This window comes from Pseudomonas sp. TSO6 (assembly GCF_056098905.1).
Map to the genome: position 1 here is coordinate 56,150 of NZ_JBLZWV010000019.1, position 55,944 is coordinate 112,093.

Annotated in this window: 53 protein-coding genes and 1 tRNA gene (2 of these 54 only partly in view); 29 read left to right on the forward strand and 25 right to left on the reverse strand. The window is 62.3% G+C overall.

The window, feature by feature from the left end:
• Window positions 1–1,285, reverse strand: partial view of an APC family permease gene (locus tag ACN6NG_RS05550; protein ID WP_016498333.1) — the 5' portion only. 68 nt of this gene lie to the left of the window's left edge; the window shows 1,285 of its 1,353 coding nt (coding positions 1–1,285); it begins with the start codon at window positions 1,283–1,285; its stop codon lies beyond the left edge, outside the window.
• A 434-nt stretch (window positions 1,286–1,719) separates the two neighbouring features.
• On the opposite strand from ACN6NG_RS05550, the gene ACN6NG_RS05555 reads away from it, so the two are divergent.
• Both ACN6NG_RS05555 and nadA read left to right on the forward strand, forming a co-directional pair.
• Window positions 1,720–3,228, forward strand: a complete 1,509-nt coding sequence (locus ACN6NG_RS05555; protein ID WP_474313161.1) for a YdgA family protein — start codon at window positions 1,720–1,722, stop codon at window positions 3,226–3,228.
• A gap of 235 nt (window positions 3,229–3,463) precedes the next feature.
• Complete coding sequence (nadA, locus tag ACN6NG_RS05560; RefSeq protein WP_019472564.1) at window positions 3,464–4,522, forward strand: quinolinate synthase NadA; 1,059 nt, start codon at window positions 3,464–3,466, stop codon at window positions 4,520–4,522.
• A gap of 116 nt (window positions 4,523–4,638) precedes the next feature.
• On the opposite strand, the gene ACN6NG_RS05565 is transcribed toward nadA, so the two are convergent.
• A complete protein-coding gene (locus ACN6NG_RS05565) occupies window positions 4,639–6,075 on the reverse strand; it encodes a M48 family metalloprotease (RefSeq protein ID WP_197898983.1) in 1,437 nt (478 codons plus the stop codon).
• Between the two features lie 122 nt (window positions 6,076–6,197).
• On the opposite strand from ACN6NG_RS05565, the gene ACN6NG_RS05570 reads away from it, so the two are divergent.
• Both ACN6NG_RS05570 and ACN6NG_RS05575 read left to right on the forward strand, forming a co-directional pair.
• Window positions 6,198–6,437 carry a sulfurtransferase TusA family protein gene (locus tag ACN6NG_RS05570; protein WP_016498337.1) on the forward strand — a complete coding sequence of 80 codons (240 nt, stop codon included), beginning with the start codon at window positions 6,198–6,200 and terminating at the stop codon, window positions 6,435–6,437.
• A 20-nt stretch (window positions 6,438–6,457) separates the two neighbouring features.
• On the forward strand, window positions 6,458–7,528 hold the full coding sequence (locus ACN6NG_RS05575) for an AI-2E family transporter (RefSeq protein ID WP_474313163.1): 1,071 nt from the start codon (window positions 6,458–6,460) through the stop codon (window positions 7,526–7,528).
• Window positions 7,529–7,648: 120 nt separating this feature from the next.
• Here the strand turns inward: ACN6NG_RS05575 and ACN6NG_RS05580 are convergent, their stop codons facing one another.
• A complete protein-coding gene (locus ACN6NG_RS05580) occupies window positions 7,649–8,122 on the reverse strand; it encodes a peroxiredoxin (RefSeq protein WP_197898984.1) in 474 nt (157 codons plus the stop codon).
• An 11-nt stretch (window positions 8,123–8,133) separates the two neighbouring features.
• Complete coding sequence (locus ACN6NG_RS05585; RefSeq protein ID WP_016488638.1) at window positions 8,134–8,697, reverse strand: glycine cleavage system transcriptional repressor; 564 nt, start codon at window positions 8,695–8,697, stop codon at window positions 8,134–8,136.
• Between the two features lie 259 nt (window positions 8,698–8,956).
• Here ACN6NG_RS05585 and dapA point away from each other — a divergent pair, with 259 nt between their 5' ends.
• The 5 genes from dapA (at window position 8,957) to ACN6NG_RS05610 (ending at window position 12,662) form a co-directional block, all read left to right on the forward strand.
• Window positions 8,957–9,844: a 4-hydroxy-tetrahydrodipicolinate synthase gene (dapA, locus tag ACN6NG_RS05590; protein ID WP_016498340.1), complete on the forward strand. Its 888-nt coding sequence runs from the start codon at window positions 8,957–8,959 to the stop codon at window positions 9,842–9,844.
• 15 nt (window positions 9,845–9,859) lie between these two features.
• Complete coding sequence (gene bamC, locus ACN6NG_RS05595; protein WP_016498341.1) at window positions 9,860–10,981, forward strand: outer membrane protein assembly factor BamC; 1,122 nt, start codon at window positions 9,860–9,862, stop codon at window positions 10,979–10,981.
• Entirely contained in the window at window positions 10,982–11,740 is a 759-nt protein-coding gene (locus ACN6NG_RS05600; protein ID WP_474313166.1) for an MBL fold metallo-hydrolase, read from the forward strand.
• Between the two features lie 30 nt (window positions 11,741–11,770).
• Window positions 11,771–12,481: a phosphoribosylaminoimidazolesuccinocarboxamide synthase gene (gene purC / locus ACN6NG_RS05605; protein WP_016498342.1), complete on the forward strand. Its 711-nt coding sequence runs from the start codon at window positions 11,771–11,773 to the stop codon at window positions 12,479–12,481.
• Between the two features lie 91 nt (window positions 12,482–12,572).
• Window positions 12,573–12,662: transfer RNA gene (locus ACN6NG_RS05610), tRNA-Ser, on the forward strand.
• A gap of 99 nt (window positions 12,663–12,761) precedes the next feature.
• Here ACN6NG_RS05610 and ACN6NG_RS05615 read toward each other — a convergent pair.
• The 3 genes from ACN6NG_RS05615 to ACN6NG_RS05625 form a co-directional block, all read right to left on the reverse strand.
• The gene (locus tag ACN6NG_RS05615) at window positions 12,762–13,112 is read right to left on the reverse strand and encodes an addiction module antidote protein (protein ID WP_019472417.1); all 351 of its coding nucleotides are present in this window, start codon (window positions 13,110–13,112) and stop codon (window positions 12,762–12,764) included.
• A 185-nt stretch (window positions 13,113–13,297) separates the two neighbouring features.
• Window positions 13,298–13,570 (reverse strand): DUF3077 domain-containing protein, encoded by a 273-nt coding sequence (locus ACN6NG_RS05620; protein WP_060519570.1) that lies wholly within the window; start codon window positions 13,568–13,570, stop codon window positions 13,298–13,300.
• 136 nt (window positions 13,571–13,706) lie between these two features.
• Window positions 13,707–13,970, reverse strand: coding sequence for a hypothetical protein (locus ACN6NG_RS05625; protein ID WP_060519572.1), 264 nt, complete (start codon window positions 13,968–13,970; stop codon window positions 13,707–13,709).
• A 421-nt stretch (window positions 13,971–14,391) separates the two neighbouring features.
• Here ACN6NG_RS05625 and ACN6NG_RS05630 point away from each other — a divergent pair, with 421 nt between their 5' ends.
• Window positions 14,392–15,555: an ATP-binding protein gene (locus tag ACN6NG_RS05630; protein WP_353455867.1), complete on the forward strand. Its 1,164-nt coding sequence runs from the start codon at window positions 14,392–14,394 to the stop codon at window positions 15,553–15,555.
• A 25-nt stretch (window positions 15,556–15,580) separates the two neighbouring features.
• Here ACN6NG_RS05630 and ACN6NG_RS05635 read toward each other — a convergent pair whose 3' ends face one another.
• Window positions 15,581–16,198 (reverse strand): LysE family transporter, encoded by a 618-nt coding sequence (locus tag ACN6NG_RS05635; RefSeq protein ID WP_063427408.1) that lies wholly within the window; start codon window positions 16,196–16,198, stop codon window positions 15,581–15,583.
• A 189-nt stretch (window positions 16,199–16,387) separates the two neighbouring features.
• Here ACN6NG_RS05635 and ACN6NG_RS05640 point away from each other — a divergent pair, with 189 nt between their 5' ends.
• Window positions 16,388–16,579: a YhfL family protein gene (locus tag ACN6NG_RS05640; protein WP_003254720.1), complete on the forward strand. Its 192-nt coding sequence runs from the start codon at window positions 16,388–16,390 to the stop codon at window positions 16,577–16,579.
• A gap of 87 nt (window positions 16,580–16,666) precedes the next feature.
• Here the strand turns inward: ACN6NG_RS05640 and ACN6NG_RS05645 are convergent, their stop codons facing one another.
• The 3 genes from ACN6NG_RS05645 to ACN6NG_RS05655 all read right to left on the reverse strand — a co-directional run bounded on the left by ACN6NG_RS05645 (window position 16,667) and on the right by ACN6NG_RS05655 (window position 20,879).
• Window positions 16,667–19,108: a TonB-dependent siderophore receptor gene (locus tag ACN6NG_RS05645; protein WP_474313170.1), complete on the reverse strand. Its 2,442-nt coding sequence runs from the start codon at window positions 19,106–19,108 to the stop codon at window positions 16,667–16,669.
• A gap of 270 nt (window positions 19,109–19,378) precedes the next feature.
• Window positions 19,379–20,344, reverse strand: coding sequence for a FecR domain-containing protein (locus ACN6NG_RS05650; protein WP_474313172.1), 966 nt, complete (start codon window positions 20,342–20,344; stop codon window positions 19,379–19,381).
• A 4-nt stretch (window positions 20,345–20,348) separates the two neighbouring features.
• On the reverse strand, window positions 20,349–20,879 hold the full coding sequence (locus ACN6NG_RS05655; RefSeq protein WP_341796544.1) for a sigma-70 family RNA polymerase sigma factor: 531 nt from the start codon (window positions 20,877–20,879) through the stop codon (window positions 20,349–20,351).
• A gap of 332 nt (window positions 20,880–21,211) precedes the next feature.
• Between ACN6NG_RS05655 and mqo the strand changes: the two genes are divergently transcribed.
• Entirely contained in the window at window positions 21,212–22,849 is a 1,638-nt protein-coding gene (gene mqo, locus ACN6NG_RS05660; RefSeq protein ID WP_474313174.1) for a malate dehydrogenase (quinone), read from the forward strand.
• Between the two features lie 221 nt (window positions 22,850–23,070).
• Here the strand turns inward: mqo and ACN6NG_RS05665 are convergent, their stop codons facing one another.
• Entirely contained in the window at window positions 23,071–23,406 is a 336-nt protein-coding gene (locus ACN6NG_RS05665; protein ID WP_016488623.1) for an ArsR/SmtB family transcription factor, read from the reverse strand.
• 49 nt (window positions 23,407–23,455) lie between these two features.
• Between ACN6NG_RS05665 and xenA the strand changes: the two genes are divergently transcribed.
• Complete coding sequence (gene xenA, locus ACN6NG_RS05670; RefSeq protein ID WP_197898987.1) at window positions 23,456–24,547, forward strand: NADH:flavin oxidoreductase/NADH oxidase; 1,092 nt, start codon at window positions 23,456–23,458, stop codon at window positions 24,545–24,547.
• Between the two features lie 114 nt (window positions 24,548–24,661).
• Here xenA and ACN6NG_RS05675 read toward each other — a convergent pair whose 3' ends face one another.
• From ACN6NG_RS05675 to ACN6NG_RS05695, 5 genes are all read right to left on the reverse strand, one after another.
• The gene (locus ACN6NG_RS05675) at window positions 24,662–25,909 is read right to left on the reverse strand and encodes an NAD(P)/FAD-dependent oxidoreductase (RefSeq protein WP_474313175.1); all 1,248 of its coding nucleotides are present in this window, start codon (window positions 25,907–25,909) and stop codon (window positions 24,662–24,664) included.
• 2 nt (window positions 25,910–25,911) lie between these two features.
• Entirely contained in the window at window positions 25,912–27,489 is a 1,578-nt protein-coding gene (locus ACN6NG_RS05680) for an aldehyde dehydrogenase (NADP(+)) (protein WP_474313177.1), read from the reverse strand.
• A 185-nt stretch (window positions 27,490–27,674) separates the two neighbouring features.
• On the reverse strand, window positions 27,675–28,622 hold the full coding sequence (locus tag ACN6NG_RS05685; protein ID WP_474313178.1) for a dihydrodipicolinate synthase family protein: 948 nt from the start codon (window positions 28,620–28,622) through the stop codon (window positions 27,675–27,677).
• Between the two features lie 41 nt (window positions 28,623–28,663).
• The gene (locus ACN6NG_RS05690) at window positions 28,664–29,590 is read right to left on the reverse strand and encodes a 4-hydroxyproline epimerase (RefSeq protein WP_474313179.1); all 927 of its coding nucleotides are present in this window, start codon (window positions 29,588–29,590) and stop codon (window positions 28,664–28,666) included.
• 23 nt (window positions 29,591–29,613) lie between these two features.
• Entirely contained in the window at window positions 29,614–31,227 is a 1,614-nt protein-coding gene (locus tag ACN6NG_RS05695; RefSeq protein ID WP_474313181.1) for an APC family permease, read from the reverse strand.
• Between the two features lie 368 nt (window positions 31,228–31,595).
• Between ACN6NG_RS05695 and ACN6NG_RS05700 the strand changes: the two genes are divergently transcribed.
• Both ACN6NG_RS05700 and ACN6NG_RS05705 read left to right on the forward strand, forming a co-directional pair.
• A complete protein-coding gene (locus ACN6NG_RS05700) occupies window positions 31,596–32,390 on the forward strand; it encodes an AraC family transcriptional regulator (protein ID WP_063427390.1) in 795 nt (264 codons plus the stop codon).
• Window positions 32,391–32,468: 78 nt separating this feature from the next.
• A complete protein-coding gene (locus ACN6NG_RS05705; protein WP_474313182.1) occupies window positions 32,469–33,014 on the forward strand; it encodes an RHS repeat-associated core domain-containing protein in 546 nt (181 codons plus the stop codon).
• A gap of 349 nt (window positions 33,015–33,363) precedes the next feature.
• Here the strand turns inward: ACN6NG_RS05705 and ACN6NG_RS05710 are convergent, their stop codons facing one another.
• A complete protein-coding gene (locus ACN6NG_RS05710) occupies window positions 33,364–34,251 on the reverse strand; it encodes a LysR family transcriptional regulator (RefSeq protein ID WP_474313183.1) in 888 nt (295 codons plus the stop codon).
• Window positions 34,252–34,391: 140 nt separating this feature from the next.
• On the opposite strand from ACN6NG_RS05710, the gene moaB reads away from it, so the two are divergent.
• Window positions 34,392–34,931, forward strand: coding sequence for a molybdenum cofactor biosynthesis protein B (gene moaB / locus ACN6NG_RS05715; RefSeq protein ID WP_043204243.1), 540 nt, complete (start codon window positions 34,392–34,394; stop codon window positions 34,929–34,931).
• A 130-nt stretch (window positions 34,932–35,061) separates the two neighbouring features.
• Here the strand turns inward: moaB and ACN6NG_RS05720 are convergent, their stop codons facing one another.
• Complete coding sequence (locus ACN6NG_RS05720) at window positions 35,062–35,961, reverse strand: bestrophin family protein (protein ID WP_063427386.1); 900 nt, start codon at window positions 35,959–35,961, stop codon at window positions 35,062–35,064.
• Window positions 35,962–35,981: 20 nt separating this feature from the next.
• The gene (gene moaA, locus ACN6NG_RS05725) at window positions 35,982–36,986 is read right to left on the reverse strand and encodes a GTP 3',8-cyclase MoaA (RefSeq protein WP_081238205.1); all 1,005 of its coding nucleotides are present in this window, start codon (window positions 36,984–36,986) and stop codon (window positions 35,982–35,984) included.
• A gap of 314 nt (window positions 36,987–37,300) precedes the next feature.
• On the opposite strand from moaA, the gene ACN6NG_RS05730 reads away from it, so the two are divergent.
• Window positions 37,301–39,631 carry an FdhF/YdeP family oxidoreductase gene (locus ACN6NG_RS05730; RefSeq protein ID WP_063427385.1) on the forward strand — a complete coding sequence of 777 codons (2,331 nt, stop codon included), beginning with the start codon at window positions 37,301–37,303 and terminating at the stop codon, window positions 39,629–39,631.
• Window positions 39,632–39,757: 126 nt separating this feature from the next.
• On the opposite strand, the gene ACN6NG_RS05735 is transcribed toward ACN6NG_RS05730, so the two are convergent.
• Window positions 39,758–40,219, reverse strand: a complete 462-nt coding sequence (locus ACN6NG_RS05735) for an Lrp/AsnC family transcriptional regulator (protein ID WP_019472068.1) — start codon at window positions 40,217–40,219, stop codon at window positions 39,758–39,760.
• 92 nt (window positions 40,220–40,311) lie between these two features.
• Between ACN6NG_RS05735 and ACN6NG_RS05740 the strand changes: the two genes are divergently transcribed.
• Entirely contained in the window at window positions 40,312–41,493 is a 1,182-nt protein-coding gene (locus tag ACN6NG_RS05740; protein ID WP_063427383.1) for a trans-sulfuration enzyme family protein, read from the forward strand.
• A gap of 61 nt (window positions 41,494–41,554) precedes the next feature.
• On the opposite strand, the gene ACN6NG_RS05745 is transcribed toward ACN6NG_RS05740, so the two are convergent.
• Window positions 41,555–41,791: an HP1242/YdcH family protein gene (locus ACN6NG_RS05745; RefSeq protein ID WP_019470635.1), complete on the reverse strand. Its 237-nt coding sequence runs from the start codon at window positions 41,789–41,791 to the stop codon at window positions 41,555–41,557.
• A 251-nt stretch (window positions 41,792–42,042) separates the two neighbouring features.
• Here ACN6NG_RS05745 and ACN6NG_RS05750 point away from each other — a divergent pair, with 251 nt between their 5' ends.
• The 4 genes from ACN6NG_RS05750 (at window position 42,043) to ACN6NG_RS05765 (ending at window position 46,264) form a co-directional block, all read left to right on the forward strand.
• Entirely contained in the window at window positions 42,043–43,680 is a 1,638-nt protein-coding gene (locus tag ACN6NG_RS05750) for a phosphoethanolamine transferase (protein ID WP_474313186.1), read from the forward strand.
• Between the two features lie 225 nt (window positions 43,681–43,905).
• Entirely contained in the window at window positions 43,906–45,039 is a 1,134-nt protein-coding gene (rnd, locus tag ACN6NG_RS05755) for a ribonuclease D (RefSeq protein ID WP_063427379.1), read from the forward strand.
• Window positions 45,036–45,329 carry a YcgL domain-containing protein gene (locus ACN6NG_RS05760; protein WP_016498370.1) on the forward strand — a complete coding sequence of 98 codons (294 nt, stop codon included), beginning with the start codon at window positions 45,036–45,038 and terminating at the stop codon, window positions 45,327–45,329. The genes rnd and ACN6NG_RS05760 overlap by 4 nt, the downstream gene beginning before the upstream one ends.
• 2 nt (window positions 45,330–45,331) lie before the next feature.
• The gene (locus ACN6NG_RS05765; protein WP_474313188.1) at window positions 45,332–46,264 is read left to right on the forward strand and encodes a D-2-hydroxyacid dehydrogenase; all 933 of its coding nucleotides are present in this window, start codon (window positions 45,332–45,334) and stop codon (window positions 46,262–46,264) included.
• A gap of 113 nt (window positions 46,265–46,377) precedes the next feature.
• On the opposite strand, the gene ACN6NG_RS05770 is transcribed toward ACN6NG_RS05765, so the two are convergent.
• Window positions 46,378–46,971, reverse strand: coding sequence for a nitroreductase family protein (locus ACN6NG_RS05770; protein WP_016498372.1), 594 nt, complete (start codon window positions 46,969–46,971; stop codon window positions 46,378–46,380).
• A gap of 143 nt (window positions 46,972–47,114) precedes the next feature.
• Here ACN6NG_RS05770 and ACN6NG_RS05775 point away from each other — a divergent pair, with 143 nt between their 5' ends.
• Together ACN6NG_RS05775 and ACN6NG_RS05780 are read left to right on the forward strand one after the other, a co-directional pair.
• Window positions 47,115–47,564 carry a YcgN family cysteine cluster protein gene (locus ACN6NG_RS05775; protein WP_353455856.1) on the forward strand — a complete coding sequence of 150 codons (450 nt, stop codon included), beginning with the start codon at window positions 47,115–47,117 and terminating at the stop codon, window positions 47,562–47,564.
• 41 nt (window positions 47,565–47,605) lie between these two features.
• Complete coding sequence (locus ACN6NG_RS05780) at window positions 47,606–48,814, forward strand: hypothetical protein (protein ID WP_232893551.1); 1,209 nt, start codon at window positions 47,606–47,608, stop codon at window positions 48,812–48,814.
• An 88-nt stretch (window positions 48,815–48,902) separates the two neighbouring features.
• Here the strand turns inward: ACN6NG_RS05780 and ACN6NG_RS05785 are convergent, their stop codons facing one another.
• Window positions 48,903–49,241, reverse strand: a complete 339-nt coding sequence (locus tag ACN6NG_RS05785; RefSeq protein WP_016498375.1) for a YgaP family membrane protein — start codon at window positions 49,239–49,241, stop codon at window positions 48,903–48,905.
• Between the two features lie 300 nt (window positions 49,242–49,541).
• Here ACN6NG_RS05785 and ACN6NG_RS05790 point away from each other — a divergent pair, with 300 nt between their 5' ends.
• The 5 genes from ACN6NG_RS05790 (at window position 49,542) to ACN6NG_RS05810 (ending at window position 55,618) form a co-directional block, all read left to right on the forward strand.
• Window positions 49,542–50,258, forward strand: a complete 717-nt coding sequence (locus tag ACN6NG_RS05790; RefSeq protein ID WP_151326035.1) for a GntR family transcriptional regulator — start codon at window positions 49,542–49,544, stop codon at window positions 50,256–50,258.
• A gap of 61 nt (window positions 50,259–50,319) precedes the next feature.
• On the forward strand, window positions 50,320–51,639 hold the full coding sequence (locus ACN6NG_RS05795; protein WP_474313190.1) for an NAD(P)/FAD-dependent oxidoreductase: 1,320 nt from the start codon (window positions 50,320–50,322) through the stop codon (window positions 51,637–51,639).
• A gap of 183 nt (window positions 51,640–51,822) precedes the next feature.
• On the forward strand, window positions 51,823–53,151 hold the full coding sequence (locus tag ACN6NG_RS05800; RefSeq protein WP_474313191.1) for an MFS transporter: 1,329 nt from the start codon (window positions 51,823–51,825) through the stop codon (window positions 53,149–53,151).
• A 69-nt stretch (window positions 53,152–53,220) separates the two neighbouring features.
• Window positions 53,221–54,114 carry a dihydrodipicolinate synthase family protein gene (locus ACN6NG_RS05805; RefSeq protein WP_063427367.1) on the forward strand — a complete coding sequence of 298 codons (894 nt, stop codon included), beginning with the start codon at window positions 53,221–53,223 and terminating at the stop codon, window positions 54,112–54,114.
• A gap of 13 nt (window positions 54,115–54,127) precedes the next feature.
• Window positions 54,128–55,618 carry an aldehyde dehydrogenase gene (locus ACN6NG_RS05810; protein WP_474313192.1) on the forward strand — a complete coding sequence of 497 codons (1,491 nt, stop codon included), beginning with the start codon at window positions 54,128–54,130 and terminating at the stop codon, window positions 55,616–55,618.
• Between the two features lie 105 nt (window positions 55,619–55,723).
• On the opposite strand, the gene ACN6NG_RS05815 is transcribed toward ACN6NG_RS05810, so the two are convergent.
• Window positions 55,724–55,944: the 3' end of an RNA methyltransferase gene (locus ACN6NG_RS05815; protein ID WP_028613410.1), read on the reverse strand. 250 nt of this gene lie beyond the right edge of the window; the window shows 221 of its 471 coding nt (coding positions 251–471); its start codon lies off the right edge, out of view; it ends in the stop codon at window positions 55,724–55,726.

A 55,944-nucleotide genomic window follows, 5' to 3' on the forward strand; every position in this document is an offset into this window, starting at 1 on the left:
CGACCGCCGCCCAGATGCCGCCGAACATCAGCGAATGCGCGTTCAGGTCCAGCCACAGCGAGACGATGATGCAGAAGCCTATGGTCGGCAGCACCAGGTACTTCAGCTGGTTGGCCAGGCCCCGGCGGTTGCCTTCGCGCAGGTAGCAGTGATTGATCACGGACAGGTTGACGAAGCTGAACGCAACCAGCGCACCGAAGTTGATGATGGAGGTGGCGGTGACCAGGTCGAAGAAGATCGCCGACAGCGCAACCAGCCCCACCACGGCAATGTTCAGCACCGGCGTCTTGTAGCGCGAGTGCAGGCGGGCAAAGAGGCTGGCCGGGATCACGTTGTCGCGGCCCATCACGTACAGCAGGCGCGACACGCTGGTCTGGGAGGCCAGGCCCGACGCAATGGTGTTGATCACCGTGCAGGCGATGAAAATCGACTGGAACAGCTTGCCGCCAACGTACAGGGCGATTTCCGGCAGGGCCGCTTCCTGGTCGTGGAAGCGCGCCATGGTCGGAAAGTAGGCCTGGATGAAATACGATACGGTGATGAACACCACGCCACCGATCAGCGCGGTGAGGAAGATCGCCCGCGGGATGGTCTTGGCCGGGTCGCGGGTTTCTTCGGACAGGCAGGTGACCGCGTCGAAGCCCAGGAACGAGAAGCACAGGATGGTCGCACCGGCAGCCAATGCACTCAGGTGCGTCTGGTTGTCGGCGAACGGCAGCAGGCTCCAGGTGGTGCCCAGCCCTTCACCCTGGCCCAGGCCGCGCACGCACAGGTAGATGAACACGGCGATGATCGCCACCTGCACGCCCACGAACAGCAGGTTGAAGTGCGCCACCAGGTTTACGCTGCGCATGTTGATCAGGCTGATCAGGCTGACGAAGCCGACCACCCATATCCACTCCGGTACTTCGGGGAACATGGCCGAGAGGTACAACTTGGCCAGCAGCGCGTTGACCATTGGCAGCAGCAGGTAATCCAGCAGCGACGACCAGCCGACCAGGAAGCCCACATGCGGGTTGATCGCGCGTTGGGTGTAGGTGTACGCCGAGCCCGACTGCGGAAAGCGCTTTACCAGGGTGCCGTAGCTCACGGCGGTGAACAGGATGCCCGCCAGCGCCAGGATGTAGGCGCTGGGCACATGGCCGGCGGTGATCCCGCTGACGATGCCGAAGGTGTCGAACACGGTCATCGGGGTCAGGTAGGCCAGGCCGATGATGATCACGTGCCAGAGGCGCAGGGTTTTGCGGAGTTGGCCGTTGCCGGAAGCGCTGTGATCAGGCTGCATGCTGGCATGGCTCCTGGGCGTAAACGGCGGGCACGGTGTATTGCGCATGCGGCAAGGGCGAGCGGGTGGGCTCCATGTTGTTCACCTTTTTTGTAGGAGCGGCGGAAGGCGCGGGGGGAGACGCGCTAAGTGGTGAAAATAAAAAACGATGGGTAGGTTAGTGTCAAGTTAAACATGACAAGATGTTACCAAATTGAAATATTTATCGATTTATAGGGGCTTTTGTTCGGTTTTTGCGCGGTTTTTTGCGGTTTTGATCAATTCGAATGTTCGTAAAAATTAACGAATGATGCTCGCTTTGAGGGGGTCAGACTCCTCTGAAAAATGTGTTTTCTCTTTTCGGACCGGTCATCGTGTTCTGTCGCAGTGGTACTCTTCGCCCCCTGCGTGGCCTTTGTCGCCCAAGAAGCCCTTACGGACAATCGGTTCTATTCATGAAGAAATCAGTTGGCATCCTTTCCGGCCTGGCGATTGCCATTGCCGTCGCATCCACCGCTGGTGCCTGGTACACCGGCAAGCAGTTGCCTGCCGAGCTGGACAATGCCCTTGTCCGCAGCAATGCCGAGCTCAAGAAGGCCCTGGTGACCACCGGCGGTAGCATGAGCATCGAGCGGGTGTCGCTGGAGCAGCATTTCTTCAGCAGTACCGCCCAGTACCGGCTCAAGGCCCGCGATATCAACGTGGGTGAAGGCGAGGTAGTGAGTTTCGACGTGGGCGTAACCGACCAGATCGAGCACGGGCCGTTTCCCTGGTCGCGGGTAAAGGCGTTGAAGCTGATGCCGGTGATGGCGGTCAGCAACAGCACCTTGCAGAAGGACGATGCCACCGCAGCGTGGTTCGCCGCTGCAGGCGAGCAGGCCCCGGTCAGCGCACAGACCAGCCTGGGTTACGGCGGCAGTGTGGTCAGCCAGGTCCGGCTGGCGCCGGTCAAGCTCGACGAGGCTGACGGCAACAGCCTCGACTTCTCTGGCATGCAGCTGGAAGTCAGTGGCGACAAGGAAGGCAAGGCGTCGAAGTTCCACGGCCAGGCCGACCGTTTCGTGATGAAACTTGTGCGCGATGACCAGCCGCCGGCCACGTTCGAACTTAAAGGCCTGAAGGTTGATGGCAACCTTCAGGCCACCGCGCACGACGCCATCTATGTGGGCAATGTCGACCTGGCGCTGGCCGAAACCAAGGTCACCCTGGGGCCGAAGCAGCAAGTGCTGCTGATCAACGGCCTGGAGCAGAATGTCCGGCAAACCCTGGACGGCCCGGATGTCGTGGGTGGTCGCGTGGAGTACAAGGTCGGCGACATCACCTGGGATGGCCGCGCGGTGGGCAAGGCGCACATGCTGGTGAGTGTCAATTCGGTCAACGCACCGGCATTGCAGGCATTGTCGAAGTGGTACCAGGCGCACCTGCCGGAGTTCGAGGCGGCCGCTGCAGCCGGTCAGCCTGTGCCGCAGATCCAGATGGACGACGCAGAGAAGGCCCGGTTCCAGGGTGATCTGCGGCAACTGCTGGCCGCCAAGCCCAAGGTGGCGATAGAAAACCTGTCGTTCAAGACCGCCAATGGCGAGAGCCGTTTCAACCTGTCGATGAACTTCGCCGCCCCGGCCAGTTTCGACTTGCCGCCGGACCAGTTGAGCAAGCAACTGATCACCGAGGTGAAGAGCAAGCTGTCGCTGTCCAAACCGATGATGGGTGACCTGGCGACCTTGCAGGCGCTGCTGGACGGCCAGACCGACGCCCAGGCGATTGCCATGCAGTCGAGCCAGGCGGGGGAGATGGTCGGCATGATGGCGCTGCAGAGTGGCCTGGCCACCGTCGAAGGCAACGATGTGGTGAGCAGCCTGCACTATGCCGATGGCATGGTTGATTTCAACGGCAAGAAGATGACCGTGGAAGAGTTCGCCATGCTCATGGCAGCGCACCTGGCAGCACTGTCGCCGCAGGGTTGATTGATTGAACCTGTACCGGCCTTTTCGCGGGCACGCCCGCGAAGAGGCCAGCACAGGCAACACAAAAACCACTTTAGTAATCGCTGGATTATCTGTAGCCTTCGGCCTCCGATAATAATCCGCGCCCGCAGAGGGCCGTGGCGGCCTGCGTACCGTCCGGCACCCTTAGCCGATCTGCCAGGGCCGGGTGATACACTCGATTTGACGCGCACGCGCGCCTGCAGGTCCAGCGATCATGACCCAGATTTCCGAACGCCTGTTGGTTCAGGCCCACCTCGACGCCAAGCAGCCCAACCCGCTGACAGCCGAGCAGGAGGCCGAATACCGTGCGGCCATCGCTGCCGAGCTCAAGGCTCAGAATGCCGTGCTGGTTGCCCACTATTACTGCGACCCGGTCATCCAGGCCCTGGCTGAGGAAACCGGCGGCTGCGTGTCCGACTCGCTGGAAATGGCCCGTTTCGGCAAGAATCACCCGGCCGAAACGGTGATCGTGGCCGGTGTGCGATTCATGGGCGAGACCGCGAAAATCCTCACCCCGGAAAAGCGCGTGCTGATGCCAACCCTGGAGGCCACCTGCTCGCTTGACCTGGGCTGCCCGGTAGAAGAGTTCTCAGCCTTCTGCGACCAGCACCCTGAGCGCACTGTGGTGGTGTACGCCAACACTTCCGCTGCCGTGAAGGCCCGTGCCGACTGGGTGGTGACTTCAAGCTGCGCGCTGGAAATCGTCGAAAGCCTGATGGACAACGGCGAAACCATCATCTGGGGCCCGGACCAGCACCTGGGCCGCTACATCCAGAAGCAAACCGGTGCCGACATGCTGCTGTGGGACGGTGCCTGCATCGTTCACGAAGAGTTCAAGTCGCGCCAGCTGGCCGATATGAAGGCGCTGTACCCGGACGCAGCGATCCTGGTGCACCCTGAATCGCCAGAAGCGGTGATCGAGTTGGCCGATGCGGTGGGCTCCACCAGCCAGTTGATCAAGGCGGCGCAGACCCTGCCGAACAAGACCTTCATCGTCGCCACCGACCGCGGCATCTTCTACAAGATGCAGCAGCTGTGCCCGGACAAGGAATTCGTCGAAGCCCCCACCGCCGGCAACGGCGCTGCATGCCGCAGCTGTGCACATTGCCCGTGGATGGCGATGAACACCCTGGAGCGGGTGCTGGATTGCCTGCGCAATGGCAGCAACGAGATTTTTGTCGACCCGGCGCTGGTGCCCAAGGCGATCAAGCCGCTGAACCGCATGCTGGACTTCACCCAGGCGGCGCGCCTGAAGCTTTCCGGTAACGCCTGAAAATGCTGGGGCCGCTCTGCGGCCCATTCGCAGCACAAGGCTGCTCCTACAGGGGAATGCGATCTCTGTAGGAGCAGCCTTGTGCTGCGAATGGGGCGCAAAGCGCCCCCAGATTCTCAGCGCCCCATCATCTCCCGAACCATACGCTGCTGCTCCAGGATCTCGCGCTGGCGCTGGTCGATCTGCGACGCCAGCGGGAAGTTGCCGCCCGCCCGGCGCTTGGCGTAATCCAGCTGCTGGATCGCCTGGTCAAAATCCCCTACCAACGTGAAGAACTCGGCTCTAGCCCGGTGCAAGCCAATGGTATTGCCCGACAAACCCCGCACTTCAGCCATGTCGTACCAGACGTCCGGGTCATCCGGCCGGCTCTTGATCAACTCGTTCAATATCTTCTCCGCCTCGGCCGGCTTGCTCTGCTTCACCAGCAGATCGGCACGCACCTGTTTAAGCGGGTAGTTGCCCGGGTACAGCGCCTGCATCCGCTCAGCCCGCTGCTGCGCGTCGGCAAGGCGGTTGTTGGTGATGTCCAGGTCGATCTGCGCCAGGTTGTAGGTGATGTCGTTGGGGGCCTTGGCCAGCAACGGCTTCAGGTTTTCGCGTGCTTCGTTCAGCTGGCCGCCCTTGATTTGCGCCAGGGCCAGGCCATAGCGTGCAGCGTCAAGTTTCGGGTCTTCGTCGAGCTGGGAGCGGAAGCGCTTGGCTGCCAGGCCGGGTGTTTCTTCATAGGTCAGGGCCACGCGCGCGCGAATCAGCTGATAGCGCTGGCTGTCCTCGACACCGCCCTTGGGCGCCTGCTCGGCACGGTTGCGGGTGTCAGCGATACGCGATTCGGTCACCGGGTGAGTTAGCAGAAATTCCGGCGGCTTGGCGCCGTAGCGGTACTGCTGCGCAAGGCGTTCGAACATGGTGGGCATGTTGCGCGGGTCGTAACCGGCCTTTTCAAGGTTCTGGATGCCGATGCGGTCGGCTTCCTGTTCGTTCTGCCGCGAGAAACGCCGCTGTTCCTGGATTGCCGCCGCCTGGGTGCCGGCAATCATGCCTATACCCGCATCCCCAGCGCCACCGGCAGCCAGCACGATACCCGCGAGCAAAGCCGCCATCATCGGCAGTTGCATGCGTTGCTGGGCTTCGACGCCGCGGGCGAAGTGGCGTTGCGACAAGTGCGCCAGTTCGTGCGCCAGCACCGAGGCGTACTCGCCTTCGGTGCGGGCATTGAGGAACAGGCCGCCGTTGACCCCGACGATGCCGCCGGGGGCCGCGAAGGCGTTGAGTTCACGGCTGTCGATCAGGATGAATTCCAGGCGCCGGTCCTGCAGCTGGCTGGTTTCGGCCAGGCGGTACACGGTAGTCTCTACGTAGTCCTTGAGCTGCGGGTCGTTCAACTGGTTGACCTGGCCACGCAGCAGGCTCAGCCAGGCACGGCCCAGTTGGTGCTCCTGTTGTGGCGAGACGATCGCAGAGCTGGCGTCACCCAGTGATGGCAGGTCGTCAGCATGGCCGGGAAGGGCCATCAGGCAGGCCAGCGTCAGCAGGGTAGGGCGCAGTAGATTCATGCACGAAGCTCGCGTCGGTCAAAGATACCTACTGTAGCGGGCTCACACGTTGGCGACCAGTGGCGCTATCCTAGCCGACCCTGTGAAGCAGCAACCCGGCAATGCCTTTGGAGAGCCCCGCGATGAGTGACACCCTGACCTGCGACGCCGAACTGGACGCCAGCGGGCTGAATTGCCCTTTGCCGCTGCTCAAGGCCAAGATGGAGCTCAATCGCCTGGCCAGCGGCGCCGTGCTGAAGGTGATCGCCACCGACGCAGGTTCCCAGCGCGACTTCCGCACTTTCGCCAAGCTGGCCGGTCATACCCTGCTGCAGGAAACGGCTGAGGCCGGCACCTATACCTACTGGCTGCGCAAGGCCTGAGTCTTTTCCAAGGATCGTCAATGTTCAAAGTGCTTCGCGACTGGATGCACCGCTACTTCTCCGATGAAGAAGCGGTGGTGCTGGCGGTGCTGCTGTTCCTGGCTTTTACCACTGTGCTCACCCTGGGCGGCATGCTCGCGCCGGTGCTGGCGGGCATGGTGCTGGCGTTCCTGATGCAGGGGCTGGTCAATGCCCTGGAGCGGCTGCGGGTACCGACCCGGCTGGCAGTGATGCTGGTCTTTGCCCTGTTCATGGGGGCGCTGGCGGTGTTCATGCTGGTGCTGGTGCCGTTGCTGTGGCACCAGCTGATTACCCTGTTCAATGAGCTGCCGGGCATGCTCGGCAAGTGGCAGTCGTTGCTGTTGCTGTTGCCCGAGCGCTACCCGCACCTGGTGTCGGACGAGCAGGTGCTGCACGCCATCGAGTCGGTGCGCGGGGAAATCGGCAAGTTCGGGCAGTGGGCGTTGACCTTTTCGCTCTCGAGCCTGCCGTTGCTGGTCAACGCCATGATCTACCTGGTGCTGGTGCCGATTCTGGTGTTCTTCTTCCTCAAGGACCGCGAACTGATCGGCCGTTGGGTCAGTGGCTACCTGCCCACCCAGCGCGCCTTGCTGAACCGGGTGGGCAGCGAGATGAACCGGCAGATTGCCAACTACATTCGCGGCAAGGGCATTGAAATCCTGATCTGCGGCATTGCCACCTACATCGCCTTCATCAGCCTGGGGCTCAACTACGCCGCGCTGCTGGCGCTACTGGTGGGGCTGTCGGTGGTGGTGCCGTATGTGGGCGCGGTGGTGGTGACGGTGCCGGTGACACTGATTGCGCTGTTCCAGTGGGGCTGGGGCGACCAGTTCATCTACCTGATGACGGTGTACGCGATCATCCAGGCGCTGGATGGCAACGTGCTGGTACCGCTGCTGTTCTCCGAGGCGGTGAGCCTGCACCCGGTGGCGATCATTTGCGCGGTATTGTTGTTTGGCGGGTTGTGGGGGTTCTGGGGGATCTTCTTCGCTATCCCGCTGGCGACGCTGATCAAGGCCGTGCTGGATGCCTGGCCGCGGCAGGAGCCTAGCGTTTCGCCGCTGCTTTGATGCAACTGAGGCCGCTTTGCGGCCCATTCGCAGCACAAGGCTGCTCCTACAAGGTCATGCGCAGTCCCTGTAGGAGCAGCCTTGTGCTGCGAATGGGCTGCAAAGCGGCCCCCGTCAATCTCAAGCCTTGTTCAAGGCCTGGGCAGCAGCCAGTACGGCATCCACATGCCCCGGCACCTTCACCCCACGCCATTCCTGGCGCAGCACACCGTTCTTGTCGATCAGGAAGGTGCTGCGGTCAACGCCCATGTATTCCTTGCCGTACAGCTTCTTCAGCTTGATCACGTCAAACAGCTGGCACAGGGCCTCGTCCTTGTCGCTGATCAGCTCGAACGGGAAGCCTTGCTTGGCCTTGAAGTTCTCGTGCGACTTGATGCCATCGCGCGATACCCCGAACACCACGGTGTTGGCTGCGGCAAAGGCGTCGTGCTGGTCACGGAACCCCTGGCCTTCGGTGGTGCAGCCCGGCGTGCTGTCCTTCGGGTAGAAGTACATCACCACTTGCTGGCCTTTGAGCTCGGCCAGGCTGACGGTTTGCCCGCTGGTGGCCTGGGCCTGGAAGTCGGCAACGGGTTGGTCGAGTGCTACAGCCATGGTCGGTTTCCTTACATTGGGTTCTGTGGACGCCAAGGCTCGATCAGCGCATCGAGGTTCAGGGCGTCGGCAAAGTCCAGGAACTGGTCACGTAGCCAGCTGATCTGGGTGCCGGCCGGCAAGATCACCGTGAATTGGGCGTTGAGCATGCTGCTGCCGGTCTGCGGCGCCAGGTAGGTGTCGCAGGTCATGGCTTCAAGCTCGACGCGGTGATCGAGGAAGAACTGGCACAGCTCGTTGATGATGTCCGGGCGGTAGGCGGCGCTGACATAAGCCACGTACGGCAGGGCCTGCGGGCGCACTTCCTGGTCGGCGCTGCGCACCACGTCCAGGGTCAGGCCGTGCTTCTTGCCCAGGCCCGGCAGGGTGGATTCGAGGCGCGCCAGGGCGTCCCAGCTGCCGCCCACCTGCAGCACCAGGGCGCTGGTCTCGCCATGGCGGCTCAGGCGCGAGGTGACCACCGCGCAGCGGTTTTCGAAGGCGGCGCGGCTGAGGACGTTGGCCAGCTCCATGGGATTAGGTCCCAGGGCACTGATGACAAGGAATTGTTCGCGGACAGTGGTGGGGGTGGACATGCAGCATTCCTAAAGCGATGAGCGGTCGGTGCAGGACGGTCAAAAGCCTCCTGTCGGCAGGGCCCGGGGCTCGCATGCGAGGTCTTGGACGCTGGCGGGGAGCAAGGTCGACGGCCCGGCGGGCCGCGCTGCACCGATCAAAGGGTCAAGGGTAGCGAAATAAGGCGCCGAGGGGAATGCTCCGCCCGCCTGCTTCGCTTGTGCAAGGTCGATGCCCCCAGTACCATTACCGCTCTCTTTTTCCGGCAGGAGCAGTTACATGATTGCGGGCAGTATGGTGGCATTGGTCACACCCATGGATGCACAAGGGCGTGTTGACTGGGGCAGCCTCGACAAACTTGTAGACTTCCACCTGGAAAACGGCACCCATGCGATCGTCGCCGTCGGCACCACCGGTGAGTCCGCCACGCTGGATGTCGAAGAGCACATCCTGGTCATCAAGCACGTGGTCGAGCGCGTCAAGCGCAGCAGCCGCAGCGTACCGGTCATCGCTGGCACCGGCGCCAACTCCACTGCCGAAGCCGTGCACCTGACCCAGAACGCCAAGAGCGCCGGTGCCGACGCCTGCCTGCTGGTGGTGCCGTACTACAACAAGCCGACGCAAGAAGGCCTGTACCAGCACTTCAAGCACATTGCCGAAGCCGTCGACATTCCGCAGATCCTCTACAACGTACCCGGCCGCACCTCCTGCGACATGCAGGCCGAGACCGTGATCCGCCTGTCGACCGTGCCGAACATCATCGGCATCAAGGAAGCCACCGGCGACCTGGTCCGCGCCAAGGCCATCCTCGATGGCGTCAGCAAGGACTTCATCGTTCTGTCCGGCGATGACCCGACTGCCGTCGAGCTGATCCTGATGGGCGGCAAGGGCAACATCTCTGTTACTGCCAACGTCGCCCCGCGCGAAATGGCCGATCTGTGCGAGGCCGCCCTTGCGGGCGATGCCGAGAAGGCCCGCGCGATCAACGAAAAACTCATGCCGCTGCACAAAGACCTGTTCTGCGAAGCCAACCCGATCCCGGTGAAATGGGCGCTCGTCGAAATGGGCTTGATGCAAAAAGGTATTCGCTTGCCACTGACCTGGCTGAGCGAAGGCTGCCACGAAAAAGTCCGTACTGCCTTGCGCCAGTCCGGCGTACTGGTTTAAGAGGAAGTACACCGCATGAAGCGATTGGCTGGTCTTTCCGCCCTTGCCCTGATTATCTCCAGCACCAGTGGGTGTGGCTGGCTGTGGGGCGAGGATGGCTATTTCCGCGACCGCGGCAGCGATTACCTGCAGGCGCACCCGACCGCGCCGATGCAACTGCCGCCGGACGCTAGCAACGTCAAACGCCTTGACCCGCTGCTGCCGATCCCGCGTAACGTCGCTGACGACAACGTCGCTGGCGAGTTCGAAGTGCCGCGTCCGCAGCCGTTGACCGGTGGCGCCGCCCAGGTAACCGACTACAGCCTGCAGCGCAGCGGCAGCAGCCGTTGGGTACTGGCCCAGCATTCGCCTGCCGAGGTATGGCCAGTAGCCCGCCAGTTCTTCGAGGACAACGGCTTCCGCATTGCTGAAGAGCGCCCGCAGACCGGTGAGTTCAACACCACCTGGCAGCGTTTCGACGAACTGTCGGCATCGCTTGGTCAGCGCCTGGCCAGCACCGCCAGCAGCGGTGACAGCGAAGTGCGCGTCCGTGTGCGCATGGAGCCTGGCGTGCAGCGCAACACCTCCGAGGTGTACGTGGTCAGCGTCGAGCGCCCGGCCGGCAGCACTGCCGAGCCAGGGTTCCCGTCCACGTCCAGCAACACCGGCGCCGATGCCCTGCTGGTCGACGAAATGCTTGCCAGCATGAACCGCAGCGCCGAGAAGGGCGGTTCGGTGTCGCTGTTGGCCGCGCGCGATTTCGACGCGCCAAGCCGCGTCAGCCTGAGCGAAGACGGCAGCGGTAACCCGGTGCTGTACCTGGGCTCCGACCTGGACCGCGCCTGGTCTGGCGTGGGCCGTGCCCTGGAGCAGGGTGGCGAATGGCGTGTCGAAGACATCAACCGCAGCCTGGGCCTGTACTACATCAACCTGTCGGAAAAGCCTGACGACAAGCAGAACCAGCCTGGCTTCTTCGGCCGCATGTTCGGCAGCGAGCCGACCAAGGAAGAGCGTGAAGCCCGTGCCGAGCGCTATCAGGTTCGCCTGAGCAAGGTGGGTGAGAGCGTGCAGGTCACGGTCGAGAAAAACATCAACACCGTGGCTCCGGCCGATGTCGCCCGCCGCGTGCTGAGCGCCATTCAGGACCACCTGGGCTAAGTGCGCTTCGCGGTACTCGGAAGCGGCAGCCAAGGGAACGGCACGCTGATCGCCAGTGGTGACACGTTCATCCTGGTTGATTGCGGCTTTTCCCTGCGCGAAACCGAGCGGCGCCTGACGCTGCTCGGCGTTTCAGCGGCCCAGCTCAGCGCGGTACTGGTCACCCACGAACATGCCGACCACGTGCATGGGGTCGGCTTGCTGTCACGGCGCTACAATGTACCGGTCTACCTCAGCCAAGGGACCTTGCGCGGCATGCGCAAGCCGGTGGAGGTGGCCGGTTTTCTCGCGTGTGGCCAAAGCCTGCGTATCGGCAGCCTGGAAGTGACCGCAGCGCGGGTAGAGCACGACGCCTACGAGCCGCTGCAATACGTGATCAGCGACGGCCAGCGGCGCTTCGGCATGCTGACCGACCTGGGCTCGTACGACGCGTTGTTGCTGGAGCGTTACCAGGGCCTGGATGCACTGCTGATCGAGGCCAACCACTGCCGCGACCTGCTCGCACGTGGTCACTACCCGGTCTTCCTGAAGCAGCGGGTAGGTGGCATGCAAGGGCATTTGAACAATCACCAGGCCGCGCGCCTGGTGCACGAGTTGGGCTGGAGCAACCTGCAACACCTGGTGCTGGCCCACCTCAGCAGCAAGAACAACCTGCCACACTTGGCCCGCCAGTGCTTCGTCGACACCCTAGGGTGCGACCCGGACTGGCTCCAGGTGGCGAATCAGGAACACGGGCTCGACTGGCGCGAAATCGCCTAGCCCAACACCTCAAGCAAGCGGAGCCCAATCATGGAAAAACGCGACGAACTCTACCGCGGCAAGGCCAAATCGGTTTACAAGACCGACGACGCCGACCGCTTGATCCTGCTGTTCCGTAACGACACTTCGGCGTTCGACGGCAAGCGCATCGAACAACTCGACCGCAAAGGCACGGTGAACAACAAGTTCAACGCCTTCATCATGCAAAAACTGGAAGAAGCCGGCGTGCCGACCCAGTTCGACAAGCTGCTGGGCGACAACGAGTGCCTGGTGAAGAAGCTGGACATGATCCCGGTCGAATGCGTAGTGCGTAACTACGCTGCCGGCAGCCTGGTCAAGCGCCTGGGCGTGGAGGAGGGCATCAAGCTGGAGCCGTCCACCTTCGAACTGTTCCTGAAGAACGACGAGAAGGGCGACCCCTTCATCAACGAATCCCACGTTGTCGCGTTCGGCTGGGGCACCGCTGAGCAGCTGGTCGAAATGAAAAAGCTGTCGCTGAAGGTCAACGAGGTGCTGACCAAATTGTTCGATGACGCTGGCCTGCTGCTGGTCGACTTCAAGCTGGAGTTCGGCGTATTCCACGGCCAGATCGTGCTGGGCGACGAGTTCAGCCCGGACGGCTGCCGCCTGTGGGACAAAGAAACCCGCAAGAAGATGGACAAGGACCGCTTCCGCCAGGGCCTGGGCGACGTGATCGAAGCCTACGAAGAAGTTGCCAAGCGCCTGGGCGTGCCGCTGTAAGCGGCGCGTTCACGCAAGCGCCTGATACCACGCGACTTTTTTTAAAAAAAGGTTTGCGTTTTAAAAGAACGCTGGTATGATGCGCGGCATTGGAGAGATGCCGGAGTGGTCGAACGGGACGGATTCGAAATCCGTTGTACTGGCAACAGTACCTAGGGTTCAAATCCCTATCTCTCCGCCATACAAGAGAAAGCCCCTGGAAGCGAAAGCTTTCAGGGGCTTTTTCGTTGTGCGTCGCTAAATGGTTTGAAGTCAGCAGCCCCAATTGCGCGAGGCGAGCCTATGAGGAAGCGGGGAGCTTCTTGAGCGGTCTGACAGTGAGCTCTACACCCAAGGCAAGCATGAGCTTTTGAATAGTAGTGAAACGAGTTTTATCGCCGCCCTTCAACGTTTTGTAAAGGGACTCACGATTCACGCCTGCGTCTTGCGCAAACTGATTCACGCCCTTGGCTTTTGCCACTTCCCCCAAGGCATGCATCAGAGTTTGCGCGTCGTTAGCCTTCATTGCCTCCGCCAGAAAAGCCGCGATGGTTTCGGGGCTGTTCAGAAACCGGGAGGCCTCGAAGCGCTTGGTATTGCTCAAATCGAGCTCAAGGATGGGCATGTCTTCGGCGGTGAATGTGTCGCTCATCGTTGTTTACCTCGTATAACATCAAGGATTTGCTTGGCGCGCTTAATGGCTCTGTGCTGATCCGTTTTTTTGCAGTCCTACTCGGATGTTGTCGCCAGTCGAGCGCTTTGGAGTCTGTTTGCGGCGAGTCGCGATAGATGAAACCCCTGGATACTCTGCGCTTCCAGATGCATCGTCGTTGTGCCTTATTTTTTCATCATCCCCAATTCAGCATCATCCAGCAGCGCCTTGGCCATCGCACTCAGGTAGTGCGAGGCCCAGATCAGTTTCTGGTCGCCGTCCATCAGGCCGGTGATGATCAGGTCGCGCACGTAGCCCATCAGTTCGGAGGCCTGTTCGCGGGCGTCCTGGCAGGGGATGCCGGGTTCGATGCGGAACAGCGGGTGGGTGTTGTTTTCGCCTTGGTAGAAGCAGGTCTTGCCGACGGTGGTGGGTTCTTGTGTGTTGTCGGTGGGCATTGATTTGTTTCCCTGGGTTCTGGGTTGCCTGGGCTGGCCTCTTCGCGGGTGAACCCGCTCCCACAGGTGCTGTGCAGTGCCTGAGGGCGGAGATAACCCTGTGGGAGCGGCTTTAGCCGCGAAGAGGCCTGGCCTGCTAGTGCAAGGTGTACGGCTCAGTGGGTAAATGCGGCCGCATCTGCAATTGCATCAATGCCGACTCGACCAGGCTCTGGACCGCCTCCATTTCATGGATCACGGCCTGCATCACAATCGAGCTGTGGGCGGTAGGCTTGAGTTGCACGGACTGGCGGGCGACGGACAGGGCACAGAGTACGTACTCTGAGGACTGGACCAGGGTGTCTTGCAGGGCTTGGGTGGAATCGAGGGAGTAGGGTGGATCAGGGACCATCTTGCGCATACACATCTCCAGGATCATTGGAGCTGCCGCAAGCTTGCTGTCAAACAAGAGGGTGGCAGCTGTACATGGGTTGACAGACCGAGGATCCCGGAGTAACTCGGCGCACACGACGGTGCCCCACGTACAGCCGCCATAAACAGTGCACGTGTGCGGGAAATCGTCGGCCTGTCAAAGCCGGCCGTTGATTTTGCAACGACAAGCCGAGACTAGAGCGCGACCGGATCCGTCGCAACAGTTTGAGCGGGTTGCCAGTATGTTTGGGAAACGCCCTACAAGGAAGGGAATAATTCTGAGTTCAAGTTGTAGGACGGGGGCTTATTTTGCAGCGCCGAAGGGCAAACGCTACCGAAATCTACTCATAGATAGCGAAAATCGCTAGACTTCGCTATCTATTGCTATAACCGTTCTCTGGAGGTAGCCCATGGACCCGTACCGCAACCCTTTCGCACCCGGCGCCGGCAGCAGACCGCCTGAGCTTGCAGGCCGCGATGGGGTGCTTGAGCACGCGCGCGTTTCGTGTGGGCGGGCTATCAACGGGCGCAGCGCGCGCTCCATGATGCTGCTTGGCTTGAGAGGGACTGGCAAAACGGTGCTCTTGAACGAAGTCGGGAAAATTGCAGAGCAAGCGGGCTTGCTGGTCTCCAAGGTCGAGTCGCCGGAAGAGGAAAGCCTTGCGCGCCTTCTTTACCCGGAAATGCGCAAGGTCATGCGCTCTCTGTCCACCGTGGAAGCCGCCAAGCAAATTGCAAATCGGGGGCTGAAGGGCCTGCGTGGGTTTGCCTCCATCTTCAAGATCGATATCGCCGGTGTGGAAGTGGGTGTAGAGCCAGAGCCCGGCCTTGCGGACAGTGGCAATCTTCAATACGACCTGCCAGACCTGTTCAACGTTATCGGGCGTGCGGCCCAGGCCGCAGGCAAAGGCTGGATTCTGTTGATCGACGAAGTCCAGTACCTGGGTGAAGCCGATCTCAGGGCCCTGATTGTCTCCATGCACAAAATGTCTCAGGAAGGCCTGCCGGTGCTGCTTGTGGGTGCCGGGCTGCCTCAGGTCGCGCGGTTGGCAGGTCAGGCGAAATCCTATGCAGAGCGGCTGTTCCTGTATCCGGAAATCAATGCACTTGATGCCGATGCTGCTGCCAAGGCCGTGCTCAAGCCGATCCTGGACGAGGAGGCATCCATTGCAGAGGCCGCCTTGCAAGAGATTGTCGTGCGTACCAAGGGCTATCCGTTCTTTTTGCAAGAGTGGGCGTCCACGGCGTGGAACTGTGCCGAGGGGCCAGAGATATCGCTGGATGATGTCGTTCAATCCTACTCGGAAACCCTGGCGTTGCTGGATGCAGGTTTCTTCAGGGTGCGTATCGACCAGTTGACACCCAGCGAAGTGCTTTTCGTCAGAGCCATGTCGGAGCTTGGCGATGGGCCTTATGCGGTAGGTGATATCGCCAAGGCCATGGGCCGAACCCAATCGTCACTTGGCCCCATAAGAGCCAAGGTCATCGCCAAAGGCATGGCCTACAGCACCGATCATGGTGTGCTGGATTTCACCGTACCGCTTTTTGCAGAGTTCATGCGTCGCCAGAGTTGACCCACAAACTGTGCCGTGGCCTTGCTCAGCGCATCGCCGCCAACTTGATACCAAACCCTACCAGACAAGCCCCCGCCAGCCGCTCGAACAGGTTGCTGATTCGTGGGTTGGCGCGCATGCGTTCTGCCAACTGGTGCGTCAGCACCACGGCAATCAGCCCATACGCGAAGGTCACCACCGCCACCGTCGCAGCCATGAAGCCGAACGTCACCAGCCCCTGGTGCTTCACCGGGTCGACGAACAGTGGGAAAAACGCCATGTAGAACATGATCGCCTTGGGGTTGAGCAGGGTGATCATCATGGTCTGGCGCAGGTACTGGCCGTTGTCCATGCGGCAGGTGTGGGCAGCACCACCGGGTTTGCTCAGGAGCATGCGCAGGCCCAGGTACGCCAGGTACGCAGCACCGGCCCATTGCACCATGTGGAAGGCGGTGGGGTAGGTGGCCAGCAGGGTGGCGACGCCGGCTACCGCCAGCCACAGCAGCACCTGGTCACCCACGATCACCCCAAGTGTCGCGGCCAGGCCAGCCTTGATACCGCCCTTGCCGGTGGCGGTGATCAAGGCAAAATTGCCCGGGCCGGGGATGGCCAGAAGAATGATGAAGGCGATGACGAATGCGCCGTAGTCGGTGACGCCGAGCATGGTGAGTTCCTGTTGGGCATGACGAAGGCAGTGCCCTGAACTATCGTCGCCAAAGGCGCGCTTTTCAACCTGTTGTTGCACAATTGCAACGAACTTGTGCCAGGTACGACTTGGATCCAATGGGTGGAGTCTGTATCATCCCGCGGCCATCAGACGATGGTCGAAGATGATTCATTTAAAGGACTTAGTATGAAAAAGCTGTTCAAGGCCACCGTAGCCGTTGCCGTTGTTTCGGGTGTTGCCCTGCTGTCGGGTTGCACTGGCCAAGTTTACAACCAACCGAAAAACTGCACTTACGACTACCTGTTCCACCCTTCGGTTTCCATCTCCAAGATCATCGGTGGCTGCGGCCCGATCGATAAACTGCCTCAGCAGCAGTAATCTTGGCGGTACCCTGATCGCGACGCTTGCGACGTGATCCAAGGCCCCCGGTCATGTAAATGGCCGGGGGCTTTTGTTTGTGGCAACTTACCAGCGCAGCGACACGGTTCCCAGCAGCGTGCGCTCTTCACCCCAGTAGCAACGGCCGGCGTTGTTGCAGCCTGCCACATACTCTTTGTCGAACAGGTTGCGGGCGTTGACTTCAACCGACCAGTTTTCGTCGATTTCATAGCCCACCTTGGCATCCACCAGCGTCACGTCACCGGTATCCAGCTTGCCGTACAGGCTTGCCGGGGTATAGGCGAAGGTACTGTCGAAGTGGCGCACGCCGCCACCGATCTGCAAGCCTTTGAGCAGGCCTTCACGGAAGCGATACGTGCTCCACACCGACGCCTGGTTGCGTGGCACGCCGGTCATCTGGTGGTCTTCATACAGCGACCCGGCCACGTCCTTGGTAATGCGCGAATCGGTGTAGGTGTAGGCAGCGGTGAGGTTGAGGTTTTCGCTCAGGTCGCTGTTAAGTTCCAGCTCCACGCCCTTGGCCCGGCTGGCACCGATCTGGCGGTAGTCACCCACGGCGGAATCGAACAGCACATCGTCCTTCTTGCGCAGGTCGTACACCGATGCGGTGAAGGCGGTGTTCCAGCCTTTGGGCTCGTACTTGATACCCAATTCGTACTGCTCGCTGGTGGTCGGGTCCAGCGGGCCGCTCTTGCTTTCGGTCTGTTGGGTCGGGGCAAAGGCGGTGGAGTAGCTGAAGTACGGCGACAGGCCGTTTTCGAACTGGTACATCACCCCGGTCTGCCAGGTGAACTTGCTGTCCCAACTGTTCATGTCGGCTTGTGCGTTAAGGGTGCCGGCTTTGTTGCGGAACTGGCTGTTGACCCGGTCCAGGCGCCCGCCCAACAGCAGCACCCAGTTGTCCACCTTGGTTTGCAGCTGGCTGTAGAGGCCGTACATGGTCTGGTCGAGCAAGGCGTTCTGCACATGCAGGGGCGTGCTTGGCTTGCCGTTCCAGGCCGGGTCGAACACATTGATGGTGCCGCCATTGCCCGCGTCCCAATCCTGGTTGAACGACGTGCGGTCCAGGCTTGCTCCGATCAGGAAGGTGTGGTCGAACGCGCCGCTGGTGAAATGGCCTTCGAACTGGTTGTCCAGCGAGTAGGCGATGGACTTGTTGTAGCGGTCGTAGGCCGTGTTGCTCAGGGTGGTGCCGAAGCCGCCGTTGTTCAGGTTGCCTGGCCACATTTCCTGGCGATCGATGCGCGACTGCATGTAGCGCGAGTTCTGGCGGAACTGCCAGGTGTCGTTGAAGCGGTGGCTGAACTCGTAGCCCAGGCTCCAGGTTTCCCGCTCGAAGTTGTCCCAGTCCGGGTTGCCGGACAGTTGGTCCTTGTCGATCTTGCCGTTGGGGTTGTGCAACAGGGTGCCGGCGGCCGGGTAACCGAGTTCCATCAAGGTGCGGTCGCGCTGGTAGGTGGCCAGCACGGTCAGGCTGTTGAAGTCGTCGAAGTTAAACGTCAGCGACGGCGCGATGTACATGCGGTCGTCGGGCTGATGGTCGACTTGGGTGTCGGCCTTGCGGCCCATCATCACCAGGCGGCCAAGGACATTGCCCTCATCGGTCAGCGGGCCGGAAACGTCGACGCCCAACTGGCGGCGGTTGTGCGAGCCGTAGCTCAGTTGCACTTCGCCCCGCGCGTCGGCAGTAGGCCGTTTGCTGACCAGGTTGACCACACCACCCGGGGCGTTTTCGCCATACAGGATCGAAGTCGGGCCGCGGAACACTTCCACCCGCTCCAGGCCGTAGGGCTCGCTGCTGGTGTCATACCGGTTGCCCTGCACCCGCAAGCCATCGCGCAGCAGGCCATAGCCATAGTCGGTGGCGTTGAAGCCACGGATGAAGAACAGGTCACCCGCTTGGCCATCACCGCCGGCAAACGGCGGTGAGAAAATACCTGGTACATAGCCCAGCACCTCGGTGAGGGTTTGCGATTGCTGGTCATCCATGCGCTGGCGGGTTACCACCGAGACCGAGCGCGGGGTGTCGGCCAAGGCGCTGCTGGTTTTGCTGGCGGTGGCACTGGCGACGGCACGGTAGCCGCTATCGCCCTGGCCATTGCTGGCGACCAGGGTAGCGGCGTTGATCGACGTGGCATCCAGTTGCAGGGCGGTGCCATCGGCAAGCGGTTGCAGCACATAACCCGCGCTGCCTTGGGGCACGGCTTGCAGGCCGCTGCCCTGTAGTAGCCGGGCCAGGCCTTGGGTGACGCTGAAGCGGCCTTGCAGCCCCAGGCTGGTCTTGCCGGCGGCCAGTTCGTTGCTGCCGGCCAGGTAGATACCGGCCTGGCTGCTGAACTGGTTGAGGGCGCTGGTGAGCGAGCCGGGTGCGATGTTGAAGCGGGTTTCGGCGCTGGCCGCCTGTTCGGCGTGGGCCTGGCTGGCGGGCAACAGCAGTGGGGCGGCGGCACACAGCGAGAGGGGCGCGGCAAGTGCCAGGCGAAGCGCGGGGTGGAAGGGCGTCGGCATGCTGGTCTCTGGGATCGAAAGGGTGAGTTGGGAGGGCTATGCCGGGTTAACCGAACGAGATTGGAAAAAGGGAACTGGTTTGGCAGATTTTTTATGGGTTGGCGCTGATATACGTGGGTAGCACCATCACTCAGGCTACCGCGTCCCTGTGTAGGAGCAGCCTTGTGCGAAGAGGCCACTGCAGCCGAAGATAATCTTTAGCCTTACCGGCCTCTTCGCAGCACAAGGCTGCTCCTACAGGGCTTGTGTTTGCCTTGAAATAGGTGCCAATCAGGCTGGCTCGACTGTGACCCACCAGGGCGTCAGCCGCTGCACCCGCACCGGCAACGCCGCTTGCAACAAGGCCAGTGCGCGGTCGGTATCGTTGAGCGGGAAGGCACCCATCACCGACAGTTTGCCGACATCCGGGTGCCAACCCAGGTGCCCGTGGCGATAGCGCCCCAGCGTTTGCAGCAAATGCGCCAATGGCATGTCTTCGGCATTGAGACGGTGATAAATCCACGACTCGCCGGCGCTTTGGGCCGGGCGGGTGTTGCTGATGCCCCGGGCGCTGAAGTCCACTTGCTGGCCCGCCGCCACGATGCAGCGCTCACCGCTTTGAGCCGTGCACACCTCCACGGCGCCCGCGTACACATCCAGCCTGGTGCGCTCCCCCTGCTGGCACACCGCAAAGCGCGTGCCCAGCGCCTGCATGCGCCCTTGCGCAGTGTCGACGAAGAACGGGCGGCGCGGGTCGTGGGCAGTTTCCACCAGCAGCTCGCCAAAGCGCAGCCGCAGTACCCGGCTGAGGGTGGAAAACTCCATGTCCACGGCGCTCTGCGCCCCCAGCCACAACTGGCTGCCATCGGCCAGCCGGGTTTGGCGAGTTTCACCGATGCCGGTGGCCATGTCGGCATCCCAGCCCGACAACGGGGCACCGTGCCACGCCCGCCAGCCAAGCAGCGAGCTGGCGCCAAGCACCAGCAGCGACTTGAGCCCGGTGCGCCGGCTGAAGCGACGCGCGTCGTGCTCACGCAGTGCCCGGCCCGCAGCGGCGCCTTCGGCCTGCAACGGGGCAAAACGCTGGCCGACCCGTTGCACATAGTGCCAGGCCGCCTGATGGTCGCCGTGCTGGTCAAACCAGTGTCGCCACTGCGTGTGCAACTGCGGTGCGGCGTTTTCGTCCTGTAACTGCACGTACCAGTGCGCGGCCTGCTGCAGGCTGGCGTGGCTGAGTTTTTGCGCGGGCGCGGTCATGGCGTCACTCCACCAGCAAGCCGTCGAGTTCGGCTTCAAGAATGGCGCAGTGCAGAAACGCCTGGGCCAGGTACTTCTTGATCATGCGTTCGCTCACGCCAATGTGCGCGGCGATATCGCGGTAGGCCAGGCCATCGATCTGCGCCAGCAGGAATGCCTGGCGCACCTTGCTCGGCAAGCGCAGCAACATGGCGTCCACCTCGTGCAGGGTCTCGACAATGATCGCGCGCTGTTCGGGGGAGGGTTGCAACGCCTCGGGCTGCAAGGCCAATTGCTGCAACCAGGCCTGTTCCAGCTTTTGCCGGCGCCAATGGTCGACGCACAGGCCGCGGGCGATGGTCGCCAGGTACGAGCGTTCGCCGCGGTCGCCGTCGAACTGCCGTGGGCGCTTGAGGATGCGCACGAAGGTGTCCTGCACCAGGTCGGCGGCATCGCAGCGGCTGCCCAGCCGACGGTACAGAAAGCCGAGCAACCAGCGCGAGTGGCTGTGGTACAGGGTATGGAGCGAGGTGTTCAACTCTGGGATCGAAACCACGGCGGCATCCGGCGCGAGCGCATACTGGTGCGAATGAGAAATGATCGCAATGTTAGGGGCGCCGGAAAAATACTGCAATCACTGCACAGCGTGCGGGTATCCCCTGGGACAACCCGTCACCTTGACGCGAAGACCGGCAATTTGTTTGCGCTGGCATTTCGGATACAATCAGAAAAACGATTCAGCCCTGTCGGTCAATTCGACAAAAGGCCGAGTCGTTTTCTGGTTCTCTGGCTGCCGAACAATGATCAACAACAAGCCTGCGCTGAAGAACACGGAACACCTGGGCCAGCCACAGGCCCTCCCTCCGTTCTCCTGACTGGAATAGATCAATGTTCAAGAAAGCTGGCAAGACCTTGCTGGGTCTGGCTGTCGCTGCGAGCTTCATGCAAGCGCACGCCGCAGAAACCAAAAAAGTAGATGTGCTGCTGGTCGGCGGCGGCATCATGAGCTCCACCCTGGCTGTGTGGCTGCACGAGCTGGAGCCAAGCTGGTCGATGGAGATGGTCGAGCGCCTGGACGGCGTGGCTGAAGAAAGCTCCAACGGCTGGAACAACGCCGGTACCGGCCACTCCGCGCTGGCCGAGCTGAACTACACCCCGGAAGACAAAGACGGCAACGTCAATATCTCCAAGGCCATCGAAATCAACGAAGCTTTCCAGATCTCCCGTCAGTTCTGGGCCTGGCAGGTTCGCCAGGGCGTGCTGAAGAACCCGCACTCGTTCATCAACACCACCCCGCACATGAGCTTCGTGTGGGGCGATGACAACATCAAGTTCCTGAAAAAGCGTTACGACGCGCTGCAGGCCAGCCCGCTGTTCCGCCCGATGCAGTACTCCGAGGACCACGCGCAGATCGCCAAGTGGGTCCCGCTGATGATGGAAGGGCGCGACCCGAACCAGAAGCTGGCCGTGACCTGGACGCCAATCGGCACCGACGTCAACTTCGGCGAGATCACCCGCCAGATGGTCGGCCACCTGAAGACCCAGGACAAGTTCGACCTGAAGCTGTCCAGCGAAGTGCAGGACATCACCCGCAACAAGGACGGCTCCTGGCACGTCGAGTACAAGAACCTGAAGGACGGTACCGAATCGGCTACCGACGCCAAGTTCCTGTTCATCGGTGCCGGCGGCGGCGCACTGAAGCTGCTGCAGAAATCGGGCATTCCTGAAGCCAAGGAATACGCAGGCTTCCCGGTGGGTGGCTCGTTCCTGGTGACCGAGAACCCGACCATTGCCATGCAGCACATGGCCAAGGCCTACGGCATTGCCTCGACTGGCGCGCCACCCATGTCGGTACCGCACCTGGACACCCGCGTGCTGGACGGCAAGCGCGTGATCCTGTTTGGCCCATTCGCCACCTTCTCGACCAAGTTCCTGAAGAACGGCTCGTACCTGGACCTGCTGAGCAGCACCACCACCCACAACGTGTGGCCGATGACCAAGGTCGGTATCGAGCAGTACCCGCTGGTGGAGTACCTCGCTGGCCAGCTGATGCTGTCTGACGATGACCGCTTCGAAGCCCTGCGCACCTACTTCCCGAATGCCAAGAAGGAAGACTGGCGCCTGTGGCAGGCCGGCCAGCGTGTGCAGATCATCAAGCGTGATGCCGAGAAGGGCGGCGTGCTGAAGCTGGGTACCGAAGTGGTCGCATCCGAAGACCGCACCATTGCCGGCCTGCTGGGCGCCTCGCCAGGTGCTTCGACTGCTGCGCCGATCATGCTGACCGTGCTGGAAACCGTGTTCAAGGAAAAGGTCGCTACCCCAGAGTGGCAGGCCAAGATCAAACAGATCGTGCCGAGCTACGGTACCAAGCTGAACGATTCGGCAGCGGCCACTCAGAAAGAGTGGAACTACACCGCTGAAGTGCTGCAGCTGGAGAAACCGCCGGTGATCGACGCCAGCGTCGACTTCGGTGGCGCGGCCAGCCAGCCGGTTGAAAGCAAGCCTGAGAACGACATGGCGCTGTAATCGGCCATTGGCATGAAAGAAGCCACGGGGGAAACCTCGTGGTTTTTTTTGGGGGGGTCTTCACGCGTGTAGGGGAAGAATGGGTGCGATTTGTTCGTCGGGAGGACGGGTGAGGGCGGCTACGGGCCTGTCATGGGATGGGTGGAGGGGCGTACATCGAGCGCCGCCCGCGCGGCGCTCGATTTCACAGGCGCTGAAACTGCTATGGCGAGCACCCGGCATCATCTCTGGCGCAGGATGCACTCCAGCAGCCCGGGAAAACGCTCGCCCAGCATTTCGCTGCGCAGTGAATTCATATGGGTCGTCCCCACATTGCGGGTGTGCACCAACCCCGCATCACGTAGTACGCGGAAGTGGTGCGACATGCTCGACTTGGGCCGCCCACCGTCAAGCTCGCCACAGCTGGCCTCGGCAACGCCGGCCAGATGGCGGACGATTTCCAGGCGCACGGGGTCGCTGAGCGCATAGAGCAGGCGTTCAAGGATCAGGTCTTCAGCGTTGGGATGTTTATAGGCTCGCATGGCCGACATGATAACGGGGGTTTCACTAATTGCCATAGTTCGATTATGATCGAACAACAGTATTGAAATGAACCCGGAGTTTCCCATGTCCGCACTGTTCGAACCCTACAGCCTCAAAGACGTCGCCCTGCGTAACCGCATTGCCATTCCGCCGATGTGCCAATACATGGCCGAAGACGGCATGATCAACGACTGGCACCACGTGCACCTGGCCGGCCTGGCCCGTGGCGGTGCTGGGCTGCTGGTGGTCGAGGCCACTGCGGTGGCACCGGAAGGCCGTATCACCCCCGGTTGTGCCGGTATCTGGAGCGATGCTCACGCCCAGGCATTCGTACCGGTGGTGCAGGCCATCAAGGCCGCAGGTTCCGTGCCGGGCATTCAGATCGCCCACGCCGGGCGCAAGGCCAGCGCCAACCGCCCGTGGGAGGGTGACGACCACATCGCCGCCGACGACGCGCGTGGCTGGGAAACCATCGCCCCGTCTGCCATTGCCTTTGGCGCGCACCTGCCGAAAGTGCCACGCGAAATGACCCTGGACGACATTGCCCGGGTCAAGCAGGACTTCGTCGATGCCGCCCGCCGTGCGCGTGATGCCGGCTTCGAATGGATCGAACTGCACTTTGCCCACGGCTACCTGGGCCAGAGCTTCTTCTCCGAGCATTCCAACAAGCGGACCGATGCCTACGGTGGCAGCTTCGACAACCGCAGCCGCTTCCTGCTGGAAACCCTGGCTGCGGTGCGTGAAGTATGGCCAGAGAACCTGCCGTTGACCGCGCGCTTTGGTGTGCTGGAATACGATGGCCGCGACGAGCAGACCCTGGAAGAGTCGATCGAACTGGCGCGCCGCTTCAAGGCTGGCGGCCTTGACCTGCTGAGCGTAAGTGTCGGTTTCACCATTCCCGAGACCAACATCCCGTGGGGCCCGGCGTTCATGGGGCCGATTGCCGAGCGTGTGCGCCGCGAGGCGAAGCTGCCGGTGACTTCGGCGTGGGGCTTTGGCACACCGCAGCTGGCTGAGGCCGCGTTGCAGGCAAACCAGCTGGACCTGGTTTCGGTAGGGCGTGCGCACCTGGCCGACCCGCACTGGGCGTACTTTGCCGCCAAGGAGCTGGGGGTGGAGAAAGCCTCCTGGACCTTGCCGGCGCCGTATGCGCACTGGCTTGAGCGTTATCGCTGAGAAGCCTGGGGCTGCTGCGCAGCCCAATCGCCGGCAAGCCAGCTCCTACAGGATAGCGTGCTCTTTGTAGGAGCGGCCTTGTGCCGCGAATGGGCTGCACAGCGGCCCCCGAATCTAGAACCGATCCAACCGGTAGGCTGCCTTCTCAGGCCCCGCAGCCCGCTCAGCCAACCGTCCCACCCATTCCGCCGTCACCGCCGCCTGGGTCAACCCCAGGTGCTGATGCCCAAACGCCAACAGGACCCGCCCATCACACACCCTGTCGATCACCGGCAACGAGTCCGGTAACGAAGGCCGGAAGCCCATCCACGGCGTCGCCCCTTCGACGCTCAAGTCTTGCCGGAACAACCCCTTGCTCAACCGGTGCAACTGCCAAGCCCGTTGCATGCTTGGCGGTGCCTCCAGCCCGGCGAACTCCACCGTGCCGGCCAGGCGCAAGCCTTCGGCCATGGGCGTCATGATGAACTTGCGCTCCAGCGAGGTGACTGCAAACGGCAGACGCTGGTGCTCACCCGGCAACATCAGGTGGTAACCGCGTTCTGTGTCCAGCGGTACCCGCTTGCCCGTCAGCGCGGCGGTCAGTTTCGCAGAATGGGCACCACAGCTGATCAGCACCTGGCGGGCATTGAGCGTGCCCTGGTCGCTGGCCAGGCTCACGCCCGCACTGTGCAATTGCCCGCCATCGACCTGCGCCTGAACAAAGCGCACGCCGCTGGCCTTGGCCGCTTCGAACAGTTCGCACACAACCCGGTAAGGGTCGATGAAGTGCCCGGTGCGCGGAAAGAACAACCCGCCCAGCAGTGACGGGCTCAGTTGCGGCGCTGCCTCGCGCACGGTTTCGGCCGACCAGACGTCCACCGGCACCGCCTGCTGTTGCATGCGGGTGCGCAACGCCTCCAGTGCCTGGCGTGACTCAGGCTTCTCGAACACCAGCAACGAACCATCCTCCTGGAACAGGTCGCTGCGCCCGATCGAGCCCAGCAGGCGCTGCCATGCACCCAGGCTGCCTTCGTTCAGCGTGCGGATGCCGGCCACACTGCGCTGGAACGGGGCCGGGCGCAGGTTGAGCAGCAGGCGGGTGAACCAGGGCATGGCCGTGGGCAGGTACTTCCAGTCCAGGCGCAGTGGGCCCATCGGGTCCAGCAGCATGCGCGGCAAGCGCTTGAGGATCGACAGGTCGGCAATCGGGAACACCTGCTCGGTGGCCAGGTGCCCGGCGTTGCCATAGGACGCCCCATGGCCGGGTGCCTGACGGTCCACCAGCAGTACCCGGCGGCCCTGGCGGGCCAGTTGCAGGGCACAGGCGACGCCGACAATGCCGGCGCCAACCACGGCGATATCGGCTTCAGGGGTTTGGACCATGCTTAGCCTTCCCGTTTGCCGTCGAGCAGGCGCCGCAGTTGCAGCGGGTTGCCGTGTTTCAGCGCCTGCGGCAGCAGCGCATCAGGGAAGTCCTGATAGCACACCGGGCGCAGGAAACGCAAAATCGCTGCCGTGCCCACCGAGGTAGTGCGGGCATCGGAGGTGGCCGGGAACGGCCCGCCATGGACCATGGCATCGCACACCTCGACGCCGGTCGGCCAGCCATTGACCAGAATGCGCCCAGCCTTGCGTTCAAGGGTCGGCAGCAGCGCACGGGCGCGGTCGATGTCGGCATCGTCCAGTTGCAGGGTAGCGGTCAACTGGCCTTCCAGGTGCTCGGCCACTTGGTGGACCTGTTCATCGCTGGCGCACGCCACCACCAGCGACGCCGCGCCAAACACTTCAGCTTGCAACGCCGGGTCGGCGAGGAAGGCTTCGGCTTGGGTGACGAACAATTGCGCCTGGCATTGGTTGGGGCCTTGCCCGGCCTGCCCGCTGGCCGCAGCCTGGGCATTGGCGTTTCCTGCCAAGCCACCGACACCGGCCTGGTAAGCACTGAAGATGCCCGGGGTGAGCATGGTTTGCGCAGCGGCCTGGCGCACGTGCTCGCTGGCAGCGTCGATAAACCGCTGTAAAGCCGGCCCTTGGGGGGCAATCACCAGCCCGGGGTTGGTGCAGAACTGGCCGGCACCTTGGGTCAACGAGGCGACGAAGCCGTGCGCCAGCGCTTCGGCACGGGCCTGCAGGGCCGCCTCGAACAGGAACACCGGGTTGATCGAACTCATTTCGGCGTACACCGGGATCGGCTCCGGGCGTGCCTGGGCCGCCTGGCACAGCGCGATACCACCGCTGCGTGAGCCGGTAAAGCCAACGGCCTTGATGCGCGGGTCGCTGACCAGCGCGATGCCCACTTCACGGCCGGAGCCGTACAACAGCGAGAATACGCCGGCCGGCAAGCCGCACAGCTTCACCGCCTGCGCCACCGCCTGGCCGACCAGCTCGCTGGTGCCAGGGTGGGCGCTGTGGGCCTTGACCACCACTGGGCAGCCAGCAGCCAGTGCCGACGCGGTATCGCCACCGGCCACCGAGAAGGCCAGCGGGAAATTGCTGGCGCCGAATACGGCTACCGGCCCCAGGGCCACCTGGCGCTGGCGCAGGTCGCCGCGCGGCAAGGGCTGGCGTTCTGGCTGGGCGTTGTCGACCCGCACATCCAGCCATTCACCGGCCCGCACTACCCGGGCGAAGGTGCGCAGCTGGGTACAGGTGCGGCCACGCTCGCCCTGGATACGCGCCTTGGGCAGACCGCTTTCGGCCACGGCGCGGTCGATCAGGGCATCGCCCAGTGCTTCGATCTGGGTGGCGATGGTTTCGAGGAATTGTGCCCGTTGTTCGAGCGTGGTTTCGCGGTAGCCATCGAACGCCGCCCAGGCCAGGGCGCAGGCTTGGGCCACGTGTTCGTTGGTGCCGCCCAGGTAGGCCGGTTCCAGTGGCTGGCCGGTGGCCGGGTCGATGCCGCGGATGGCTTCGCGGCTGCCGGTTACCGGCGTCTGGCCGATCAGCATGTTGCCGGTGAGGGTCATGTAGCCTCCTTGTGAATCAAATTCGGGTATCAAGGTAAACCGCAACCCTTGTAGGAGCGGCCTTGTGCCGCGAAGGGCTGCAAAGCAGCCCCAGCAATTTGTGCATCTGCGTGGAAACCCCGGGGCTGCTTTGCAGCCCTTTCGCGGCACAAGGCCGCTCCTACAAGGGCCAAGCAGGGCATGGGTCAGGCGATGTTCTGTTCGGCCGACCAGCTGGCGTACCAGTTGCGGAACAACGCGTACTGCTGCTCGGCATAGTTGTGCTGGGCGTCGGTCAGCACGTCGGTTTCGTTGAAGTGCAGGCTGTACTCGCTGTCGCCGTTCAGCACCATCAGGTGCTTGTAGTACAGCACCAGGTCGCAGCCCTCATCGAACGACGACAGCACCGCCAGCGCCGCTTCCAGCTCGCGGGCCAGGCGGCGGGCCTTGGCATCGCCCTTGGCCGCCTGCTTGCTCAGGCTTACCAGGTGCAGCACCTCACGGGGCAGGGCGTTGCCGATGCCGGTGATGGCGCCGGTGGCGTTGCAGTTGACGAAGCCATGCACCACCTGGGTGTCCACGCCCACCATCAGGGTCACGTCGTCATCCTTGGAGGTGATGTGCTCGGCGGCGTAACGCAGGTCGGCACCGCCACCGAATTCCTTGAAGCCGATCAGGTTGGGGAATTCGCGGCGCAGCTCGAAGAACAGATCGGCGCGGGTGGCGAAGCCGTAATAGGGGCTGTTGTAGATCACCGCTGGCAGCTTGGGCGCGGCGGCGAGGATGGCCGAGAAGTGGTGCTTCTGGGCGATCAGCGAAGCGCCGCGGCTGAGCACGCGGGGGATGACCATCAGGCCGGCGGCGCCGACCTTGGCCGCGTGGGCGGCATGCGCTACCGCTTCACGGGTGTTCACCGCGCCAGTGCCGACAATGGTCGGGATGCCGGCGGCCACCAGGCGCGCCACGCCTTCCTGGCGTTCGGCCTCGGTCAGTAGTGGCCAGTCGCCCATCGAACCGCAGTACACCACGGCGCTCATGCCGGCCTCGATCAGTTCACGGCCCTTGCGCACCAGGGCGTCGAAGTCCGGCTTGCGTTCGGCGGTGCATGGGGTCATCAGGGCGGGCATGGTGCCGGTGAAGATGTTGTTGGTCATTGTTGTCACTCCTCGCAGTATTCAGTCGGAAAAAGGCGGGGTCAGATGCCCCAGGCGAACGGGTCCTGTTCGTCGATCAGCAGGGTGCTGTCGGCGGTCATGTAGGCGCGGCCGGTGATGAACGGGCGAATGTGCTCGCCGTCGCGCTCGTAGCGGCCATGGAACTGGCTGCCGGTGATACTGGCCTGTACCCAGGTCTGGCCTTCGGCAAGCTTGCCGTCGGCGGCCAGGCAGGCCAGCTTGGCGCTGGTGCCGGTGCCGCAGGGCGAGCGGTCGTAGGCCTTGCCGGGGCACATCACGAAGTTGCGGCTGTCGGCGTTGGCGTCGTCGGCAAACAGCTCGACGTGGTCGATAGGCGCGCCGTTTTCACCGGTGATGCCCTGGGCTTCCAGGGCTTTGAGCATGGCCCAGGTGTACTCGGTCAGCGCCTCACGGTTGGCCAGCTCGATACGCTGGCCGTGTTCGGAAACCAGGAAGAACCAGTTGCCGCCCCAGGCGATGTCGCCATGCACCACGCCATGGCCGGGTACATCCACCGCCACCTGCTGGCGGTAGCGGTAAGAGGGCACGTTGCCGACGGTGATGGCGCCGTCTTCATGCAGGGTGGCGCTGACCTGGCCGACCGGGGTGTCGATCTTGTGCACACCCGGTGCGATCAGGCCCAGGTGCTGCAACGAGGCGACCAGGCCGATGGTGCCGTGGCCGCACATGTTCAGGTAGCCGGCGTTGTTGAAGAAGATTACCCCGCAGGTAGCGTCGGCCGACACCGGTGGGCAATACAGCGCGCCGACCAGCACATCGTTGCCGCGTGGCTCCAGCAGGCAGGCACGGCGCCATGGGTCGTGCAGCTCGCGCAGTTCGTCGCGCTGTTCGGCCATGCTGCGGCCGTGCAGTTGCGGGAAGCCCTTCATCACCAGGCGGGTCGGTTCGCCGCCAGTGTGGGAGTCGATGACGTGTATCTGTTTCATGGGCTTGTCCCTTGCGTAAAAGATCAGGAAGCGACGGGGGCAGGGCGGCTGGCATAGGTTTCAGCGGCGGCTTCGCTTTCGTCTTCACCTTCCAGGCGCACCAAGTGGGCAGGCACGCCAGTCGCGGCGCCCCAGTAGTAGATGCCCAGCGCGCAGGCGGCCACGGCCACGGTGTCGAGCGGGTGGCCGATTACCCCCAGGCCACCGAAGCTGCCCAGCCAGGACAGCAGGATGGTCACCGCGTAGAAGCCGATCAGCCACGCCGACGAGCGCACTTGTTGGGCCAGCGACAGGTGCTGGGTGGGTACGAAACGGCTGCACAGCAGGTACAGCACGAACATCACGATTTGCAGGGCCAGCAGCCACGACACGGTGTTCCAGCCCGACCAGTACACGATGAGCGCGGCGATGATGAACGACAGCGGGCCGAGCACGGCCATGCCCTTGACCCGGAACGGGCGCGGCATGTGGGGTGCATTGCGGCGCAGGGCGGCGACGGTGACCGGGGCGACGGCGTAGCTCAGTACCAGGGCAGCCGATACCACGTTGATCAGCGCTTCCCACGAGGGGAACGGCAGGGTCCAGAACACCGACAGGCCAAACGTCAGCCACAGGGCCGGGCGCGGGATGCCGGACTCTTCATCGATGCGGGTGAAGTACTTGAAGAAGGTGCCAGTCTGCGCCCAACCATAGATCACCCGGGGGGTGGCGTTCATGTAGATGTTGCCGCAGCCGCTGGGCGAGATCACGGCGTCGGCCACCACCAGGTAGGCCAGCCAGCCCACACCCAGGGCCAGGGCGATGTCGCGGTAGGGCAGGGCCAGTTCCTTGGTCACGCTGGCCCAGCCGTTGGCCAGCATTTCGGTCGGCACGCTGCCGAGGAAGGCCAGTTGCAACAGGGCGTAAATCGCTGTGGACAGCAATACCGAAAGAATCAGCGCAATCGGGATGGTGCGCTGTGGGTTCTTCACCTCGCTGGCCACTGAAATGATCGGCGTCAGGCCCAGGTAGGCGAAGATGATGCCGCCCGCCGACACGGCCATTTCCACCCCGGAAAGGCCGAACGGTGCAAAGCCGTGGACCTCGAAGTTTTCTGGTTTGAAGAAGGTGAACAGCACGCCGATTACCAGCAGCGGCACGATGAACTTGAACACGCTGACCAGGTTGTTGGCCTTGGCGAAGGTTTTCACGCTGCGGTAATTGAGGAAGAAGAACAGCCCCAGCAGGGCGAACTGCACCAGCCAGCCGAGTACGGTCGGGTCGCTGGAGCCGGCCTTGGTCAGCCCGGGGAACCAGGCGGCGGCGTATTGGCGTGAGGCGACCACTTCGATGGCGATCAGGCTGGAAAAGGCGATCAGGGTGATGAAACCCATCAGGTAGCCGAGCAGTGGGCCGTGCGAGTAAACCGGGTAGCGCACTACGCCACCGGCACGTGGCAGGGCGGCGCCCAGTTCGCAGTAGACGATGCCCAGCAACAGTACGGCGAACCCGCCGAGGAACCAGGAGAGGATGCCGGCCGGGCCGGCGATGGCCGACACGTGGCTGGCGGCGAACAGCCAGCCGGAGCCGAAAATGGCCCCTAGGCCGATGAAGGTGAGGTCCAGCAGTGATAACTGTTTCTTGAATTTGCCTGACATGGGTTCGCCTTTTTGTTGGTTATTGGATAGGCAGGTCTGATGTCACGAGATGCGGCTTTTTGGGCCGCGCTCTTGTAGGACTTGGGCGGCTTGCGTGGGGCATAGAGTGAACCGGTCGGGGCGACGGTTCTTGATGGTTTTCTGCAGGGGGGATGACGAAATCGGCACAGTTGCAAAAAAAGCTGGTGGCCAGGGTGGGCTGGTAGATAGGCTGTAGGCCATACCGGATAAGGGTTTGAGAGATGCAGTGCCAGTGCTGGCCTCTTCGCAGCACAAGGCTGCTCCTACAAGGACCGCATGGCTATCAAGACCTGTAGGAGCAGCCTTGTGCTGCGAAGAGGCCCGCCCAGAGAACCGAGATAGAGAAGATGACCAACACCCCCCTGGCAACCCTCTACCAGTCCCTCGACCAGCACCGCCCCGCCACCCTCGAGGCCCTGCTCGCCGGTGTGTCGCTGCTGCTGCCGATCCTCGACGCCATCCCCAACGCCGCCATCTTCATCAAAGACCCGGCCGCCCGCTATGTGCTGGCCAACAACACCCTGGTCCAGCGCTGCGGCCTCAAGCGCCTGCAACCGCTGCTGGGCAAGACCAGCGCCGAGGTATTCCCGGCACAGCTGGGCCCCGGCTACACCGAACAGGACCGCCGGGTGCTTAAGGAAGGGATGGTGCTGGAGGACCAACTGGAGCTGCACCTGTACGGCAGCCGTGAACCCGGCTGGTGCCTGACCCACAAGCGCCCGCTGTACAACCAGGCGGGCGAGATCATCGGCCTGGTCGGCATTTCGGTTGACCTGCAATCAGCCGCCGACAGCCACCCCGCCTATCAGCGCCTGGCCGCGGTGGACGAGCATATTCGCCAGCACTTTCACCAGCCGATCAGCATGGGCGAGCTGACCCGCATCGCCGGTATTTCCGTGGCCCAGCTGGAGCGCTACTGCAAGCGGGTGTTCCACCTCACGCCCCGGCAGATGATCCATAAGGCACGTCTGGAGCACGCCCACCGCCTGTTGCATTCGGACCTGCCGATCACTGAAGTGGCGATGTGCTGCGGCTATACCGATCACAGCGCCTTCAGCCGCCAGTTCAAGCAACTGACCGGCTTTACTCCTCGCCAATACCGGTTGGCCCGGTGTGATGAAACACAGACAAGAGATGCCTGAGCTAAAATGTGTGGGGTAGGAAAGTAAGTATTATTCTCAAGTATTTACTATTGGACGCAAAGGTGCGGAGGATAACTAATGGTCAATAATAAGGCGTCCAGCGCTCAGGCGCACAGTACCAAGCGAGACGCGCTGTTTGTGAGGTTCGGGCGATCTTATTGTCCATACGGTTATCTGAGTGTCGCACAGCCTAGCGCTGGTTTCGTGGGGTTTAATGGTGAATGGTCTGGTTTTATTGCAGGGGGATACTTGCTCGGTAATGGTTATCGATGGCTAAATACTTTGGTGATGAGGTTTGGTAGCCCAGATTTGCTAAGCCCTTTCGGACGAGGAGGTATCAATGCTTATAGTTATTGTTTCGGCGATCCTATAAATAATATAGATCCAAGTGGGCGATTTGGCGTGCACAAGATAAAACCCCTGAAGCGTCTCCAGCATGGAGTAAAGACCATTCCGCGAGCATCAGTGAGTGAGCGTCTTAGTTTAAAGAGTCGGCAAAAAACGAAGGTCAGTGCTTTTAGTCAGTATCCCGCGTTGAGCAATAGGAAATTATCCAAGTTTGAAGCAGAGCTCGAGTGTTTCCAAAAAGCTTCCGAAATGAGGGTTTTAAGCCGATTTTTATAAAAAGCGAAAGCGATCTTAAATATGTGTCGGGCTCTCACTCAAGGCGATTTGTATTAGCAGGCCGAGGGGACCTTCTGGTCGATCCATCGGCCGACCTGAATCGACATGGTATGAATCATGCCATACTAGCAACGTACGGTTCCAAAGAGGGGGGAGTCATTGCAGTTGGTATGATTGCAGCCCCAAAGACTGGTCACGTTATGTTGTGGAATGATTCTGGGCATTACCACCCCCACTTCTCTACACTCTTCCCTGTGGCGTTCAAACTGACTGGCATGGGGGTTGAGGTAGAAATGATCAGAGTATTAGCGAGTCTTGGCTAACCTGATGAGAAACAAATCGGTTGTAGCTATGGATTACGAATAACTACCCGGGCCTCGGCAAAGCACTGCTCGGCAATCGCCCAGCGTGGTTCGCTGCGGCGCAGCAACAGGCCAACCGGGCTGTGGATGGCGGCGTCGGCCACCGGCAGGATGCGCAGGTGCTCGCTGAGGTCTTCCAGGCCACAGTGCAGCGGCATGATCGCGCAGCACATGCCGGTAGTGATGGCCTGGATCAGCTGGAAGCTCGAGTCGCTTTCCAGGACTGCATTCGGTTCCAGGCTGCGGCTGCGGAAACTCAGGTCCAGCGACTGGCGGTAGTGCATGCCTTTGCTCAGCAGGCCCAGCGGGATGTCGCCGAGCTCGTCCCAGCGCAGGGTTTCGCTGGCGAACTGGAAGTGCCGGGTGTCGTACAGCAGGCCCATGGTGGTGGTGCCCAGTTCGATCACTTCGAAGAAGCGGGTGTTGACCTGGTCCAGGTAGCAGATACCCAGGTCGAGCTGGTTGCGGCTGAGGCCGTCGATGATCTGCTCCGAGCTCAGCGAGCTGAGCTGAAAGTGCAGTTCGGGGTACTTTTCGCGCAGTGGCAGCAGCAGGTGCATGGGGTTGAAGCTGGCCAGCGGCACCGTGCCCAGGCGCAGGCTGCCGACCACCTGGCCGCGGCAACTGGCGGCCTCGGCCTGCAGGCCGTCGTGGGCGGCGAGCAGGGTACGGGCCCAGGCCAGGATGCGCTCGCCGGCTTCGGTGAAGCCTTCGAAGCGCTGGCCACGCTTGACCAGCACCAGGTCCAGTTCGTCTTCCAGGTTGCGCAGGCGCATGGACAGCGTCGGCTGGGTGATATGGCACAGCGCCGCTGCCTGGCCGAAGTGGCGGGTCTGGTCGAGGGCGATGAGGAACTTGAGCTGCTTGATGTCCATGAAAGTGCCTGGCGTCTGGTTATGCAGACCTTAACCCACATCTGCGATAGATGTCATTGATCGCCCGGTACGCCATATTGATTGGACGCCCTCGGGCCGTGCCTCTAGCGTGGCGACAATGCCATTCAAGGAGCTTTACCGTGCGCGTCCAACCCGATGCAGTCTTCGTACCGCTGAACATCGCCGTGCTGACCGTCAGCGACACCCGTACCTACGACAACGATACCTCTGGCGAGCTGCTGGCCAGCCGTTCGGTAGAGATCGGCCACCGGCTGGTGGCGCGGGCGCTGCTCAAGGACGACCTGTACAAGATCCGCGCCCAGGTGGCGACCTGGATTGCCGATGAGCAGGTGCAGGTGGTGCTGATTACCGGCGGCACCGGCTTTACCGGGCGAGACAGCACGCCGGAGGCAGTCGAGTGCCTGCTGGACAAACGCATCGACGGTTTTGGTGAGCTGTTCCGGGCGTTGTCGATTCTGGATATCGGCACCTCGACCGTGCAGAGCCGGGCGTTGGCCGGGTTGTCCAACCGCACGTTGGTGTGCTGCCTGCCGGGCTCTACCGGGGCCTGTCGTACGGCATGGGAAGGGATTCTGGCCGAGCAGCTGGATGCCCGCCATCGGCCGTGCAACTTCGTCAAACATCTGTTGCCGATCGAAGCCTGCGCAAGCCGGGGCTGATGATACTGCCTGCACCGGCCCCTTCGCGGGCTTGCCCGCTCCCACAGGTAAGCACAGCATTCGAAACTTGTGAGGTCCCTGTGGGAGCGGGCAAGCCCGCGAAGAGGCCAGAACAGACGACCACAAACCGTCAGCTCAACACATACCCCACCGGCAACAACGCCGGCGGCAACTGCTGCTCCCCCAACCCCGCCAGCACATCGCGCTCCACAGTCCGCACCATGGCATCGGTCGGCAAATCGTTTTCATCGCGCCCGAACGGGTCTTCCAGCTCGTTGCCAATCGCATCCAGCCCGAAGAACGTGTACCCCACGATGGTGGTGAACAGCGGCGCCAGCCAGCCCAGCGGCTCGGCCAGGGCAAACGGTAGCAGCAGGCAGAAGATGTAGATGGTGCGGTGCAGCAGCAGCGTATAGGGGAACGGCAAGGGTGTACCCTTGATCCGCTCACAGGTGGCCTGTACTTCGGTCAACCCTACCAGCCGCTGCTCCAGCAAACTGTAGCGCCAGTCACTGATCTGCTGTTGCTCTGCCAGCCTTGAGCAATGCTGGCCAATTTCGCGCAGGATGCCATCGCACACGTTGTGCGGGCTGATCGCCTCTGGCCGGGCGAGCCATGGCCGGGCAGCCGCCAGTTCGTCCTCACCGCGCAGCCGCGCATTCAATGCATGGGCAAAACCGCACAGGCTACGCAGCAGTTGGTTACGCAGTTTTTCATCTGTAATGACCACGCTCTCACGCACGAACGAGCGGGTTTCAATGATCAGCTTGCCCCAAGCTTTGCGGCCCTCCCACCAGCGGTCATAGCAGGCGTTGTTGCGAAAGCTCATGAAGATCGACAGCGACAGGCCAAGCAAGGTGAACGGCGTGGCACTCACCGGGTAGAAAAACGCCGGGTAATGGCGCTCGATCAGCACGATCAGCGCGGCCAGCAGGGTCACCATCAGGCAGCGCAGGGCAATGCGCTTGACGATCGAACCCTTGAGGGTGAACAGCACGCGCAGCACATCGGGGGTTGGGTGGACGATCATGGATTTCCAGAGACGGCCGCTTAGCCGCCGGTCATGTTCATGAAGCGCAGGATCTGCACGTCGCCACCGACTTCGAAGTGATGACGGTAGGGCTTGAGGTGCAGCGAATCGCGGATGGCTTTTTCCAGGCGTTCGGCATTGCCAGGGTGCGCGCGCAGCACATGCTTCAAGTCCACCGAATGTTCATTGCCCAGGCACAGCAGCAGGCGGCCTTCGACCGTCAGGCGCACGCGGTTGCAGGTGGCGCAGAAGTTGTGGCTGTGCGGCGATATGAAGCCGACCCGGGTGTTCGCGGTTTCGGCCAGGCGCCAGTAGCGGGCCGGGCCCTGTGAGGATTCGGTGGATTCGATCAGGGTGAACTGCGCGGCCAGGCGCTCACGTACTTCATCACTGGAGCAGAACGACTCGCCGCGTTCGTGCTCGCTGATCACCCCTAGCGGCATTTCTTCGATGAAGGTGATGTCCAGTTCGCGATCAATGGCAAAGCGCACCAGGTCGACCAGTTCATGATCGTTGCGGCCCTTGAGCACCACGCAGTTGAGCTTGGTGCGCTTGAACCCGGCCTTGCGTGCGGCGTCGATACCGGCGATGACCTGATGCAGGTCGCCGGTGCGGGTCAGCTGCTTGAAGCGGTCGGCGTCCAGGCTGTCGAGGCTGATGTTCAGGCGCGTCACGCCGGCATCGAACAGGGGCTGGGCCAGGCGCCCGAGTTGTGAGCCGTTGCTGGTCATGCACAGTTCGCGCAAGCCGGGCAGGGCGGCAATGCGCCCGCACAACTCGACGATGCCCTGGCGTACCAGTGGCTCGCCGCCGGTCAGGCGGATCTTGCGGGTGCCCAGGGCGACGAAGCGCTCGGCCACCTGGAACAGTTCTTCGAGGCTGAGGATTTGCTGGCGCGGCAAAAACTGCATGTCTTCTGCCATGCAGTACACGCAACGGAAGTCACAGCGGTCGGTGACCGACATCCGCAGGTAGTCGATTTTCCGGTTGAAGCCGTCAATCAGGGCCCGGCTGTTCTGTTCCACGTTCGCGCTCGAATGGGTTGGGACACAACTCCAAGCTATAACCTGGCCGCAGGGGCGTCAAATTGCTTTGTCCGACTGCTTGATCGACGGCATCTATCACTTGGCTTAGCATCTTCAGCGTCTGTGAGATCGAGCGCCGCCCGCGCGGCGCATCGCGAGCTGCGCTCGATCTCACAGGCGCTGAAGATGGCACGGCAAGCACCTGGAAACCCATGATCGAAACCGCTTATCACACCGTAAGATCTTTCGATTGGACGCCCCTGCCTCACGCTCAATAGGCTGGAAAAAAGCATCGAAGCGTGAGGATTCATCGCATGAGCCAGGACGAACACATCAGGGACTACAAGGGCGCCGCCGCTGGCTGGGGGGCGCTCAAGAGCGTGACCAAAAGCTGGCTGGGCAGCGAAAACGCCTTCAAGAACCTGCGGGCCATGCTCAAGACCAACCAGAACGGCGGCTTCGACTGCCCCGGCTGTGCCTGGGGCGAGTCGCCAGAAAGCGATATGGTCAAGTTCTGCGAAAACGGCGCCAAGGCGGTTAACTGGGAAGCCACCGGCCGCTCGGTCGACCCGGCCTTCTTCGCCAAATACAGTGTCAGCGCGCTGAAGGACCAGACCGACTACTGGCTCGAATACCAGGGCCGCCTCACGCACCCGATGCGCTACGACGCTGCGACCGATCACTATGTCGAAACCACCTGGCAGGAGGCCTTCGAGCTGGTCGCCACGCACCTGCGTGCGCTGCAGTCGCCCGATGAGGCCGAGTTCTACACCTCGGGCCGGGCCAGCAACGAGGCGGCGTTCCTGTACCAGCTGTTCGTGCGCGCTTACGGCACCAACAACTTCCCCGATTGCTCGAACATGTGCCACGAAGCCAGCGGCGCAGGCATGTCGGAAACCCTCGGGGTGGGCAAGGGCACCGTGGTGTTCCACGACCTGGAGCTGGCCGACGCGATCTTCGTCATCGGCCAGAACCCTGGCACCAACCACCCGCGCATGCTCGAACCGCTGCGTGAGGCGGTCAAGCGCGGGGCCCAGGTGGTGTGCTTCAACCCGCTGAAAGAGCGTGGCCTGGAGCGCTTCCAGCACCCGCAGCACCCGTTCGAAATGCTCAGCAACGGCTCCGAGCCGACGTCCAGCGCCTACTTCCGCCCGGCCTTGGGCGGTGACATGGCGGCCATGCGGGGCATTGCCAAGTTCCTCTTGCAGTGGGAGCGTGAAGCCCAGGCCAAGGGCGAGCCGGCGGTGTTCGACCATGCTTTCATCGCCGAGCACACCAGCGGCGTGGATGGCTACCTGGCAGCGGTGGACGCCACCTCTTGGGAGCACATCGTCAAACAGTCGGGCCTGACCCTGGCCGAGATCGAGCTGGCCGCACGCATGTACCGCAAGGCCGAGCGGGTGATCATGTGCTGGGCCATGGGTGTCACCCAGCACCGCCATTCGGTGCCGACCGTGCAGGAAATCGTCAACCTGCAGCTACTGCGCGGCAACGTCGGCAAGCCCGGTGCCGGCCTGTCGCCGGTGCGCGGCCACAGCAACGTGCAGGGCGACCGCACCATGGGCATCGACGAGAAGCCCAAGGCGGCGCTGCTCGATGCCATCGAAAAACGCTTCCAGTTCCGCGTGCCGCGGGCCCACGGGCACAACGCGGTGCTGGCGATCAAGGCCATGGAAGAGGGCCGGGCCAAGGTGTTCATCGCCCTGGGCGGCAACTTCGCCCAAGCCACCCCGGACACCCCGCGCACCCACGCGGCCCTGCAGAACTGCGCGTTGACCGTGCAGATTTCCACCAAGCTCAACCGCTCGCACCTGGTGACCGGCCGCGATGCGCTGATTTTGCCGTGCCTGGGCCGTACCGAAATCGACCTGCAGGCCGAAGGGCCGCAAGGCGTGACTGTGGAGGACACCTTCAGCATGGTGCACATCTCCAACGGCCAGTTGCGCCCGCGTTCGCCGCACATGCGCTCCGAACCGTGGATCGTCGCCGGCATGGCCAAGGCCACGCTGGGCAATCAGCCGATCGACTGGGAGTATGCGGTGGCCGACTACAACCGCATTCGTGACATGATCGCCGACGTGATCCCAGGTTTCACCGGTTTCAACCAACGCCTGCATAGCCCGGGCGGTTTCCACCTGGGCAACAATGCCGCCGATCGCAACTTCCGCACGGCCACGGGCAAGGCCCGCTTCATGCCCCACGCACTGCCGGAAGAGTTGGTCAACGCCAAGGTACTGGCGCGTGGTGACAAGCCCGACCTGATCCTGCAGACGCTGCGCTCGCATGACCAGTACAACACCACCCTGTATGGCCTGGATGACCGCTACCGCGGGGTGTTCGGCCTGCGTGAAGTGGTGTTCGTCAACGAGGCCGACATCCGCCGCCTGGGCTTCGAGCCGGGTGAGCAGGTGGACCTGGTGTCGCTGTGGGAGGATGGCGTGGAGCGGCGGGTGTCGGGGTTCCGCCTGGTGGCGTATGACGTGCCTGAGGGGCAGGCGGCGGCGTATTACCCGGAGACCAACCCACTGGTGCCGCTGGAAAGTTATGGCGAGGGGACCTACACCCCGACCTCGAAATTTGTGGCCATCAAGGTCGAGAAAGCCAAGGCGGGGAACCGCATTGCCGCGGCGTTGGCCGCGGATTGACAGGTTGCCTGCAAGGGCCCTATCGCCGGCAAGCCAGCTCCCACAAGGACCGCACAGATTTCAGAACCTGTGATAAACCTGTGGGAGCTGGCTTGCCGGCGATAGGGCCGGTGCAGCCATATAGAATCAGGAACGGTGCACCGGGTAAGCCGTGGTGTACTTCATCTGCTCCATGGCAAAACTGGAGGTGATGTTCGACAGCCCATCGGTACGGGTAATCAGCTTTTTGTAGAACCGGTCATACGCCGCAATATCCCCCACCACCACCCGCAGCATGTAATCCCAGTCCCCCGACATGCGGTAAAACTCCATCACTTCCTCGAACCCGGTCACAGTCGCGGCAAACTGCTCCAGCCAGGCGCTGTCATGGCGCTGGGTCTTGAGCTGGACGAACACCGTCAGCCCCAGCCCTAGCCGTTCGGGGTCCAGCAGGGCGACACGGCCAAGTATGTAGCCTTCTTCTTCCAGGCGCTTGACCCGCTTCCAGCACGGCGTGGTGGACAGGTTGACGGCCTCGGCCAGGTCCTTGAGCGAGAGCGAGGCATCGCGCTGAAGCAGGGTAAGAATGTGCTGGTCGAAACTGTCCATATCGCGCGAGGGCCGTGTAGAAAAATTTTTCACAGATTACCCCAAGGCCAGAAGATTTGGGTTGTGCGATAGTTGCAGCCTTCACTCTGCCAATGGGCCTGACCATGTCCGACAAGCCGCGCAATTTCGCCACCCGTACCATTCACGCCGGCGAGCAGTTCAGCGTCGCCGAAAACGCCATCTTCCCGGCCATCGTCACCGCCAGCTCGTTCACCAAGCGCAGCCTGGACGACAAGCCGGAGTACTCCTACAGCCGGGTCGGCAACCCCACCCGGCACGCCTACGAAACCTGTGTCGCCGCCCTGGAAGAAGGCGTGGGCGCGGTGGCCTGTGCCTCGGGGGTGAATGCCACTGCGACGGTGCTGGAGCTGCTGCCCAAGGATTCCCATGTGGTAGTGATGAACGGCGTGTATGGCGGCACCTTCCGCATTCTGGAAGACTACCGCAGCCGTACCTCGGGCCTGACCACCACCTATGTCGACCTCAACGACCTTGAGGCCTTGGGCGCCGCCATCAAGCCGGAAACCCAGCTGATCTGGATCGAGTCGCCGACCAACCCCTTGCTGCACCTGGTCGACATCAAGGCCGTGTGCGACCTGGCGAGGGCGCGGGGTATCCTTACCTGCATCGACAACACCTTCTGCTCACCGTGGAACCAGCGCCCTATCACCCTGGGCGTAGACCTGGTGATGCACTCGGCGAGCAAGTACATTGGCGGCCACTCCGACCTGACCGGTGGCGTGGTAGTGGCGGCCAATGATGCGCTGCTGGCGCGCCTGCGCCGCATCAGCATGGCGATTGGCGCGGTGCAGGGGCCGTTCGACTGCTACCTCGCCCTGCGCGGCTTGAAAACCCTGGATGTGCGCATGGAACGCCAATGCAGCAACGCCCTGCAGGTTGCACGCTTCCTCGAAGGGCATGCGCAGATCGAGCAGGTGTATTACCCGGGGCTGGAAAGCCACCCCCAGCATGAACTGTGCAAACGCCAGATGCGCAGTGGCGGGGCGGTGGTGGCGATGAAGGTCAAGGGTGATCGGGCCGCGCTCAACCGCCTGGTGGAAGCGTTGCAGATTTTTGTGCTGGCTGACTCGCTGGGCGGGGTGGAGAGCATGATCAACCACTCGTGGACCATGTCGCACTGCTCGCTGAGCCCGGAGCAGAAAGGCGTGATGGGGATCAGCGAGAACCTGCTGCGGCTGTCGATGGGGATCGAGGACTACCGCGACCTGATCGAGGACCTGGATGGTGCACTGAAAGCGCTCGCTGCAGTGTAAGGGCTGCTGGCCTCTTCGCGGGCGAGCCCGCGAAGAGGCCAGCAGGTTTGATGAATTTTTGTCAGGATTTGGGCGGATGGATGATCCGTTCGATCTTGTCCTTGATCAGCAACCGTTCCTTGCGCAGCCGGTTGACGGCGTCGTCGTTGGTACCGTTGCCTTCGGCGGCGACCACCTCCTTGTCCTTGGCGTTGTATTCCTTGTGCAGCGTGTGCAGCGTCTGGTCTTTGTCAATGAGCGCCTGGAATGCATCAGCGGTAACGTGCAGGTCAGCGAGCAGATCATGCGGAACTGGCATTTCTTCACCTCTGTCAGGGTTGTCGGAAAGGTCCTGACCTCTGAGGATAGCCGCGTTTGCGCAGGCTTGTGATGGCGGCCTGGCTGAATGGCAGCTGAATGGCTTTCACGTAATTGATAAAAGACGAAGCTTCACGAAATTGTTACCGTCTTTTTCACAAAAAATTGATGACGCGCTTTCTAGAGTTCGCCCAACTTTCCCACGGTGCCATCCGGCCGGGGGCTGATAATCACTCTTGATTGCGAACGCTGATGCTCAACTTCAAATCCCTGCGGACTGAATGGGTCACGCTGCTGGCCAGCCTTTACCTGCTGATTGGCTTGAACATGTTCCTGTGGGAGCATCTGCAAGAGGTCGTGCCCGCCGGCCTGTCTGGGCTTTGGCTGAGCCTGGCGTTTGCGGTGCTGATGTTGTTCGCCTTCAACCTTATCCTTACGTTGATTGCCTTCCGTTATGTATTGAAACCCGTACTTATCGTGTTGTTCATGAGTGGCGCGGGTGTGGCTTACTTCATGAACCAGTACGGTGTACTTATTGATGCCGGCATGTTCCGCAATATGGCCGAGACCAATGTTGCAGAAGTACGCGATCTGCTGTCGCTGAAGTTTGCCGCCTATATCCTGCTGCTGGGTGTATTGCCTTCGGTGCTGTTGTGGAAGGCCCACATCGTCTACCGCGCCTGGCACCGCGAGCTGCTGGGCAAGCTGGTGGTCAGTGGTGCCTGTGTCGTGGCCCTTGGCTCGGTAGCGCTGGTCAATTATCAAGGTTTGTCGTCGCTGTTTCGCAACCACCACGAACTGCGCCTGATGCTGACCCCGAGCAATATCGTCGGGGCCTCCATTGGTTATGTCAGCGAGCGAGTCGGTACTGCTTCGCGCCCGTTCCAGCACTATGGCGAAGATGCCAAGCGTGATGCCGCCTGGCAAAAACATGAGCGCAAGTCGCTGACAGTGCTGGTGGTCGGTGAAAGTGCCCGTGCAGACCATTTCGGCGTGCTGGGCTATGACCGCGATACCACGCCGAACCTGGCCAGGGAGCAGGGCCTGCTGGCGTTTTCCGACGTGCACTCGTGCGGCACGGAAACCGCAGTCTCGGTGCCGTGCATGTTCTCGGGCATGAAGCGCAAGGATTACGATGCCCGCGTGGCGAAGAACCGCGAAGGGTTGCTGGACATTCTCCAGCGTGCCGGCCTGGCCGTGCAGTGGCGTGACAACCAGTCGGGCTGCAAGGGTACTTGTGACCGCGTGCAGTTCATTGATGTCAGCAACCTCAAGGACCCCCAACTGTGCGCGGATGGCGAATGCCATGACCAGATCCTGCTGCAAGGCCTGGACGCGCTCATCGACAACCTCGACAAGGATAGCGTGCTGGTGCTGCACCAGATGGGCAGCCACGGCCCGGAATACTTCAAGCGTTACCCCAATGGCGGCGAGCGCTTCACGCCGGTGTGCCAGAGCAACGCGCTGAACCAGTGCAGCGAGCAGGAAATCATCAACGGCTACGACAACACCCTGGCCTATACCGACAAGGTGCTGGCGTCGCTGATCGACACCTTGCGCAGCAAACAGGACAAAGTCGACACGGCCATGATCTACCTGTCCGACCATGGCGAGTCGCTGGGCGAGTACAACCTGTTCCTGCACGGCACGCCTTACGCCATCGCCCCAGAGCAGCAGAAGCACGTGCCGCTGCTGACCTGGTTCTCCGACAGCTACAAGGAAGACTTCGGCCTCGACACCGACTGCCTGGCCAAGCTCAGCGATGCCCCGCTGTCGCAGGACAACCTGTTCCACTCCATGCTCGGCCTGTTACAGGTGCACACCGAGCTCTACCAGCAGTCGCTGGACATGTTCGCCAGCTGCCGGCCTTGGCTGGCGGCCAAGCGCTGAATGCATGGCTGTACCTCCCCCAGTAGGAGCAGCCTTGTGCTGCGAAGAGGCCGGTACAGCCAGCCCATTACCAGAATGCCTGCACCGGCCCTTTCGCAGCACAAGGCTGCTCCTACAAAAAAGGGCCGGTTTGCAGCGCCGTTTATCTACTCCAGGGATGGCGCAGGTTTCACCAGCAGTGCCCGCGCCGTATATACTGCGCGCCAATGTTAGTGGGAGAGCCTCGTGGCCATCGAAATTCACTGGATCCGTGACGACCAGAGCCTGGCCGAACACTGCCGCGACTGGCACCAACTGCCCTTCGTCGCCGTCGACACCGAATTCATGCGGGTCGACACCTTTTACCCGAAAGCCGGGCTGATTCAGATCGGTGACGGCCAGCGGGCCTTCCTGATCGACCCGCTGTTGATCGGCAACTGGCAGCCCTTGGCCGACCTGCTGGAAGACAGTGGCGTGGTCAAGGTGCTGCACGCCTGCAGCGAAGACCTTGAAGTGCTGCTGCGCCTGACCGGCAAGCTGCCGCAGCCGCTGTTCGACACCCAGCTGGCTGCCGGTTACCTGAACCTGGGCTTCAGCATGGGCTATTCGCGCCTGGTGCAAGAGGTGCTGGGTATCGAGCTGCCCAAGGGCGAGACCCGTTCCGACTGGCTGCAGCGCCCGCTCTCGGAAACCCAGGTCAGCTACGCTGCCGAGGATGCCGTGCACCTGGCCGAGCTGTTCACCGCGCTGCGCCCGCGCTTGTCCGACGACAAGTACGCCTGGGTGCTGGAGGACGGTGCCGAACTGGTGGCCGCATTGCGTCGTGAAGTCGAGCCCGAAAGCCTGTACCGCGACGTCAAGCTCGCCTGGAAGTTGGCCCCCCAGCAACTGGCGGTGCTGCGTGAACTGTGCGCCTGGCGCGAGCGCGAAGCGCGCAACCGCGATGTGCCGCGTAACCGCATCCTCAAGGAGCACTCGCTGTGGCCCATGGCCAAGAGCCAGCCGAACAACCTGTCGGCGCTGGCCAAGATCGACGAGATGCACCCGCGCACCATTCGTCAGGACGGTGAGTTTCTCATCCAGCTGATCAAGCGTGCCGGCAGCCTGCCTGCCGAGCAGTGGCCAGCGCCGTTGCCCGAGCCATTGCCGATCGAGGCCGCCGGCGTCCTCAAGCAGCTGCGTGCCATCGGCCAGGCCGAAGGTGAGCGCCTGGGCATTGCCCCCGAGCTGATGCTGCGCAAGAAAGCCCTGGAGGCGCTGCTCAAGAGTGGCTACCCCAATGGCCCTTATCAACTGCCCGATTCGCTGCGCGGCTGGCGCCGTGAGCGCATGGGCCAGGCCCTGCTGGACAACCTCGCAGGTGCCGGAGAGACCCGATGAAACGCATTTGCTCGATCTACAAGAGCCCCCGCAAGAACGAAATGTACCTCTACGTGCTCAAGGCCGACGGCCTGGAGCGCGTGCCCGAAGGGCTGCTGCCGGCCTTCGGTACCCCCATCCACGCGTTTGACCTGGTGCTCAGCCCCGAGCGCAAGCTGGCCCGCGAGGACATCACCAAGGTGTTGGAAAACCTCGACAACCAGGGCTACCACCTGCAGATGCCGCCGCTGGAAGATGAGTACATCGAGCACCTGCCCGAAGAGCTGCTGCGCCGTAACGACCCGGTCTGACCATGCGTGTACTGATTGCTGAGCATGAGCATGCTCGATACGCCGGGCTATTGCGTGAAACAGCGCCTGAAGTGGAAATCCTGACCAGCGGTGACTCCGCCGAACTGGCGCAGCAGGCATCGCAGTGCACGGTGTGGCTGGGCCAGCCGGACCTGCTGGCAAGCTTGCTGCGCCAGGGCCTCAAGCCGCAGTGGATGCAATCGACGTGGGCCGGTATCACGCCGTTGCTGGCCGACGGCCTGCCGCGTGACTATCGCCTGACCCGTGCGGTGGGCATTTTCGGCCAGGTGATGGCCGAGTACATGCTGACCTACATGCTTGGTCATGAGCGCGAGGTGCTGTCGCGCCTGGTCAGCCAGGTCGAGCGGCGCTGGGATGACCGCCCGGGGCGCACGCTGGAAGGGCGCAAAGTGCTGATTGTCGGCACCGGCGACATTGGCCAGCGTGTGGCCGAGTTCCTGCAACCGTTTGGTGTGGTGCTGTACGGTGTGGCCAGCACCGCCCGGGAACAGGCACCGTTCGTCGAGGTGGCGGCCCTGGCCGACTTGCCGCGCATGGTTGGCCAGGTCGACTTCGTGATCAACCTGCTGCCGGACACCCCGGCTACCCATGACCTGTATGACGCGGCGCTGTTCAAGTGCTTCCTGCCCACGGCGTTGTTCATCAATGCCGGGCGTGGCGTGGCTGTGGTCGATGCCGACCTGGTCGAAGCGCTGAAGGAAGGCCATCTGGCCGGTGCGGTGATTGATGTCTGCCGGCAGGAACCACTACCCAAACAACATCCGTTCTGGACCGCCTGGGGGCTGTTGCTGACCGGGCACAGCTCGGCACCCACCTCGCCGGCGGCGATGGTGCGGTTGTTTGTCGAGAATGTGCGGGCTTATGAAGCGGGGCAGGGGTTGCGTGGGGAAGTGGACTTCGTCAAGGGCTACTGATTTGTAGTGCCGGTATTGGCCTCTTCGCAGCCCAAGGCTGCTCCTACCCGGCGATGGAGATCCTGTAGGAGCAGCCTTGTTCTGCGAAGAGGCCAGAGCAGTCTACACAGGCCTTACAGGCTGAAATCACCCTCGGCAGCCAGCTCGCTCAGCGGCTTGCGCGGGCTTGGCACTTCACGCGACTGCAGCGCTTCATCCAGGCTGGCCTTGTCACCCAGCTTGCCGATCGCCACCATGGCATGCAGCACGTAGCCCTCGGGAACCTTCAGTTCCTGACGCGCCAGGTCCTGGTCGAAACCGGCCATGCCATGGGTATGCCAGCCGCTGATGCTGGCCTGCAGGGCCAGGTGGCCCCAGGCGGAACCTGTGTCGAAGGTGTGCCACAGCGCCGGTTTTTCTTCCGTGGCGCCCGGGGCGGCAAAGGTGGTCTTGGAAATGATCAGTACCAGTGCCGAGGCCTGTTGCGCCCAGCTGCGGTTGAACGGCACCAGCAGGTTCAGGTAGCGCTCCCAGTTCGGCGTGTCGCGACGTGCATACAGGAAGCGCCAAGGCTGCGAGTTGTACGCCGACGGTGCCCAGCGTGCGGCTTCCAGGAAGCTCAGCAGGGTTTCTTCGCTGATCGGCTCGGCGGTGAAGGCGCGTGGCGACCAGCGGTTGATGAACTGTTCGTTGATGGCGTAATCGGCAATGCGGGGGGTGGCGCTCATGACAGCTCCTGCAAACGTACGGGAAAGCGGCACGCTACTGCGTCCCGTCGCGACTGACAAGCGGTCTGGCTTTGCCGAAGGCCAGGCTCTAGACTGGCGCCGCCGCGCGCCGTGGCCCCAAGATGAATGCAGGAAACCGTGTGATGATCGCTGAAAACGCGCCGTTCTGGCGGCGCAAGACCCTCGAACAACTCAGCCCGCAAGAGTGGGAGTCGCTGTGCGACGGCTGCGGCCTGTGCTGCCTGCAAAAACTCGAGGACGAAGACGACAACAGCGTCTATTACACGCGTATCGCCTGCAAGTTGCTGGACATGGATACCTGCCAGTGCAGTGACTACCCCAACCGCTTCGCGCAAGTACCGGACTGCATCCAGCTCACCCCGGGCAAGGCCGACCAGTTCACGTGGCTGCCAAGCACCTGCGGTTATCGCCTGGTCAGCGAGGGCAAGGACCTGCCGGCCTGGCACCATCTTGTCTGTGGCGATCGCCAGCAGGTCCATGAACAGCGCATTTCCCAGTCGGGGCGTATGCTCAGGGAGCAGGATGTGCATGAAGACGACTGGGAAGACCACCTGATCTTCCGCGCCAGCTGACCGGCGCGGCCCGCTGCCACGGGGAAACAAGGAGTTTCTGTATGCGTTGCCAGCTGTTCTTGCTGTTGGGCTTGATGGCCAGTTCGCCAGCCTGGGCGAAAAAGGTCGACCTTGACTACCAGGTGCGCCTGTTGCCCGCCAGTGGCCAGGCGGAAGTCCGCCTGACCCTGGCAGAAGGCAGTGCTGTGCGCAGCCTCGACTTCGACCTGGGCAAGGCGGGTGCCTTCAGCGGCTTCCAGGCTGATGGCCAATGGCAACTCAAGGGCCAGCGTGGCGTGTGGCAGCCGGCGGCCGGCAAGACCAGCCTCAGCTACCGCGTGCAGCTGGACCAGCAGCTCGCCAGCGGTGCCTATTCCTCACGTATTACCCCGCACTGGGCGCTGTTCCTCGGCGACCAGCTGGTACCGCCTGCGCGGCTTGACCAGCAAGATGGCACCGAGCTGGTGGCGCGCCTGGCGTTCGACTTGCCCGAGGGCTGGAAGAGTATCGAGACCTCCTGGCCACGCATTGGCAAGGACAAGTTCCGCATCGACAACGTTTCGCGCCTGTTCGACCGCCCGACTGGCTGGATGCTGGCCGGCGACCTGGGTAGCCGCCGTGCCCGCTTGGGCGATACCGAGGTCACCGTGGCCGCGCCGGTGGGGCAGGGCATGCGGCGCATGGATAGCCTGACCTTACTGACCTACGTCTGGCCGCAGCTGCAGGCGGTGTTCCCGCGCAACCCGCCAAAGCTGCTGCTGGTCGGTGCCCGTGACGGCATGTGGCGCGGGGCAATGGCCGCGCAGGGTTCGCTGTACCTGCACAGCGCCCGGCCGATGGTGAGCGAGAACGGCAGCAGCCCGTTACTGCGCGAAGTGGTGCAGCTGTTTGCGCAGGTCCGTGGGCGCGACGGCAATGACTGGCTGGTGGAAAGCCTGACCGACTACTACGCCAGCGAGTTGCTGCGCCGTTCGGGCGGGGTCAGCGATGACCGCTACCAGGCCTGGCAGGCGCGCCTGAGCAAGCAGGGCGCCAAGGTCACCCAGCTCAAGGGCGAACGCGCAAGCCCGGCCCAGGTAGCCCGCGGGGTAATCCTGCTACAGGCACTGGACAAGGAAATCCGCATTCATACCCAGGCCAAGCGTTCGCTGGACGATGTGGTGCGCGGGCTGATGCGGCTGCCCAGCGTAACCACCGAAGAGTTCGTGCAAATCAGCGAGAACGTGCTGGGCCGCAAGTCCGAGGTACTACAAAGCAAGGCGTTGCGCTAGACGTCCCTGCCGGCTGCACCTCGAACACTGTGCGGTACCTGTGGAAGCGGCTTGCCCCGCGAAGAGGCCGGTCCAGGCGATAAAAAGATCAGCTGTCAGCCAACGGATCCTTACCGGTCACCGTCACTCCCCGCGTCGCCGCCTTGGCACTGGCCTTCAACGCCTCCAGCTCCGCCGCACTGCGTTCAATATCCGAACGCAACCGGTGGTACTCCTGCCGATGCCGCTGCCACCACGCCTTGGTCGAGCAATGCCCGCTGACCCCGCGTGCCACCGCAATACCGCCCACCACCATCTGCAGCAAGCCGACCAGCCCGCCATGGCGCAGCCCCTTGCTGAGCATCAGCGCCCCGCCGGCCAGCGAACTGACCCGCTCCAGACCATGAACATTATGCTGCGAAGCCGCAGCAGCGTGGATATCGAGCATGGCAAGACCTCCGTGTGAAATGTAAGCAGCTGACCTGCCGGAGGCCGCCGGCGTTCATTCGGGTCGCCCAGCGGCGCCAAAAGTGCTCGCTGTGTCGCATTTGGCCAATTACCTGTCTGGTTTGGCAATGCACCCCCAAGGGTGTTTAATCACACCCCGGGAGCCGCTGTAACCCTTGAAAACAAAGGGCCAGGCAGTTTTCACCGTTCATCGAGAATGCTGTAGACACATTGTCTAACAGTGCCCTATAGTCGTTATACAAATAGTAGACACAGCTCTATGACAACAAAGAAGGCCGCCATGAAAGCCACCGTCCAACCACTCGCTGCAGACGTGCCGCAGGACCGCAAAGCCGTCCTCGCCGAAGCACTGCGCCGCCGGATCATGAGCATGGAACTGGCCCCGGGCGCCGTGGTGGACGAACTGGCCCTGTGCGACGAGTTTGGCCTGTCGCGCCCCCCGGTCCGCGAGCTGCTGCGCCAGATTGCCGCTGAAGGCTACATCGAGCTGGAAGCCAACCGCGCGCCACGCGTCGCCGCCATGAATCACGAGTCGCTGCACAGCTTCTACGTTGCGGCGCCGCTTATCTACGTGGCCACTACCCAGCTGGCAGCCACTTACGCCAGCGCTGAAGAAATCGAGGTGCTCAAGGCTATCCAGGCCCAGTTCCGTCAGGCCATCGAAGAACGCGACGTTGAAAACCGCGTGCTCTACAACGACGCCTTCCACCTGGAAATCGGCAAGATGGCGCACAACGACTACCTGATGCCGAGCCTGCGTCGCCTGCTGATCGATCACACCCGATTGGGCAAGATCTTCTATCGCCATCCCACTACCGATGACATGCAGCGCGACCTCGAAATCGCCTGCGAGCAGCACGAGCAAATGATTCAGGCCATCGAGCGCCGCGACCCGCAAGCGGCTGGCCAGCTGGTGCGCGATCACTTCGAACTGTCGCGCCGTCGCATGGCCGAGTACGCCGCGCCGCAAGGGCTGGATGTACCGATTCAGATATGAATTACCAAGGTCAGGCCACCGGCGTTGACCACCCGTCGACAACAAGATCCAGGTTAGTGAGATGACAAGAATAAGTTCGTTACCTGCCGATGATGCCACCTGTGGCTGGTACCACCTGAGCAAACCGCGTACGCCACGGCCGGCCCACAGTGGGCAAAGCCAGGCGCGCTGGGTGGTGGTCGGCGCAGGCTTCACCGGGCTGGCGGCCGCACGGCAGCTGGCAACGAACTTTCCGCATGACGAGATCGTGCTGGTCGAAGCCCAGGAAGTTGGCTTTGGCACTTCCGGGCGCAATGCCGGCTTTGCCATCGACCTGCCGCACGATATCGGCGCCGAGGACTACATTGGTGACATCGACATCGCCAAGACGATCCTCAAGCTCAACCTGGGTGGCCAGCAATGCCTCAAGGACCTGGTCGAGCGCTACGACATCGATTGCCAGTTCCGCCCTTGCGGCAAATACCAGGCGGCCATCGAAGACCGCGGCATTGCCGTGCTGGATGCCTACCGCCGCGGCCTGGACAAACTGGGTCAACCCTACGAAGTGATCGAGGGCCGCGACCTGCCCGATCATATCGGCACTGACTTCTACCGCAAGGGCCTGTTCACGCCCGGCACCGCCTTGCTGCAACCCTCGGCATTGGTCAAAGGTTTGGCCGATAGCCTGCCGTCCAACGTCTCGCTGTACGAGCACACACCGATCACCGACGTCGAGTACGGCGACAAGGTGGTGCTGCGCCACGCCAAGGGTTCGATCACCGCCGACAAGCTGGTGCTCACCACCAACGCCTTCGGCATGAGCTTCGGTTTCCTCAAGGGGCGCATGCTGCCGGTGTTTACCTACGCCAGCATCACCCGCCCGCTGACCGAGGAAGAACAGGCGCGCCTGGGCGGCAAACCCTACTGGGGCGTGATCCCGGCCGACCCGTTCGGCACTACCCTGCGCCGCACCGTCGACAACCGTTTGCTGATCCGCAACAGCTTCAGCTACAACCCCGACGGCCGTAGCAACCGCAAATATCTGGAACGCTTTGTTCAGCGCCACCGCGAATCGTTCGCCCGGCGTTTTCCGATGCTGCCTGAGGTGAACTTTGAATATACCTGGGGCGGTGCGCTGGCACTGTCGCGCAACCACATGGGCTTCTTCGGCAAGTTGGCGCCGAATGTCGTCGGCGCACTGTGTTGTAACGGCCTGGGCGTTACCCGTGGCAAGGTCACCGGCAAGTTGCTGGCCGACTGGCTGGCCGGTGACAAGAACGAACTGATCGAGTTTTTACTCAATGCCCCAGGGCCTTGTGTAAACCCGCCCAAGCCTCTGGTTTCCCTAGGCTTGAACGCAAACCTGATGTGGGGGCAGTTCCGCGCCGGCAAAGAAAGCTGATCGTTATCTGAGTTAGACCATAAAGCATTTTACGTCGGCGTCAGTTGGCCGGCACGGGCGCGGCTTGCCCGAAATTGATGATCGAGATGCGTCGTCCGAACACCCGGGGCTGAAGGCGGTTTTCAGTTTCGCGGACACGCTCGCCTTGAAAATGTGCATATAGCAGACGGGGTAGGAATAACAATGACAAATCCGAATGTTTCGATTGAAGATGTACCGATCAACAACTTCCACCAATTACTGGCCCTGCGTTCCGGCGGCGGTTCGTTCGTCGATGGCTATGTACTGAGCATTATTGGCGTGGCCATGGTGCAGATGTCTGCAGGCCTGAGCCTGAACAGTTTCTGGCAGGGCATGATCGCCGCTTCGGCGCTGATCGGTATTTTTTTCGGTGGCTTTTTCGGCGGTTGGCTGACCGACCGCTTTGGCCGCAAACGGGTGTTCTTCGTTGGCCCGACCCTGTTCATCCTGGCCTCGGTGGCGCAGTTCTGGGTGGAGTCGGCGCTGGTCTTGTTCCTGCTAAGGTTCGCCATCGGTATCGCCGTAGGTATCGAATACCCGGTTGCAACGTCGCTGCTGGTGGAGTTCCTGCCCAGGAAGAACCGGGGCCCGCGCCTGGCAACCCTGACGGTATTGTGGTTTGCCGGCGCCGCTACTGCCTACCTGGCCGGTGAGGCAATCTTGCGCCAGGGGGGCGACGATGCCTGGCGCCTGGTGCTGGCCAGTGCTTCCGTAATTGGTGCGTTGCTGTTCGCCATCCGCCTGGGTACCCCCGAATCGCCACGCTGGTTGATCAGCAAAGGCCGCTCGGCCGAGGCTGAGCAGGTGATCAAGCGGGTGTACGGCAACGGTTTTTCGCTGAAGAACCTGCCGGAAGAGCCCAAGACCCGCAAGCTGTCGTTCCTCAGCCTGCTGCACTCTGGCTACGGCAAACGCATGCTGTTCGTCACCATGTTCTGGACCTGCTCGGTGATCCCGGTGTTCGCCGTGTACGCATTTGCCCCGAAAGTGCTGGGCGCGTTGAACCTGAAAGGTGATTGGGCATCGATCGGCTCCATCGCCATCACGTTCCTGTTCGTGGTGGGCTGCATCGTGGGCACCCGCCTGCTCAACACCATCGGTCGGCGCACCACGCTGCTGCACAGCTTCTTCTGGTCGGGGCTGGCACTGCTGGGCCTGGGTGCCTTCAGCAATGGCAACGAGATGCTCATCCTGGTGCTGTTCGGTGCCTATGCCTTGTTCATCGGTGGCGCACAGGTGCTGCAACTGGTGTACCCCAACGAACTGTTCCCTACCGAAATCCGTGCCGGCGCCGTGGGCGTGGGCACCTCCATGTCGCGGGTAGGTGCCGCAGTCGGCACCTGGCTGGTGCCCATCGCCCTCGACAGCTACGGCATCGGCGCCACCATGTATGCCGCTGCTGCCGTGACCTTTGTCGGCCTGGCCTTCTCGGTCGCCCTGGCCCCGGAAACCCGTTCGCTGAACCTGCAACAAGCGGCTTCGTTGAGCTGAAACCTTACGCCGCCGCGTGGTTGCGTGGCGCGCCTTTACAACACTGAGCAACGCACTGGAGAACATACCGTGAAATTCGAAGGCATCTACACCCCGGCAATCACCCCGCTGGCTGCGGACGGCTCGATCGACAAGGCGGCGTTCGCCGAGGTACTCGAATACCTGGTCGAGTCGAAGGTTCACGGCGTCATCATTGGTGGCTCCACCGGCGAGTACTACGCCCACACCACCCAGGAGCGCATCGAGCTGGCTGCCCAGGCCAAGGACGTGCTCAACGGCCGCCTGCCGCTGATCGTCGGCACCGGTGGCATCCGCACCGAAGATGCCGTGGCTTTTGCCCAGCACGCCAGGGAGATCAAAGCCGACGCGCTGCTGGTGGGTACCCCGCCGTACGCCCTGCCGACCCAGCAGGAAATCGCCCTGCACGTCAAAGCGGTCGACGCCGCGGCTGACCTGCCGATCATGCTTTACAACTACCCGGGCCGCATGAGCGTGAGCATGGGCGACGAATTCTTCGATGCCGTGGCCGATGTGAAAAACATCGTCGCCATCAAGGAAAGCTCCGGCGACATGGCCCAGCTTCACCGCCTGGCCATCAAGCGCCCGAACATCCAGTTGTCGTGCGGCTGGGACGATCAGGCGCTGGAATTCTTCGCCTGGGGCGCCCAGAGCTGGGTCTGCGCCGGCTCCAACTTCATTCCGCGTGAGCACGTGGCGCTGTACGAGGCCTGCGTGATCGAAAAGGACTTTGCCAAAGGCCGCAAGATCATGGCCGCCATGATGCCGCTGATGGACTTCCTGGAAGGTGGCAAGTTCGTCCAGGCCATCAAGAACGGCGTGGCGCTGAACGGCCTGAAGACCGGCGGCGTGCGCAAGCCGCTGTACGACCTGGACGATGCCGAGAAGCAGGAACTCAAGCGCGTGGTCACCGAACTGAAAGCCACCATCGCCCTGATCAAATAAGGAGGCTGGCACAATGGCTGAATTGCTGAACAAGGAACAATACGCGGCCATCGCCGCCGAACTGCAACTGCGTACCCAGGCGTTCATCGACGGTGAATTCCGCGATGCCATCTCCGGCCGCACCTTCGTCACCACCAACCCGGCCACCGGCAAGCAACTGGCCGAAGTCGCCGCCTGCGACGTCAATGACGTCAACGTGGCCGTGGCGGCTGCCAAGCGTGTGTTCGAAGAGGGCACCTGGTCGAAGATGCAACCGAACGACCGCAAGCATGTGCTGCAGAAGTTCGCCCAGCTGCTGGAAGACAACGCCCACGAACTGGCTGTACTGGAAGCGCTGGACAGCGGCAAGCCGGTCAGCGAGTGCCAGACTGTCGACGTGCCGGAAACCATCCACACCATTCGCTGGCACGCCGAGCTGATCGACAAGATCTACGACGCCACCGCCCCGACCGGCAACGCTGCCGTGACCATGGTGGTGCGTGAAGCCATAGGCGTGGTCGGCCTGGTGCTGCCGTGGAACTTCCCGCTGCTGATGCTGGCCTGGAAGATCGCCCCGTCGCTCGCCGCCGGTTGCTCGATCGTGGTCAAGCCCGCCAAGGAAACCACCCTCAGCGCACTGCGCGTGGCCGAGCTGGCCCATGAGGCTGGTATTCCGGCCGGTGTGTTCAACCTGGTGCCTGGTGGTGGCCGTGAAGTGGGCGAGGCCATCGGCCGCCACATGGACATCCCGATGGTCAGCTTCACCGGCTCCACCGACACTGGCCGCCTGTTCCTGAAATACGCTGCCGAGTCCAACCTCAAGCGCATCGTCCTGGAGCTAGGTGGCAAGAACCCGGCCGTGGTCATGAACGACTGCGAAGACCTGGACGAAGTGGCCCAGTTCGTCACCGCCGGCGCGTTCTGGAACATGGGCGAGAACTGCTCTGCTTCTTCGCGCCTGATCGTGCACAAGGATGTGAAGGATGAGCTGCTGGGCCTGATGGCCAAGCACCTGAAGGACTGGAAACTGGGCGACCCGATGGACCCGGACAATCGCCTGGGCGCCATGGTCAGCAAGTCGCACTTCGAGAAGGTGAAGTCGTACCTGGAATACGCTGCCGAGCAAAAACTCAGCATTGTCCAGGGTGGCGAAACCGAGCAAGGCGTGTACGTGCAGCCGACCATCGTCGACAACGTGGGCCGCGACAACAAGCTGTTCGTGGAAGAAATCTTTGGCCCGGTGCTGAGCGTGACCAGCTTCGAGACCATTGATGAAGCCATCGAACTGGCCAACGACACCATCTACGGTCTGGCGGCTTCGGCGTACACCGGCAGTCTGCGCAATGCGTTGCGCCTGTCGCGTGAAATCCGCGCGGGTGTGGTCACGGTCAACTGCTTCGGCGAAGGTGACGTGACTACGCCGTTCGGTGGCTATAAAGAGTCTGGCTTTGGTGGGCGCGACAAGTCCATCTGGGCACACGACCAGTACACGGAGCTGAAGACCATCTGGATCAACGCTGCGTGATCTGAGCAAGAGCGGTGCTGTTCTGACGGAGCTCAGCACCTGGCCGTTTTTGTGGTGGCTTTGCCGGCGATAGGGCCGGTACAGGCCAGCGCAAAAGTGGCCTGTTTATTTGAACTTGGGCCCCGAGCGGGTATTCAGCCCTTTGGCCAAGCGGTCATACAGCACCACATTAACTGTCGCCGCCAGGTTCATGCAGCCTTCGGTGGGGATGTAGATGGTTTCTTCACACCACGCCCGCACCTCGGGGCTGAGGCTGCCGTCTTCCGGCCCGAAAATGTAGATGGCCCGGTCCGGGTGGGTGTATTCCGGCAGTGGCCGTGCACCTT

Coding starts and splice junctions, on each gene's coding strand:
- ACN6NG_RS05555 (WP_474313161.1), top strand. CDS start 1,720: ATGAAGAAATCAGTTGGCATCCTTTCCGGCCTGGCGATTGCCATTGCC.
- nadA (WP_019472564.1), top strand. CDS start 3,464: ATGACCCAGATTTCCGAACGCCTGTTGGTTCAGGCCCACCTCGACGCC.
- ACN6NG_RS05565 (WP_197898983.1), bottom strand. CDS start 6,075: ATGAATCTACTGCGCCCTACCCTGCTGACGCTGGCCTGCCTGATGGCC.
- ACN6NG_RS05570 (WP_016498337.1), top strand. CDS start 6,198: ATGAGTGACACCCTGACCTGCGACGCCGAACTGGACGCCAGCGGGCTG.
- ACN6NG_RS05575 (WP_474313163.1), top strand. CDS start 6,458: ATGTTCAAAGTGCTTCGCGACTGGATGCACCGCTACTTCTCCGATGAA.
- ACN6NG_RS05580 (WP_197898984.1), bottom strand. CDS start 8,122: ATGGCTGTAGCACTCGACCAACCCGTTGCCGACTTCCAGGCCCAGGCC.
- ACN6NG_RS05585 (WP_016488638.1), bottom strand. CDS start 8,697: ATGTCCACCCCCACCACTGTCCGCGAACAATTCCTTGTCATCAGTGCC.
- dapA (WP_016498340.1), top strand. CDS start 8,957: ATGATTGCGGGCAGTATGGTGGCATTGGTCACACCCATGGATGCACAA.
- bamC (WP_016498341.1), top strand. CDS start 9,860: ATGAAGCGATTGGCTGGTCTTTCCGCCCTTGCCCTGATTATCTCCAGC.
- purC (WP_016498342.1), top strand. CDS start 11,771: ATGGAAAAACGCGACGAACTCTACCGCGGCAAGGCCAAATCGGTTTAC.
- ACN6NG_RS05615 (WP_019472417.1), bottom strand. CDS start 13,112: ATGAGCGACACATTCACCGCCGAAGACATGCCCATCCTTGAGCTCGAT.
- ACN6NG_RS05620 (WP_060519570.1), bottom strand. CDS start 13,570: ATGCCCACCGACAACACACAAGAACCCACCACCGTCGGCAAGACCTGC.
- ACN6NG_RS05625 (WP_060519572.1), bottom strand. CDS start 13,970: ATGCGCAAGATGGTCCCTGATCCACCCTACTCCCTCGATTCCACCCAA.
- ACN6NG_RS05630 (WP_353455867.1), top strand. CDS start 14,392: ATGGACCCGTACCGCAACCCTTTCGCACCCGGCGCCGGCAGCAGACCG.
- ACN6NG_RS05635 (WP_063427408.1), bottom strand. CDS start 16,198: ATGCTCGGCGTCACCGACTACGGCGCATTCGTCATCGCCTTCATCATT.
- ACN6NG_RS05640 (WP_003254720.1), top strand. CDS start 16,388: ATGAAAAAGCTGTTCAAGGCCACCGTAGCCGTTGCCGTTGTTTCGGGT.
- ACN6NG_RS05645 (WP_474313170.1), bottom strand. CDS start 19,108: ATGCCGACGCCCTTCCACCCCGCGCTTCGCCTGGCACTTGCCGCGCCC.
- ACN6NG_RS05650 (WP_474313172.1), bottom strand. CDS start 20,344: ATGACCGCGCCCGCGCAAAAACTCAGCCACGCCAGCCTGCAGCAGGCC.
- mqo (WP_474313174.1), top strand. CDS start 21,212: ATGTTCAAGAAAGCTGGCAAGACCTTGCTGGGTCTGGCTGTCGCTGCG.
- ACN6NG_RS05665 (WP_016488623.1), bottom strand. CDS start 23,406: ATGGCAATTAGTGAAACCCCCGTTATCATGTCGGCCATGCGAGCCTAT.
- xenA (WP_197898987.1), top strand. CDS start 23,456: ATGTCCGCACTGTTCGAACCCTACAGCCTCAAAGACGTCGCCCTGCGT.
- ACN6NG_RS05675 (WP_474313175.1), bottom strand. CDS start 25,909: ATGGTCCAAACCCCTGAAGCCGATATCGCCGTGGTTGGCGCCGGCATT.
- ACN6NG_RS05680 (WP_474313177.1), bottom strand. CDS start 27,489: ATGACCCTCACCGGCAACATGCTGATCGGCCAGACGCCGGTAACCGGC.
- ACN6NG_RS05685 (WP_474313178.1), bottom strand. CDS start 28,622: ATGACCAACAACATCTTCACCGGCACCATGCCCGCCCTGATGACCCCA.
- ACN6NG_RS05690 (WP_474313179.1), bottom strand. CDS start 29,590: ATGAAACAGATACACGTCATCGACTCCCACACTGGCGGCGAACCGACC.
- ACN6NG_RS05695 (WP_474313181.1), bottom strand. CDS start 31,227: ATGTCAGGCAAATTCAAGAAACAGTTATCACTGCTGGACCTCACCTTC.
- ACN6NG_RS05700 (WP_063427390.1), top strand. CDS start 31,596: ATGACCAACACCCCCCTGGCAACCCTCTACCAGTCCCTCGACCAGCAC.
- ACN6NG_RS05705 (WP_474313182.1), top strand. CDS start 32,469: ATGGTCAATAATAAGGCGTCCAGCGCTCAGGCGCACAGTACCAAGCGA.
- ACN6NG_RS05710 (WP_474313183.1), bottom strand. CDS start 34,251: ATGGACATCAAGCAGCTCAAGTTCCTCATCGCCCTCGACCAGACCCGC.
- ACN6NG_RS05720 (WP_063427386.1), bottom strand. CDS start 35,961: ATGATCGTCCACCCAACCCCCGATGTGCTGCGCGTGCTGTTCACCCTC.
- ACN6NG_RS05730 (WP_063427385.1), top strand. CDS start 37,301: ATGAGCCAGGACGAACACATCAGGGACTACAAGGGCGCCGCCGCTGGC.
- ACN6NG_RS05735 (WP_019472068.1), bottom strand. CDS start 40,219: ATGGACAGTTTCGACCAGCACATTCTTACCCTGCTTCAGCGCGATGCC.
- ACN6NG_RS05740 (WP_063427383.1), top strand. CDS start 40,312: ATGGGCCTGACCATGTCCGACAAGCCGCGCAATTTCGCCACCCGTACC.
- ACN6NG_RS05745 (WP_019470635.1), bottom strand. CDS start 41,791: ATGCCAGTTCCGCATGATCTGCTCGCTGACCTGCACGTTACCGCTGAT.
- ACN6NG_RS05750 (WP_474313186.1), top strand. CDS start 42,043: ATGCTCAACTTCAAATCCCTGCGGACTGAATGGGTCACGCTGCTGGCC.
- ACN6NG_RS05760 (WP_016498370.1), top strand. CDS start 45,036: ATGAAACGCATTTGCTCGATCTACAAGAGCCCCCGCAAGAACGAAATG.
- ACN6NG_RS05765 (WP_474313188.1), top strand. CDS start 45,332: ATGCGTGTACTGATTGCTGAGCATGAGCATGCTCGATACGCCGGGCTA.
- ACN6NG_RS05770 (WP_016498372.1), bottom strand. CDS start 46,971: ATGAGCGCCACCCCCCGCATTGCCGATTACGCCATCAACGAACAGTTC.
- ACN6NG_RS05775 (WP_353455856.1), top strand. CDS start 47,115: ATGATCGCTGAAAACGCGCCGTTCTGGCGGCGCAAGACCCTCGAACAA.
- ACN6NG_RS05780 (WP_232893551.1), top strand. CDS start 47,606: ATGCGTTGCCAGCTGTTCTTGCTGTTGGGCTTGATGGCCAGTTCGCCA.
- ACN6NG_RS05785 (WP_016498375.1), bottom strand. CDS start 49,241: ATGCTCGATATCCACGCTGCTGCGGCTTCGCAGCATAATGTTCATGGT.
- ACN6NG_RS05790 (WP_151326035.1), top strand. CDS start 49,542: ATGAAAGCCACCGTCCAACCACTCGCTGCAGACGTGCCGCAGGACCGC.
- ACN6NG_RS05795 (WP_474313190.1), top strand. CDS start 50,320: ATGACAAGAATAAGTTCGTTACCTGCCGATGATGCCACCTGTGGCTGG.
- ACN6NG_RS05800 (WP_474313191.1), top strand. CDS start 51,823: ATGACAAATCCGAATGTTTCGATTGAAGATGTACCGATCAACAACTTC.
- ACN6NG_RS05810 (WP_474313192.1), top strand. CDS start 54,128: ATGGCTGAATTGCTGAACAAGGAACAATACGCGGCCATCGCCGCCGAA.